At 59.4% G+C, this 57,434-nt stretch carries 51 protein-coding genes and 4 pseudogenes (2 of these 55 cut by a window edge); 15 read left to right on the top strand and 40 right to left on the bottom strand.

All coding sequences use genetic code 11. From position 1 onward, the window contains the following. The 3 genes in view from ISN39_RS13970 to ISN39_RS13980 are tightly spaced (at most 34 nt apart) and all read left to right on the top strand, a layout consistent with a single transcriptional unit that may run on beyond the window. On the top strand, window positions 1–509 hold the 3' portion of the coding sequence (locus tag ISN39_RS13970) for a TauD/TfdA family dioxygenase (RefSeq protein WP_194727913.1). Its footprint begins 361 nt before the window's first position; the window shows 509 of its 870 coding nt (coding positions 362–870); its start codon lies off the left edge, out of view; the stop codon is at window positions 507–509. 34 nt (window positions 510–543) lie between these two features. After that, the gene (locus ISN39_RS13975; protein ID WP_194727914.1) at window positions 544–1,194 is read left to right on the top strand and encodes an RraA family protein; all 651 of its coding nucleotides are present in this window, start codon (window positions 544–546) and stop codon (window positions 1,192–1,194) included. Beyond that, window positions 1,191–2,135, top strand: a complete 945-nt coding sequence (locus ISN39_RS13980) for a carbon-nitrogen hydrolase family protein (RefSeq protein WP_194727915.1) — start codon at window positions 1,191–1,193, stop codon at window positions 2,133–2,135. The genes ISN39_RS13975 and ISN39_RS13980 overlap by 4 nt, the downstream gene beginning before the upstream one ends. Window positions 2,136–2,775: 640 nt before the next feature. Here the strand turns inward: ISN39_RS13980 and ISN39_RS13985 are convergent. Further along, window positions 2,776–3,078: a hypothetical protein gene (locus ISN39_RS13985; RefSeq protein ID WP_246763212.1), complete on the bottom strand. Its 303-nt coding sequence runs from the start codon at window positions 3,076–3,078 to the stop codon at window positions 2,776–2,778. A 381-nt stretch (window positions 3,079–3,459) separates the two neighbouring features. Between ISN39_RS13985 and ISN39_RS13990 the strand changes: the two genes are divergently transcribed. Both ISN39_RS13990 and ISN39_RS13995 read left to right on the top strand, forming a co-directional pair. Then, complete coding sequence (locus ISN39_RS13990; RefSeq protein ID WP_194727917.1) at window positions 3,460–4,536, top strand: ornithine cyclodeaminase; 1,077 nt, start codon at window positions 3,460–3,462, stop codon at window positions 4,534–4,536. 28 nt (window positions 4,537–4,564) lie between these two features. Continuing rightward, window positions 4,565–5,914, top strand: coding sequence for an MmgE/PrpD family protein (locus ISN39_RS13995; protein ID WP_194727918.1), 1,350 nt, complete (start codon window positions 4,565–4,567; stop codon window positions 5,912–5,914). 769 nt (window positions 5,915–6,683) lie between these two features. On the opposite strand, the gene ISN39_RS14000 is transcribed toward ISN39_RS13995, so the two are convergent. From ISN39_RS14000 to traI, 4 genes are all read right to left on the bottom strand, one after another. Continuing rightward, window positions 6,684–7,259, bottom strand: a complete 576-nt coding sequence (locus ISN39_RS14000) for a hypothetical protein (protein WP_194727919.1) — start codon at window positions 7,257–7,259, stop codon at window positions 6,684–6,686. Between the two features lie 384 nt (window positions 7,260–7,643). Beyond that, window positions 7,644–8,999: an amidohydrolase family protein gene (locus tag ISN39_RS14005; protein ID WP_194727920.1), complete on the bottom strand. Its 1,356-nt coding sequence runs from the start codon at window positions 8,997–8,999 to the stop codon at window positions 7,644–7,646. A gap of 35 nt (window positions 9,000–9,034) precedes the next feature. Further along, window positions 9,035–9,796: a response regulator transcription factor gene (locus ISN39_RS14010; RefSeq protein WP_194727921.1), complete on the bottom strand. Its 762-nt coding sequence runs from the start codon at window positions 9,794–9,796 to the stop codon at window positions 9,035–9,037. 217 nt (window positions 9,797–10,013) lie between these two features. Continuing rightward, window positions 10,014–10,640: an acyl-homoserine-lactone synthase TraI gene (gene traI / locus ISN39_RS14015; protein ID WP_194727922.1), complete on the bottom strand. Its 627-nt coding sequence runs from the start codon at window positions 10,638–10,640 to the stop codon at window positions 10,014–10,016. A gap of 257 nt (window positions 10,641–10,897) precedes the next feature. Here traI and ISN39_RS14020 point away from each other — a divergent pair, with 257 nt between their 5' ends. After that, window positions 10,898–11,242, top strand: coding sequence for a hypothetical protein (locus ISN39_RS14020; RefSeq protein ID WP_194727923.1), 345 nt, complete (start codon window positions 10,898–10,900; stop codon window positions 11,240–11,242). 504 nt (window positions 11,243–11,746) lie between these two features. On the opposite strand, the gene ISN39_RS14025 is transcribed toward ISN39_RS14020, so the two are convergent. Next, entirely contained in the window at window positions 11,747–12,622 is an 876-nt protein-coding gene (locus ISN39_RS14025) for a TIGR01459 family HAD-type hydrolase (protein WP_194727924.1), read from the bottom strand. A 64-nt stretch (window positions 12,623–12,686) separates the two neighbouring features. On the opposite strand from ISN39_RS14025, the gene ISN39_RS14030 reads away from it, so the two are divergent. Continuing rightward, window positions 12,687–12,980, top strand: a complete 294-nt coding sequence (locus ISN39_RS14030) for a hypothetical protein (protein ID WP_194727925.1) — start codon at window positions 12,687–12,689, stop codon at window positions 12,978–12,980. A gap of 464 nt (window positions 12,981–13,444) precedes the next feature. Here ISN39_RS14030 and ISN39_RS14035 read toward each other — a convergent pair whose 3' ends face one another. The 8 genes from ISN39_RS14035 to ISN39_RS14070 all read right to left on the bottom strand — a co-directional run bounded on the left by ISN39_RS14035 (window position 13,445) and on the right by ISN39_RS14070 (window position 22,951). After that, window positions 13,445–14,767 (bottom strand): FAD-binding oxidoreductase, encoded by a 1,323-nt coding sequence (locus tag ISN39_RS14035; RefSeq protein WP_194727926.1) that lies wholly within the window; start codon window positions 14,765–14,767, stop codon window positions 13,445–13,447. A gap of 9 nt (window positions 14,768–14,776) precedes the next feature. Continuing rightward, complete coding sequence (locus ISN39_RS14040; RefSeq protein ID WP_194727927.1) at window positions 14,777–15,661, bottom strand: ABC transporter permease; 885 nt, start codon at window positions 15,659–15,661, stop codon at window positions 14,777–14,779. A gap of 10 nt (window positions 15,662–15,671) precedes the next feature. Then, entirely contained in the window at window positions 15,672–16,622 is a 951-nt protein-coding gene (locus ISN39_RS14045; protein WP_194727928.1) for an ABC transporter permease, read from the bottom strand. 103 nt (window positions 16,623–16,725) lie between these two features. Further along, window positions 16,726–18,402, bottom strand: a complete 1,677-nt coding sequence (locus ISN39_RS14050) for a peptide ABC transporter substrate-binding protein (protein ID WP_194727929.1) — start codon at window positions 18,400–18,402, stop codon at window positions 16,726–16,728. An 85-nt stretch (window positions 18,403–18,487) separates the two neighbouring features. Next, window positions 18,488–19,819 (bottom strand): FAD-binding oxidoreductase, encoded by a 1,332-nt coding sequence (locus ISN39_RS14055; RefSeq protein WP_194727930.1) that lies wholly within the window; start codon window positions 19,817–19,819, stop codon window positions 18,488–18,490. Then, on the bottom strand, window positions 19,820–20,518 hold the full coding sequence (locus ISN39_RS14060) for an SDR family NAD(P)-dependent oxidoreductase (protein ID WP_194727931.1): 699 nt from the start codon (window positions 20,516–20,518) through the stop codon (window positions 19,820–19,822). Between the two features lie 21 nt (window positions 20,519–20,539). Continuing rightward, window positions 20,540–21,025, bottom strand: coding sequence for a MarR family winged helix-turn-helix transcriptional regulator (locus ISN39_RS14065; protein WP_239597526.1), 486 nt, complete (start codon window positions 21,023–21,025; stop codon window positions 20,540–20,542). 279 nt (window positions 21,026–21,304) lie between these two features. Beyond that, on the bottom strand, window positions 21,305–22,951 hold the full coding sequence (locus tag ISN39_RS14070; protein ID WP_194727933.1) for an ABC transporter ATP-binding protein: 1,647 nt from the start codon (window positions 22,949–22,951) through the stop codon (window positions 21,305–21,307). A gap of 335 nt (window positions 22,952–23,286) precedes the next feature. Between ISN39_RS14070 and ISN39_RS14075 the strand changes: the two genes are divergently transcribed. Next, complete coding sequence (locus tag ISN39_RS14075) at window positions 23,287–23,568, top strand: hypothetical protein (protein WP_194727934.1); 282 nt, start codon at window positions 23,287–23,289, stop codon at window positions 23,566–23,568. A gap of 137 nt (window positions 23,569–23,705) precedes the next feature. Here the strand turns inward: ISN39_RS14075 and traA are convergent, their stop codons facing one another. Continuing rightward, window positions 23,706–28,325, bottom strand: coding sequence for a Ti-type conjugative transfer relaxase TraA (traA, locus tag ISN39_RS14080; protein ID WP_194727935.1), 4,620 nt, complete (start codon window positions 28,323–28,325; stop codon window positions 23,706–23,708). A 221-nt stretch (window positions 28,326–28,546) separates the two neighbouring features. Here traA and ISN39_RS14085 point away from each other — a divergent pair, with 221 nt between their 5' ends. From ISN39_RS14085 to traG, 3 genes are read left to right on the top strand one after another with little or no spacing between them, the layout of a single operon-like run. Continuing rightward, on the top strand, window positions 28,547–28,831 hold the full coding sequence (locus ISN39_RS14085; RefSeq protein WP_194730201.1) for a TraC family protein: 285 nt from the start codon (window positions 28,547–28,549) through the stop codon (window positions 28,829–28,831). Next, entirely contained in the window at window positions 28,821–29,048 is a 228-nt protein-coding gene (locus ISN39_RS14090; protein ID WP_194727936.1) for a conjugal transfer protein TraD, read from the top strand. Before ISN39_RS14085 ends, ISN39_RS14090 begins: the two co-directional genes overlap by 11 nt. Next, window positions 29,039–30,958: a Ti-type conjugative transfer system protein TraG gene (gene traG / locus ISN39_RS14095; RefSeq protein ID WP_194727937.1), complete on the top strand. Its 1,920-nt coding sequence runs from the start codon at window positions 29,039–29,041 to the stop codon at window positions 30,956–30,958. Before ISN39_RS14090 ends, traG begins: the two co-directional genes overlap by 10 nt. A gap of 608 nt (window positions 30,959–31,566) precedes the next feature. Here the strand turns inward: traG and ISN39_RS14100 are convergent. The 12 genes and pseudogenes from ISN39_RS14100 to ISN39_RS14150 all read right to left on the bottom strand — a co-directional run bounded on the left by ISN39_RS14100 (window position 31,567) and on the right by ISN39_RS14150 (window position 41,803). Further along, entirely contained in the window at window positions 31,567–31,983 is a 417-nt protein-coding gene (locus ISN39_RS14100) for a c-type cytochrome (protein ID WP_194727938.1), read from the bottom strand. 285 nt (window positions 31,984–32,268) lie between these two features. Then, on the bottom strand, window positions 32,269–32,640 hold the full coding sequence (locus ISN39_RS14105; RefSeq protein WP_194727939.1) for a hypothetical protein: 372 nt from the start codon (window positions 32,638–32,640) through the stop codon (window positions 32,269–32,271). 172 nt (window positions 32,641–32,812) lie between these two features. Then, a complete protein-coding gene (locus tag ISN39_RS14110; protein WP_246763213.1) occupies window positions 32,813–35,542 on the bottom strand; it encodes a LuxR family transcriptional regulator in 2,730 nt (909 codons plus the stop codon). Window positions 35,543–35,755: 213 nt separating this feature from the next. Then, window positions 35,756–35,905 (bottom strand): annotated as a pseudogene (locus tag ISN39_RS14115) (EamA family transporter); the annotation flags it as partial. A 3-nt stretch (window positions 35,906–35,908) separates the two neighbouring features. Next, the gene (locus ISN39_RS14120; protein ID WP_194727940.1) at window positions 35,909–36,313 is read right to left on the bottom strand and encodes a type II toxin-antitoxin system VapC family toxin; all 405 of its coding nucleotides are present in this window, start codon (window positions 36,311–36,313) and stop codon (window positions 35,909–35,911) included. After that, window positions 36,313–36,558 (bottom strand): type II toxin-antitoxin system VapB family antitoxin, encoded by a 246-nt coding sequence (locus ISN39_RS14125; protein ID WP_194727941.1) that lies wholly within the window; start codon window positions 36,556–36,558, stop codon window positions 36,313–36,315. The genes ISN39_RS14120 and ISN39_RS14125 overlap by 1 nt, the downstream gene beginning before the upstream one ends. 270 nt (window positions 36,559–36,828) lie before the next feature. Continuing rightward, on the bottom strand, window positions 36,829–37,002 hold the full coding sequence (locus tag ISN39_RS14130) for a hypothetical protein (RefSeq protein WP_167377894.1): 174 nt from the start codon (window positions 37,000–37,002) through the stop codon (window positions 36,829–36,831). Window positions 37,003–37,332: 330 nt separating this feature from the next. Next, window positions 37,333–37,750 (bottom strand): annotated as a pseudogene (locus ISN39_RS37885) (hypothetical protein). Further along, the gene (locus ISN39_RS14135; RefSeq protein WP_074069438.1) at window positions 37,747–38,013 is read right to left on the bottom strand and encodes a type II toxin-antitoxin system prevent-host-death family antitoxin; all 267 of its coding nucleotides are present in this window, start codon (window positions 38,011–38,013) and stop codon (window positions 37,747–37,749) included. Before ISN39_RS14135 ends, ISN39_RS37885 begins: the two are co-directional and overlap by 4 nt. A gap of 199 nt (window positions 38,014–38,212) precedes the next feature. Beyond that, the gene (locus tag ISN39_RS14140; protein ID WP_194730277.1) at window positions 38,213–38,362 is read right to left on the bottom strand and encodes a hypothetical protein; all 150 of its coding nucleotides are present in this window, start codon (window positions 38,360–38,362) and stop codon (window positions 38,213–38,215) included. Window positions 38,363–38,436: 74 nt separating this feature from the next. Continuing rightward, window positions 38,437–38,760, bottom strand: coding sequence for a DUF736 family protein (locus tag ISN39_RS14145; RefSeq protein ID WP_194727942.1), 324 nt, complete (start codon window positions 38,758–38,760; stop codon window positions 38,437–38,439). Window positions 38,761–39,535: 775 nt separating this feature from the next. Then, window positions 39,536–41,803 (bottom strand): adenylate/guanylate cyclase domain-containing protein, encoded by a 2,268-nt coding sequence (locus ISN39_RS14150; RefSeq protein ID WP_348651956.1) that lies wholly within the window; start codon window positions 41,801–41,803, stop codon window positions 39,536–39,538. Window positions 41,804–41,885: 82 nt separating this feature from the next. Between ISN39_RS14150 and ISN39_RS14155 the strand changes: the two are divergent. The 3 genes and pseudogenes from ISN39_RS14155 to ISN39_RS14165 form a co-directional block, all read left to right on the top strand. Continuing rightward, a pseudogene (locus ISN39_RS14155) lies at window positions 41,886–42,172 on the top strand (antitoxin Xre-like helix-turn-helix domain-containing protein); the annotation flags it as partial. Between the two features lie 201 nt (window positions 42,173–42,373). Further along, a complete protein-coding gene (locus tag ISN39_RS14160; RefSeq protein WP_194730203.1) occupies window positions 42,374–42,640 on the top strand; it encodes a type II toxin-antitoxin system Phd/YefM family antitoxin in 267 nt (88 codons plus the stop codon). After that, window positions 42,637–43,080, top strand: a complete 444-nt coding sequence (locus ISN39_RS14165) for a PIN domain-containing protein (RefSeq protein WP_194727944.1) — start codon at window positions 42,637–42,639, stop codon at window positions 43,078–43,080. The genes ISN39_RS14160 and ISN39_RS14165 overlap by 4 nt, the downstream gene beginning before the upstream one ends. 246 nt (window positions 43,081–43,326) lie before the next feature. Here ISN39_RS14165 and ISN39_RS14170 read toward each other — a convergent pair whose 3' ends face one another. From ISN39_RS14170 to ISN39_RS14190, 5 genes are all read right to left on the bottom strand, one after another. After that, complete coding sequence (locus ISN39_RS14170) at window positions 43,327–43,536, bottom strand: dodecin (protein ID WP_194727945.1); 210 nt, start codon at window positions 43,534–43,536, stop codon at window positions 43,327–43,329. Window positions 43,537–43,897: 361 nt separating this feature from the next. Then, on the bottom strand, window positions 43,898–44,320 hold the full coding sequence (locus ISN39_RS14175) for a hypothetical protein (RefSeq protein ID WP_194727946.1): 423 nt from the start codon (window positions 44,318–44,320) through the stop codon (window positions 43,898–43,900). After that, entirely contained in the window at window positions 44,310–44,570 is a 261-nt protein-coding gene (locus ISN39_RS14180; RefSeq protein ID WP_194727947.1) for a type II toxin-antitoxin system Phd/YefM family antitoxin, read from the bottom strand. Before ISN39_RS14180 ends, ISN39_RS14175 begins: the two co-directional genes overlap by 11 nt. A 65-nt stretch (window positions 44,571–44,635) precedes the next feature. After that, window positions 44,636–45,577 carry a DUF2493 domain-containing protein gene (locus ISN39_RS14185; RefSeq protein WP_194727948.1) on the bottom strand — a complete coding sequence of 314 codons (942 nt, stop codon included), beginning with the start codon at window positions 45,575–45,577 and terminating at the stop codon, window positions 44,636–44,638. A gap of 369 nt (window positions 45,578–45,946) precedes the next feature. After that, window positions 45,947–46,984, bottom strand: a complete 1,038-nt coding sequence (locus ISN39_RS14190) for a toprim domain-containing protein (RefSeq protein WP_194727949.1) — start codon at window positions 46,982–46,984, stop codon at window positions 45,947–45,949. Between the two features lie 428 nt (window positions 46,985–47,412). Here ISN39_RS14190 and ISN39_RS14195 point away from each other — a divergent pair, with 428 nt between their 5' ends. Continuing rightward, window positions 47,413–48,633, top strand: a complete 1,221-nt coding sequence (locus ISN39_RS14195; RefSeq protein WP_194727950.1) for a DUF1173 domain-containing protein — start codon at window positions 47,413–47,415, stop codon at window positions 48,631–48,633. A gap of 113 nt (window positions 48,634–48,746) precedes the next feature. Here the strand turns inward: ISN39_RS14195 and ISN39_RS14200 are convergent, their stop codons facing one another. From ISN39_RS14200 to virB11, 8 genes and pseudogenes are all read right to left on the bottom strand, one after another. Beyond that, window positions 48,747–49,385: an Isoquinoline 1-oxidoreductase subunit gene (locus ISN39_RS14200; protein ID WP_246763215.1), complete on the bottom strand. Its 639-nt coding sequence runs from the start codon at window positions 49,383–49,385 to the stop codon at window positions 48,747–48,749. Window positions 49,386–49,387: 2 nt separating this feature from the next. Continuing rightward, window positions 49,388–51,541 carry a molybdopterin cofactor-binding domain-containing protein gene (locus ISN39_RS14205; RefSeq protein WP_194727951.1) on the bottom strand — a complete coding sequence of 718 codons (2,154 nt, stop codon included), beginning with the start codon at window positions 51,539–51,541 and terminating at the stop codon, window positions 49,388–49,390. Between the two features lie 4 nt (window positions 51,542–51,545). Continuing rightward, window positions 51,546–52,004 (bottom strand): (2Fe-2S)-binding protein, encoded by a 459-nt coding sequence (locus ISN39_RS14210; protein ID WP_194727952.1) that lies wholly within the window; start codon window positions 52,002–52,004, stop codon window positions 51,546–51,548. 298 nt (window positions 52,005–52,302) lie between these two features. Next, window positions 52,303–53,493, bottom strand: a complete 1,191-nt coding sequence (locus ISN39_RS14215) for a DUF932 domain-containing protein (RefSeq protein ID WP_194727953.1) — start codon at window positions 53,491–53,493, stop codon at window positions 52,303–52,305. 252 nt (window positions 53,494–53,745) lie between these two features. Beyond that, window positions 53,746–55,127, bottom strand: a pseudogene (locus tag ISN39_RS14220) (ParB/RepB/Spo0J family partition protein); the annotation flags it as partial. A 481-nt stretch (window positions 55,128–55,608) separates the two neighbouring features. Then, on the bottom strand, window positions 55,609–56,829 hold the full coding sequence (locus tag ISN39_RS14225) for a type II toxin-antitoxin system HipA family toxin (protein WP_246763216.1): 1,221 nt from the start codon (window positions 56,827–56,829) through the stop codon (window positions 55,609–55,611). 20 nt (window positions 56,830–56,849) lie between these two features. Beyond that, window positions 56,850–57,149 (bottom strand): helix-turn-helix transcriptional regulator, encoded by a 300-nt coding sequence (locus ISN39_RS14230; RefSeq protein ID WP_348651957.1) that lies wholly within the window; start codon window positions 57,147–57,149, stop codon window positions 56,850–56,852. Between the two features lie 240 nt (window positions 57,150–57,389). After that, on the bottom strand, window positions 57,390–57,434 hold the 3' portion of the coding sequence (virB11, locus tag ISN39_RS14235) for a P-type DNA transfer ATPase VirB11 (protein WP_194727955.1). The gene runs 1,005 nt beyond the window's last position; only the last 45 of its 1,050 coding nucleotides appear in the window; the start codon falls outside the window, past its right edge — the gene reads right to left on this strand; it ends in the stop codon at window positions 57,390–57,392.

Genomic DNA, 57,434 nt, shown 5'->3' on the forward strand with positions numbered 1-57,434 from the left:
CAGGAGCAATCCTCAGAGCGATCGAAGTCCCTCCTTCCGGAGGCGATACATATTTTCTGTCGACCTACCGTGCTTGCGAAACGCTTCCCGACGAACTGCGCAAGGCTATCGATGGACGCCAGATCTTCTTCCAGAACGTCTACGACAAAACCGGCAAACTGCGCCTTGGAAAATCCGAGCCGAAGAGCCGTGATTTTCGCGAGTGGAGCGGCGTCGTCCATCCCCTGGTCCGGACCCACGGCGAGACAGGACGCAAGGCTCTCTACCTAGGCGGCACGTCCGAGGGATCCTGGATCGTCGGCATGCCGCTCGACGAGAGCAGCGATCTGATCACAAAGCTCTGGGAACACGCGACCGGTAGTGCCGCCGAAGTCTTCATCCAGAAATGGGAGGTGGGCGACATCATGATGTGGGACAACCGCTGCACGATGCACCGGCGCGACTCCTTCGATCCGAACACCATCCGCATCATGCATCGGACGACGACCGCCGGCGAACGCCCGATCTGACGCACAATGATAGAGACGATCGGAGTTTTGTCGAATGACTGAACCATACCGCATGAGAACGCGGCCAAAGGCCATTCCGCAATCATTGCGAACCCTCCTTGCGGATGTCGAAACCGCAACCATCGGCCATTTCGAATATGTCGGATTCGTGGGCGCGTGTATCACCCCCGTCTTTCCGGCAAAGGCGATTGGAACGGCGATCACGGTGGCCGCACCAGGCCGCGATGGAACCGTCATCTACAAGGCCATCGATCTGCTTACCCCGGGAGATGCTCTCGTCATCTCCCGGGTTGATCAGGACGACGTTGCCTGCGTCGGCGGCGGTGTCGTGGCAGCTGCCCGCGCGCGCGGAGCGGTGGCCGTCATCGTCGATGGACCCTGCACGGACGTCGAAGAGATTCGGGCCAGCCAGTTTCCAGTCTGGTGCCGCGGCGTCTCATCCAAGACGACGAGCCGTCGGCACCAGATCGGCGGCGCAATCAACGTCCCAATTGCGTGCGGTGGTGCAGCCGTGCTGCCGGGCTATGCAGTCCTCGCCGATCACGAGGGCGTCTTCGTTGCCGAACCCTCGCATATGCGCCGCGTCGCCGACTTTGCTCTCAGACGACAACGGCATTCGCTTCAGCTGCGGCCCCATCTTGAGGCCGGCCGTTCCATCTTTGATTTGGACCAGGTCGTATCATGAAAATTTCCCTCATCCAGATGAATTCCCAGCCCGACCGCGATCTCAACCTGCACGCTGCCGAGACCCTGATGCACCAGGCAATGGAACGCGATAGACCAGACCTCATGGTGCTTCCGGAGCATTTCGACTGGTCCGGTGGAACCGCTGCTGAGAAGCTCGCCGCAGCCGACGACATGCCGGGCGGCAAGGCCTATCGAATGCTGCAGGAATTCGCGGCTCGAGAACAGATCTGGATTCACGGCGGAAGTCTGCTCGAAAGGATCGGAGGAAGTTCAAAGATATATAACACGACGGTGGTTTTCGACCCAAAGGGTCGGGAGGTCGGACGCTACCGCAAAATACATCTATTCGACATCGAAGCGCCGGATGGCAAGATCTATTGTGAATCCGAGAAAGTGGCCCCTGGCGATAGACTCTTCATCTACGAAGCGCACGGCTTTAGGATCGGCTGCGCCATCTGTTACGATCTTCGTTTCCCCCGACTCTTCGATGCGCTTTCGAGTGCAGGTGTCGATGTCGTCATTCTACCAGCAGCCTTTACGCTGCAAACGGGTAAGGACCATTGGGAAGTACTCTGCCGTGCGCGTTCTATCGAACTCCAGGCCTATTTCGTCGCCTGCGGACAATGGGGTGGCTATGTCGCAGCGAATGGGGAACGGCGTTTCACCTATGGCAATTCTCTTGTCTGTGATCCCTGGGGCCAAGTGATCGCCCGTGCGGCCGACCAGGTCGGTATGCTTGCTACTCACATCGATCGGGCTCGCGTTACGGCGGTCCGGCAGCTCATTCCGACCGCATCGCACAGGACAAACTTCGAAGGATTGGCTCGAACGTCCCTCGATCGCGGTATCGCCGGCTCGTGCAGTTGTTGCTCCTGTACCGGTAGGCGACGTGACGGTGCTCCAAATTCTTGTAGTGGCGAGACGACGAGACACCCGTAGACTTCGCCGTAGCCATCGTCCGTCCGCCCAACCGGATAAAAATCATGACTCCCTCAATAGCCCAAAGGATCGGCGAATATATCGCCGCGGAATCTTTCTCGCGTCTTCCGCCGGAGGTCATTCACAAGAGCAAGCTTTGCATAATGGATTCGATTGGCTGCCTGTTCGGCGCGCGTAATCTGCCAGTTGGTCCGCTTCGTCTCAGGAGCCGTTTAAGGGGCGCAACCGCATAGCGGGTGGAATCTATGCTTATAAGTCGCCGGTCAGGCGACGCGATCGGTTCCGCAGATGCGGCTGAAAAGCGGACAGGTTGTTTAGCATAAGAGGATTGGCACGCAGCAGTATGCCTATCCTGCGGGGATGCCGGCTAACCGGGTTCCCTGAGGTTGACCTTGCCCGGCAACGTCACTGTAGCTGCGACGGTGCCACCCGGCGTTAGGACCGGAGTGGCATTTAACTCTTAAGCGCCAGCCAGTTCAGACGGCTCCGCGCCATTCTCCGCACAATGAAGATCCGTAGGACTAAGAAAGTTTAATATTGGAAGTTCGCGTGCCTTTTTATACGGCTTATCCCGTTTGCATAGGGGCAGCGCATGAGCGACATTAAGCGCTTAGCTTTAGCGCTAGAGCGGATCACGGACTTAGCCTTGGCGGGAAAGGAAGCGTTGCTGAGCTTCCTCGATGTCATTCATGGGAATGCAGCGAGCCGACCACGAGTAGTTGACTGCTGCACCGGAGAACACCGTCTTTCCCGATACCACGTCGAACCTGCTCACCGTCCATTGGAGGAGAGAACCCAGCCCAATGATCGGCTTTTGACAGCCAAATCGCACGCATTCGAACGCAACGGATTTGGAGGCCGGGGTGCAGCTAAATCCCAGGGTACGGAGTTTCGCGGCCATCGCGACTTCGTTTCCGTCCACTTCGGCAGCCAGTTTCTGCACGAACGCTTCGTAGTCCTTGAGAACGAGTGGCAATGGAGCGAGTGCGTCGTTTCGAACGTCCCCAGCTCGCGCACTGCTCCAGCATCCAAAGCAGGCTAAGAGGACGAGTGCCAGACCGCTTGGTGTTACGAGCCTCGATTTATTGGTCACAACATTGCCTCATCGCCCCATCCCGCCCCAATATCGGCGCAGGGAATGCTCGTCATCCCTCAACACTAGATTTGGCTAGTACCTGTCCGAACCGGATAAGCCTTTTTTATCCACACAAGCATCCCTCCGACAACAAAAACATGTCCCAATCTTTCCTTTAACGGCCGCCACCGAAGTGCGAGATTCTCGTAGCCACATTTGTTGGATGTGGGACCCCAATGGAGGATAGCGATGGAGACCGTAGCCGGATATTTTTCGCATACTGAAATGGCATGTCTCGGCGTCCGCCTCAATGTGGATGATCTTCACAAGGCCGCCAAAGAGGCTTGGTCCGACATGCGTCTCGGACGGGCACACGGCCTGAAATCCGTCCTGTCCTTCAGTGAAGCCGACCTTTGGAAGCAAGCGGAGTTTCAGCCCTATCGTGACGAACTCAAGGGCGAGCGATTGGGCTGGAAGCTCTCTGCGCTCTCCAGCGTCGGAGGCCGGTATGCTGCCGTCAAAGTGGTCGGCGCCAATGCAATAAACCGCCGCTTTGGCAGACCCCGTTCTGCCTCGACGATCATTCTCCTCGACAGCTTCACGCTGCGTCCCCTTTGCGTGATGGATGCGACAGAAATCTCCGCAGCACGAACGGCAACCTACGCCTCGGTCGCCCTCGAGCGCTTCTTCTCAAAGGAAAACGACCTATCCATATTTCTCTTCGGAGCCGGGCCAATTGCAGAGGAAATCGTCAGGGCACTTGCCCACTTTGGAAAGGACATCATCTCGACAATCTACGTGCGCAGCCGATCGGGAGCTTCCGCGCAGCGGCTGGTCGAAAAACATGGACCGACCGCCGGAGTTCCGCTTGAGGCTGCTTCGGACAATCGCAAGCTGCGGGATTGCCGCTTCGTAATCACCGCCTCCAATGCCAGCGCACCCGTCTTCGCAGCGCCGGATATATTCGCGAATGCCGTTCTTCTGCATCTTGGCGGAGACGAAACACCTGTCGACCACATTCAAACGGTTCTTCGGTCAGGCCTCGCAGTCTGCGACGACGTTTCCATGGTATCCCGGCGCAACTCACAAAGCCTTGCGCTCTATTTCTCGCGGATGGGCGCAACGCTGGAGCAACTTGGCCCTTTCCTCGGGATCACCGGCTTTAAAGACGTCGCTGATGTTAAAGACGTGCCGGACCGCCCGATCCTGATCACCTGCGTCGGTCTGCCGATGCTCGACCTCTATGTCGCCGCCCACGTCTACGAAACCTGGCTCAAGCCCGGCGCTGGCGCAGCGCCATCTTCCGGCGCGCCCGTTCGCGGGTAAGTGGAAACTGTGGTGCGCGGAGGCACAAATGTATACGACGCAGATCCTGGCAGATCATCTGATGACCTATCCGTCCGCCGCATTGCCAACCGAGGCGAGACAAAGCGCCCTCTGCTGCATTCTGGACGCGGTGACTGCAGCAGTGGTCGGAAGCGAGATCGGCGGTGCACAGGTGGCGCGCGCGATCGCCCGGCAAGAATTTGGAGTCGGCCGCGCACCGATCTGGTTTACCGGTGAAAGCCTGGGGACAACGGCTGCGGCCTTCTGCAACGCCGCCTCGGCATCCACGCTCGATTTCGACGACGGTCATCGCGGGGCTCGCGGTCATCCTGGTGCAGCCGTCGTGCCCGTGGCTTTGTCGGTGGCTTGTGAGACCGATGCGCCCGCCGACGAAATCCTAGCCGCCGTTGCTCTCGGATATGAGGCCGGTATCCGTGTTGCTGTCGCGCAAAATCCGGATGCCATAAGGAGCCGGCAATCTGGACGCTGGACAGGGTATGGCGCCGTCGCCGCGGCCGGGCGTCTCTACGGCACCGGTCCGGCAGCACTCGCCCAGGCTCTTTCGATTGCCGGAGTACTGGCCCCGAACCAGGAGGCAAACGGAAGCTCGGGCTACGCTAAATGCACTGGAAATGACGTCAAGGAAGGCATCCCGTGGAGCGTGGTAACCGGGCTCCTCGCATTGCAGCTCGCCGAGCGGGGATTTACAGGCCCGCTGGATCTGCTCGATCACCATTCACATTTCGATCCGTTGGTCATCACTGCAAGCTTTGAGCAACCGATGGAAATCTCAAATGTCTATTTCAAACCATACTCCTGCTGCCGCTACATCCATCCTGCTCTTGACTCGCTTGCGGCAGTCTTTCGCCGTGTCGACTTTACGCCAAAGAAGGTCGTTTCAGTAGACGTGCGTACATTTCAGTGGGCGCTTCGGCTTGCCAATTCTGTCTCGCCGAAGACCTTGACCGATATCCAATACAGCCTCCCCTATTGCATCGCGATTGCCGCCATCGATGGAATTGCGGCACTTGCGCCGATTGGCGAAGCCCAACTCGCCAGACCAGACCTATGCGACTTCGCCCGAAAGGTGCATCTGTTGGTCGACCACGACATCGACAGGCGCTTCCCCACGGAAACGCTCGCATATTTGAGCCTGCACACAAGCGATGGTACGACAGTGACCTCTGACGTCACGGCGCCACGCGGCGACAAGGCGCGGCCGATGGATTGGGATGAGCTTGTCGACAAGTTTCGCGGAGCGACCCGGAAGAATCTCTCTCCTAAGGCGCAACGCACTATTCTGAACGGGCTTTCGGCAATGAACAGAGGAGACGCCGCTCCTTTCCTCCAATGCCTGCGTATGCCGTTAATTCAGTGAAATCGTTCGCGCCTTCAGTCGGCAACGTCCGCCGGCGGCATCTATCGCTCCATCAAAGAAAAGTTAGCGTTAAGGTGACTTCCAGTGCTTCCTCGTTGTCGCTTGCCGCGATTTGTGCTGACACTCCTCTTAGGGCCCAAACTTGGATCAAGTTAAGCTGGTATCCGATCTTTTGATTGAATTGGTGTTTTTCGATCGAGACTTCATATCGGGAGACCAGAGGTGATTTCGACCAACCGGGTGACTCAGGCTCTTGCCGAACTGGACGAACTGCAAAGCCTTGACCAACGAACCATCGACGGCTCTCCTCGAGATCCGCGATGCTACTCAGAATGCGAAAGATGCAGACGTCGAAGTCTTTCGTAAGCCGCATTGCCGGCCAATCGACCTGTGAAAGATCGGGCCTTGCTTTCGCAGCCGTTCTCCTTTTTTCAGGCAAGCGCGCACGTCAGGAAATCTTTGAATTGATTCTCTATAGCCGGCACCTGCCTGTGGAAGGTCATACGCCGGCCGCCCGTTCATAAGGAAAGGAAAATCCTTCTCGTTGGATAGTCGATGATAGGCAATGTCGGCCGCATTGACAGGTGAACCAAGGACCATCACTCCTACAGACGTGGCGGCCAAAAGGCTCTTTCGCGGGAGCTTAATTCGCCTGATCATATGTCTTTCCGCTTTTCTGCGCGCTTTAATCTTCGACAAAAAACCGTCTCATTGAATACAAATGACTGGGTTTTTAAATATACCTCAAAGAATCCATGTTTATTTATGTTTACTCTCTTTCCACTGTAACTTGAAAATCCTCTAACCTTCGTCCTTTATAGTAGGCTATAAAACCGAAGGCGTACGGTGTTAATATGTATGGAATAGTTACCTCTACTGTGTTCCATTTTATTTTGCATTTCTGGTTTACTTTACGACATACGAATCCTAGCGTATGCCCATCGGGACCTAACCGAGAATAAGGTGATTTCACCAGTTTGATATCGAATTGAGAAAGCCATTCTCTGATTTTGTCTTCGCTTTGAAGTTCTTCAATGATCCTAAAAAAGCACACCCAGAGGTCGCTTTTTTCGTTAAACGCCTGCCAATATGGTTCCAAGACGAGTTTGGATTTTGGATCGATGCAGCTCTGCACCGTCGACCATTCCGAGATCGAGTGAGCCAAGTCCGGCTCGCCGCTCGCTTCGGCAACCCGATCAATGTCGCTAGTTTGTGATGCCAGGGTCAGCTTGCTACCAAGCAGAGAAAGTGTGAAAACAATCGCTGCGGCGACGCGGACAGCTGTTAACTGATTGAAAATGTCCCCCACGGGCGTACCTGAAGGCGTGATGTCGGCATTATCCATGTCGCCCCACTCTGCACATAAGACATGGGGGGGCCACTTATTCACTCCAGGTTGCTGTGATTTCAATGCAATCTCAAGAGATATTTTTCCGGGATACTAGTTTTGCGAGATATGTGGATAGCGGATCATAACCCAAGCGCCGCGGATGCCTAAACGCCCATGTCGCGAGCTTGCTGATCTGATGTCCGACTCGTTTGAAATTGTGATCCCGCGTGTATTTCCGGCCATGACGAGTATCGGCGGGAATATGCCGGGATCTCACAGACCGCAGATACCAGACCCATACCCGAGTTTACTTCCAAGTATGGGCCAAGTTTTTGTCAATTAAAGGCTTTTTGAAATTATTTATATTGGTCAGCACCAAGCTTTGTTTGGGTCCTTCCGTCAGACTGGCACGCCGTTCCTGACGGCAACACGGCCATCGATTACGACATGCCGGACACGACTAAGGTTCACGTGGTCAACCACGGTCAAATCCGCGCGCTTGCCTTTTTCTATCAGCCCCCGATCCCCTGCCATTTGCGGGAAGACGGCCGCGACGTTCCCGGTGGCAAGCGCTACCGCTGCTGGGGCCGAGAGCTGCTCTTTTCTTACCATCCGGTGAATCGCCTCGAGGATGCCATCCCAATAACCACCCGCGAAGTCGGTCGAAATCGTATCCACGCAACCACCGTCGATGAGCGCATCCAGGTTGGAGGCGTCATTGCGCCAATGCGTGCTTATGCAGTCCAGTGTAGAAACGTCTATAACCGCACCCTTGCTTCTCAAGTCGAGGGCAATCGAAACGGCCTCCTCCGGCAAGAAGCTCGGATGATTGCTGTGCCCGGCGACGATCAGTGCGTTTGGATGTTTTTCAACAACCGCGCTCAACCGTTTTGCAGATGGCGCTGCGTTGTGGAAAATGGCGGGATAGCCGACCCGCTCCGCCTCCTCAGCGATCTCATCGAAACCGTCGAGGGAGAGTGCGACGGATGGCATTACGGATCGTGTGATGATCTCGCGGATGCCCTCCGTTGTGACATGCGGAGACAGGCCCGCACGTTCCAACTCATCCTCCAGCATCGAATCCGACGTTCCACCGGCTTGATCGAGAAAGCGGCCGAGAACAACATCCTTCAGGCGTCTCGCCGTTGCGGGCGTGACCTCGATCCCAGTCTCCCGCAGGACCGCCTCCGGAATGAACCTGTATTCCTGAGCCCCGCCGCCCAATGTCTGCCCGCCGCCAGCCTCTCCAAGTGCAACCGCGCCGGCCGCAAGCATTTCATCGATCGTCGCACTCAGGTGCGGCACTGACAGGCCTCTGCCGTCTACCGCAAGGGCTGCCTGGATGTTCTTGAGCGTATGTGCCGTGGACACGCGAATATCGATTTGATGGCGGACCTCGCCGTCAGAATAGACCTCATCGCCCATTGCCAAACCACAGACATTCAAAAGAGTAGTTGTCCCTTGAAGAAGATGCCGATTGCGAAAATACGCGATGTCGTCAGCACTGAGCGGCGGCGAGCCGCTCGGCATCGACGGTCCGCAAATGCATCCATGGGCATGAGCATTGATGATACCTGGTATGACGATGCAGCCTGTCGCATCAATGATTGTTCGCGCCGCGATTTCGTCGCTCGTCCCAGCATTCCCAATTTGGATATCTGCAATCCTCCCGTCCTTGACGTAGACGGTCGCTCTTTTGTGAAACGTCTTGCCATCGCCGGTGATGAGGGCTCCATTGCGGATAACGATATCCATGACGAATGCTCCTTTTTAAGGGCCATGATGCGGTTCTAGCTGTCGGTCTCCTCGCCCGGCCGATCCGCCGCCCCGTCCGGATCATCCAGGCGGGAGGCGTCCAGCATGTATCCGGATGACCTGACCGTCCGGATCACATCGGAGCCGCCTGCCACATTCAATGCCTTGCGCAGCCGCCCGACATGCACATTGACCGTCTTGGCATCAACGTAGCGTCGCTCCGGCCAACCAGCTTCGATGAGTTGCGCGCGGCTGCAAGCTTGCTCACGGTTCTCCATCAAGAATTGCAGCAACCGGAATTCGATTGGTCCGAGATGAACGCTGATACCAAAGCGCCTGACACTGTGCCGGACAGTATTCAGTTCAATTCCCGCATAGGCGAGAATGCGTCCATCGCCCGCCGAAGGATGCGAGCCGGACTGGAACAGAACCCGGTTCCGCAGAAATCCGAGCAGCTTGGAAGGCGCAATCGGCCTGACGAAATTCTCATCGATTCCAGCCTTCAGCAGATCGATGAAGCGGCCCTCCGCACCCGGCCCGACCAGGGCGACCGTCATGATCCCTACGGTCTGCGGCTCCTGTTTCAGCCTCAGGCACGTGTCTGGCGCAAGGGTTTCGCCGGAGCGACAATCGAGAAGGATCGCGTCGACGTGATTTTCGCGCGCGAGATGGACAATCTCCTCCACGCCCGAGCCCAACGTCACGTCGTATCCTTCGGCTTCCAAAATGTGGACAAGCAACAGGTAGTAGTCCGCGTCGGTTGAACCGATGAGGATCTGAGGCCTCCTCGACGTCAATTCTCTCTCCCTTGGCGCCACTTTCCGATCGTTCACGACAAACCCACATCCGGCTGAACACCGCGCGAACCACGGAGAAGGGCTTAAACAGTTGCATTTCTACTTGCTGGCTCCTGACTCCGGCGCACACGCCGATACGGTGCAGGGAAGAGTACGTGGCGGAACGCAGAGCGCCTTCTATTCCCACTCCTAAAACACTCGAGCCATTAGGCTCGCGTCATGCCGCGACATCATCGCGCTTTTCAATTGCCGATCGGTAGCCGACGGGGCGAAGGCGTTCGAAGCTTTCCGCGTTTGCAGGAAGGGTTCCCGCAACGGCAATGGTATTTCCAATGGGACACGGCACCCCAAGACGCTGCATTGGCCAGCCGGCACGCTTGAGAATTCGTTCGAAACGCAAGTCGGTCGCCGTGACGATCTCATGAAAGCCGCTTGCGATCGACCATTCGATGATGCCTGCAAACATCATGAGCGTTGTCTTGTGTAGAAAGCCGCCTGCATGAGTTTGGGCGAGTGACGTATCGACGCAGAAACGTGAGCTTTCGACCATGCGTGCATGCACGTCGAGACTGCGCGATGACAGCAGTTGCGGGAAGGTGTTGGCGAGCATTGTCGGCCCCATCGACGGAAGAAGCCTGGCACAACCGGCAACCTTGCCCGCCGACGATACGGCAAGGATGTAAGTGGGATCGAGTTGGTCGTACTCGTCAGCCTCAAGGCCGTTCCTGACCTCTACATCCCAATTCAGCCTGTCGCGAAAGACTCGGGCACGCAGCCTGTGCATTGAATCGATCAGGTCAGCAAACTCACCGCAAGCGGTCGCCCGAACAGTCAGTATCTGCATGAGCAACTCCGATACAAATTGGTTCACTGCGTATTGGACACCAATCTCCTTCCTTAGGCGACTAATAGAATTAGCAGTCGAGTCCGCCGGCAAAGCGTGCACTAAGTCAGGCCGACGGTTGCGCCAGGCCCGGGCCTCGACGGCCGTTGAAGGCGTGGGCTCTCCCAGCGAGTCAAGGAGGTAGCGGTCTGGTGGCAACGAGATGGCGGTCGACAATTAAAGCTGAAACCCATAGGCATGCCGCCGAGAGCTATATCTTGGCGTCGAACCCGGGCGACCTCATTGAGCAGCTTTCCTTGCCGATCTCGAATCTCGCCCGGATGGTCAATGGCAACGGGACGGAACGGACGCTGTTCTTCGACGAAGGCAAGGCAATTGTCCGGGGCTTCGAGGGAGGCCTCCTGTTATGGGTCGGTGCGAGCAATCTCGTCGTCCGCCACGCTCTTCAGCTACTGCTTGAACACGGCCTTTTTCTCGCCACGTCGGATGAGCGGATGGTGATCTCTTGGTATCTAAGTGTCGGCAAGCCCTTTGCGGTGATCGAGGGGCTGCTGTTTGCAACGCCTCGCGACGGTGCCAGATGCAATACGCATCTGCGATGATCTTGATCGCCGTCTGGAAGAGAACCTACTTTCTAGATACCGTAATCGACGACCACCAGAAGCGAGAGCGCAGAGATTATCAGCAATGCACCAATTACCACGATCATCAATTTAGCACTGTACGACTGCCATTCCATTCGCCATATCCTCAAATTGAGGGACGTTGTAGCGCTAGGAAACACTGAGGGCCACCGGCCAAAGGGGCGATATTCCGTCGCAGGGTTAACCGTCGTTATTTCACGTCGCCAGCCTCACAGGAATGCTGGCGCGCCCCATCCTAGCTTAGTCTAGCGGCGAAGAGGTAGCGCCGGAAAATTCCAGTTCCTGCTAGCCCAAGCCCAAAATCGGGAGCACCTCATCCCTATCTCGCTCTTGCACTTGGTTGGAGGTTCCTGGCAGGTGACTACGAAGATGTCTAGTTCGATGAACAGCTGTTGAAGAACGTTTGAGGCGGCAACCTGCCAATATGATGTCGTTCGTTAACGAGACCGGCTCGCCGTAATGTCACCACGAAAGCAAATTTGCGATGAAGCGAGGATATGCTTGGTGCAGAAAAATCAGGTTATCGAGCTGTTCCCAATTGATGTCACCGTCCTGACGAGACCACAATTCTGACTGGTGAATTCCGCCCATTACGAGCACGGCGTCAATTCCCGAGCGGTTTGCGCCGAGGACATCGGTGTTCAATCCGTCCCCTATGCAAACTACGGAAGACGGCGGCAGCGCCAGAACACCGAGTGCCTTTGCATAAGCCTGCTGATGTGGCTTTCCGAAATACCATGCCTTTCCGCCGATTGTCTCGTAACGTGCCGCGATGGCGCCAGCGCATTCCAGGCGCCGGTCGCCGATCAGCACCTGCAGATCCGGATTGGCACAGATCATTGGCAGTCCTCGATCATGGCAGGCATGCAGCAGCGCGTCCCTTTCGGCAAGAGTTTGCTCCTCGAGCGTCCCGGTGACCAATACGAAGTCGGCGTTTTTCACTGCCGTGACGGCACGCTTCCCTGTTCCCGCCATTAATTTCGATAGCACTCTTGGGCCCATATGGTAAAAACGCCTTCCCAATTGCAGGCGCCCGCCGCCTTCAGTTCCAGATAGCGCTTCGAAGACCAAGTCACCGGACGTGATCAACGCGTCATAGAGCGCGTCACTAATCCCCACCCCCCGGAGATGGTGTGATACCTCCTGTTTGCGGCGCGGCGAGTTCGACAAGAGGACGACCCGTTTGCCGCGCGCGATAAGATGAGCAAGGCAGTCGATTGCTCCGGTAAAAGCAGTTTCGCCATCGTGGACCACGCCGAACAAATCGATAATGAAACCGTCGTAGGCTTCCGACAGCTCAGAAATACCCGTGAGAAGAGTTGGCCTAGCGAATGCCATCGCGCTTTGCGTCCTCATGTTTTTTGCCCTGAGCCTGATGGTTGCAGCCACTCGGCAAGAAGGTATGACGTGGTTGCGCAAAGGACCAGAGCGCCGCCCAGAACGCGAGATGCTGCAGACGATGCCCGATTTGCTACGCGAGCATATTGCGCGCATCGAGCGCGAGCGCAGCGTCCGGTTCGATCTCGGCGAGGCATTGTGGACCAGCCCCGCGCACTGCAGCAAGTCGCTTATTGCAAAGCTCGCTCTTGCAACGGAGAGCCTGGGCGTCAATCCGGTGCTTGTCCCGTCAGGCGGCGGCCACGACGCCGCGGTTTTCTGCGAGGCTGGCATACCCTCCGATATTCATCCGCAATAGAAACGGGTCACATCGTGCGGTGGGTTACTTCCTGCTCGGCAACGCTGCACGGCAGTTTGCCGACGCTACTATGCCGAAGCTTTGCAAGTTGATGTTGCTGATCGCGAGCTTGCAAAATTGCAATCCTATGCCTCGCAACTCGATGGAGCTTTCTCTACTCCGGATGCAGAGAAGCGGCGTTCCGCCCTTTCAATCATCGCCCAGACGCAAGCCGCTGAATCGGCGTAACGAGACGACTAAGGATTCGGCGAGAAGTTCAGCGTTATGGCTGGCTACGCACGATTTTGAAGGTCAGCTGCGTAGTACAGCGCTGGGTCGGACACCGGGATTTTGACACCCGCGAGATCTGCCATCTCGATCAAGGCTCCAAGGGCCGCCATTAATTCCGGGGGCGCGCACAGGCAGACGGCCAGTAATTCGCCCTCAAATTGCCACTGCGCAAGCGGCTTGGCTCATGGTCCACATCAGGCGTGCGGAGGGAGGGGTACACCTGCGAGTTTGGCCTTGATCCAGTCTGAGACGCGATAGTAGCGCAGCATCAGTTGCGGACCGTAGCTCATATAGAAGGGCGCGACGGTCAACGGCTCAAGCTTCAGCGCCAGGTCCTGCGTGGGCACGCCTTTTGCCCATTCCGAAAGAATGCCGCCCAGCATACTGCCGGTGGGCACGCCGCGGCCGGAAAGGCCAGTGAGAGCCACGACACCAGGCGCCAGGTCATAGAGACGCGGGACGGTTTGGTATTGCATATCCAACTCACCAAACCAGAAATATTCCCAGCGGATATCCTGTTTGATCTGCGGGTGCAGCCATTTCAGCCGGTCGCTCATGACGGTGCGGGTATAATCCACGTCGCGGCCGCGCCGGCCCATGGGAAACATCGAGGCGACGATCCGCCCCTCGGCATTGTATTTGTAGACAAAGATATCGCCACGTCCATCATGAATGGTCGTATTCTGCGGTAGGACCGACCTGCGCTCCTCATCGGAAAGCGGCTGTGTCGCCGCGACAAATACCTTCTGGATCTTGAATGTCTGGTCAAGCTTCGGCCAGCCGCCGACCGTGTATGCGCCGGTCGCAAAAATCACCTTATCGGCCAAGACCTTGCCCCTGTCCGTGCTGATCACCCAACCGCTGCCTTGCCGTTGGCATCCGGTGACGGGCGAATTCGTGTGGATTACGCCTCCCTCCTGGATCACCGCACGGGCAAGGCCGCGAGAATAACCGAGCGGGTTGAGATGCCCTGCTTCTTCATGCATCCAACCGCCATAAAAGCGGTGGCTACCCGTTACCGCTTCGACTTCGTCTCGATCAAGAACGCGCGTTCGAGCGCCCACGGCGTTATAGGTCCGAACCTTCTCCTCGATCGTCTTCATCATGGCGGGATAGGAAGCCCCCATGACGTAGCCATTCTGCTGCCACTCGCACTGAATCTGGTAGCGCTTTATCATATCGGAAACGCGATCGTTGGCGCGGGTTTGGCGGACTATCAATCGTTCGGCCCAGGGCTCGCCGAGCATCTTGCGCAATTCCGGCAGGCTGTAATGGGTAAAGGTCGGGGTGCAATGTCCGGCATTGCGACCGGATCCCCCAAAGCCGATCTCTTCCCTTTCCAGAAGCACGACACGAAAGCCATCCTGGGCAAGTTCCAGTGCCGTCGTCAGCCCAGTATAACCACCACCGACGATGCAAACATCCGCGTCGACCGTGCCTTGCAGCCTCGTCGTGTCGGGAGCTGGCGTGGCGGTCGCATACCACAATGTCGTCTTGAAAGGAGAAAACGTGCGCATCGTCTCCTCTCAGCTAAGATCGCTGCGGGCGTCGAGCGCGTCACGCAGGCCATCGCCGATGAAGTTGAAGCTGGTGACGGCAAGCGTAATGGCAACGCCGGGCACGATCGCCAGCCATGGCGCCCTGTCGAGATATTGCTGCGCGCCGTTCAGCATGTTGCCCCAGCTTGGTAGCGGTGGCTGTATGCCATAGCCGAGGAAGCTGACATAGGCTTCAAGCAGGATTGCACGGGCGACCGTCAGGGTTGCTGCGACGATGATCGGGCCAATGGCATTGGGCAGCAGTTCGCGGAACATGATCCAGCTGTTGGAAAGGCCGAGCATACGCGCCGCCAGCACGAAGTCGCGCTCGCGCAACGAGCGCACCTCTGCCTCGACGATGCGGGAAATCTCCATCCAGCTCGTCACCGCGATGATGACCGTGATCATGAAAGGGCTCGGCTTGATGAAGGCCGCCAGCGCCAGAAGCAGAAAGATACTGGGAAAGGACAGGAAGGCGTCGACGAAGCGCATTAGCGCTGCGCCGACGCGTCCGCCATAATAGCCTGCACAGACGCCGATGACAGTACCGATCAAGGTGCTGAGCAACATCGCAAAGAAACCGACCAACAGCGAAATACGGCCGGCCATGAACAGGCGCGCTGCGATATCGCGGCCCAGCGGATCGGTGCCGAAAATATGGTAGCCTGTCAGGGGCGGCGCAAAGCGGGCGCGCAGATCGATGTAGAGCTCGTCGTAGGGAAGGATAGAGGGACCGACAATGCAGGCGAGCGCCAAAACGGTAATCATCAGCAGTCCGAGCATCGCTAGCCGGTGACGGGCGAACCGGCGGAAGGTCCGGCTTTGCCACCAATGCGCTTTCGCAGAGCGGGAAATGGATAGGGTTGCGGACATGGTTTTTCTCCTAACCCAGCCGGATGCGCGGATCGACGAAAGCGACGAGAAGGTCGGCAATGAGACTGCCGACCAGCACGAGGATGGCGGAAAACATCAAAAGCCCCATGACGACAGGATAATCGTTATAGCCGAGACTATCGAGGAACAGCCGGCCCATACCCGGCCAGGTAAACACCGTTTCGGTGACCAGCGCGCCGCCGAGGATGGTTGGCAGCTGCAGGCCCGCAAGCGTGATCATCGGCAGCAACGCATTGCCAATCACGTGTTTCATCAGCACTCGTCGCTCCGAAAGCCCCTTGGCCTTTGCCGTGCGCACGAAATCCTGGTTGATGACGTCAAGCGTTGCGGTGCGCATGTAACGGCTCCAGACCGCCACGTTGACAAACGCCAGAACCACGGTCGGCATGATCAGGTGAATGGCATAGTCAGCGACTGAGCCGTCGCCGATTGTGTACATGTTCCCGGCCGGCAGCCATTTCAGCTTGAGGGAAAACAGGTAGATGGCGACAAGGCCGAACCAGAAAGTCGGGATCGACAGCGCCACCATAGCACCAATGGTGGCGGTATAATCGAAGATGGAATAGCGCTTTGTTGCCCCCTTGATCCCGACCCAGGTGCCGACGGCGATCGAAAGCACGGTCGAGGACCCCATCAACAGTAGCGTGGCAAAAAGGTGACCCATTATAATGCCGAGAACCGGCTGGCTGTCGCGGTAGGAGCGGCCCCAGTCGCCTTGCAAAAGGTGCCGCAGCCAGTCGAGATATTGTATCGGCAATGGCCGGTCGAGGCCCATCTGCTTAGCAATTCGGTCCAGCGCTTCTTGGGTCATTCCCGGTGTCAGCGCATATTGCGACAACGGACCACCGGGCGCCAGATTGAGAACTGCAAATCCGATCATGGACACCAGAAACAATAGGATCAGGCTTTGCCATAAACGGCCGAGAAGATAGCGCAGCATCGCAGTCTCTCCGATTGCTATTGTGGACATCAGGTCAGGGACGTCGAGATGCTTCGTTGGACCCTCCCCCGAAACGGGAGAGGGTTGCTCAAAGGCAGGCGGCCTAGGAAGCCCAATACCAGCTTCCGACGTTCCAGCTGTCGATGCGCGTATTGACGTTCGGAACGACGCTTTCGGCACCGGTCTTGTGGCCGCGCACCTGCGCGTATTGGAAGACCGGCATGAAGGGCAGATCGGCGCGCATGATCTCCTGAATCTTGAGATAGATCTTCTTGCGCTCCTCCGGCACGAAGATTTGGCCACCTTCGGTTAGGAGTTTGTCGACCTCGGGATTCGAATACTGCCATGTATTCTGTCCGGCGCCACCCTTGGCGCCGATCGACGTCGATTTGAAATAGTCGGACGTATCGGGATCGGCGCCGGTCAAAAAGTCGATGCCGACGACGACGGAATCGAACTGCGACATCATCCAGTATTCGCCCCACATTACGGCGGGGGGCAGGTTGGAAATGGTCATTTCGACACCGATATCCTTGAACGACTGCTGCATGAACTGCTGCACCTGTTCGCGGATATGGTTTCCGGCAGTCGTCGAGTTGGAGAAGGAGAGCTTGACGCCATCCTTGGCGCGAATACCGTCGCTGCCCGGTACCCATCCGGCATCATCAAGGATTTTCTTGGCCTTTTCTGGATCATATTCGTGCTTCGGCAGGTCGGGATTTGCATAGAAGGACTGCTGCGGCATGTAGCTTTCGGTCGGCGTCGGCAGGCCATAATACAGGGCGTCGATGATCGTTGCCTTGTCGAGCGCATGATAAAGCGCCTGACGAACTGCGAGATCCTTGAACTGTGGCTTCTCCATGTTGAAGGTGACGGATTCGACCGTAGACCCCGGCACGACGAGAACGGCCTTGCCTTCAAGCGCTTTGGCTTCTTCATAGTGGTCGGGCGTGATCCACTGCAGGCCCACCACGTCGATGTCGCCCGTCTTGAACTGCGTATAGAGAACCGTGAGATCCGGAATATACTTGTAGATCACGCGCTCAAGATATGGCCCGTCACCGAAATAGTCGGCATTGGCTTCGAGCGTGATGTGATCGCCGGCGACCCGCTCCACCCATTTGAACGGGCCTGTGCCGATCGGAGCAGCGTTGAAGGGCGCCGTGTTCTTGTCTTTTTCAGCGCCCAAAGCGTGTTTCGGCACGATGAAGGTCGACGCCAGGATCGACGGATAGGGTGCAAACGGCTTTTCCATTTTCCAGGTGATTTCGGTGGGTGAGACCACCGTCAACTCGCGCACCAGTTCATGCCCCGTCTTGCGCCAGCTGCGGAAATCCGGATCGACCAGCAGCTCCAACGTGAACTTGACGTCCTCGGCGGTGAACGGCGTCCCGTCATGCCATTTGACGTCCTCACGGAGTTTAACTTTCCATGAAAGACCGTCAGCGGAGATGCCGCCATTCTCGACACTCGGCACCTCCAGCGCCAACGCCGGCGTAAACTTGCCTTCGGGGGAAATGGCAAAGAGCGGATCGAAAAGGCTGAAATGAATGCCTTCATCGACTTCAATATGCGGCATATGCGGGTTGAAAACAGTCGGCTCCTGCGAAAAACCCACAATCATCTGTCCGGTCGGTTTGGCTGGAGGGGCGGCTGCGAATGCCCTGCCGCGGCCGAGAAGATTGGGTATGATCAAGCCGGATGCGCCGGCCATCGCCATCATGGTCAGCGCCTGGCGGCGCGTAGGATTGAGAATCGCATTCTTGGTTTCGTCAGACATCGGTCTGCTCCCTTTGCTGTTGCTCAGTCACTGTTCCACTTCGTTTTCTGCACGTTATGCGATCTGCCTTCTTTATTCGGGCAGACTAGAAGCCGCTGATCAGCTCGATCTTCGAGCCATCGGAGAAGCGTGAAAAACGGAAATCCTTAGGGTCAACGACCGGCGGCCGGCCGGTAACGATATCGGCCATCAGCCGTCCGGCGGCCGGCCCGATGCCGAAGCCATGACCGGAAAAGCCGGTGGCTATATGGAAGCCCGGGATCCTATCAATCGCTGAAATGACCGGCACGGCATCCGGCGTCACGTCGATGTAGCCGGCCCAACGCTGGGCGATCTCCGCCTTCTCGAAGACCGGAAAGGCCTTCTTCAGGTTGGCGAGCGCCAGGTCGGAAAGCTTGGTTGCCGGCTTCGGGTCGAGCACGCGATTATATTCGAACGGGCTTGCCTCATCCATCGCCCAGCGGTTGGCGATGCGCGCCTCGTCGAAGAAGCGGACTCCCAGACGGAACCTCAGCGAGCGCCACTCTTTGCCGAGCGCCGGCATGAAATCCTTGGCATAGCGGAAGGATTTCGGGACGATATCGACGACATTCTCATGACCAGATGCGATCGTGTAGCCGCCATCCTGGCGTTTGCGCACAGCAAACCCCTTGGACCAGATGGCCTGTTCCGGCCCGCCTTCCAAGGGGCTGGTGCGCAGCACCGAATTCATCACCTTCAATTGCGGCAGGTTGATACCGAGATTACCGGAAAACAGGCTCGACCAGGCGCCGCCGGCCAGCACGACGGCAGAGCAGGCAATCGGACCACGCTCGGTGATGACACCCGATATCTTGCCGCCCGATGTTTCAATGCCGCGGACTGCGCATTCCGTCAGAATAGTAGCACCCCTGTCGCGCGCAGCTTCAGCGACCGCCGGAGCCGCTTTCTGTGGCTCGGCACGACCGTCGGCGGTAGTGTAGAGCGCGCCCTTGATGTCCATGTTCGCATTCGGGAACATAGCCTTGAACTCGGTGCCGCTGAGCATCCGTGAGTCGAGTTGATAACCCTCGAGATTGCGCTTCCAGCGCTCATGATCTGCAAATTCCTGATCGTTGGCACAGGTGAACATGATGCCGGCGCGGGTATAGCCGGTGGCGCGGCCGGTTCTTTGATCGAGGCTGCTCCAGATCCGCAACGCCTCCGCCATCAGCGGCACTTCGCGCGGATCGCGCCGGGAAATGCGCACCCAGCCCCAGTTGCGGCTCGACTGCTCATGCCCGATGCCGCCCTTTTCGCACAGCGCGACCCGCAGGCCGCCTTCGGCCAGTTCGAGTGCCGTCGAGGTGCCGATAATGCCACCGCCGATGACGACGACATCCACTTCCTTGGGCAGGTCAGCATCCCCGTGGACAGGAACAACGTAAGGTCCCGGCATTCAGTAGGACTCCTCAAGCTGGCAATTGATGGTGAATTCGGCGACGCTCGCCTCGTTCGGCAGGTCCAGCAGCATGGCAATGATGCGGGCGAGATCACGCGGATCGGTCATCTGGTCGTCGGCGCGACTGGTGATGCCGCGCGCCATATCAGTGGCAACGAATCCCGGGCAGACCGCGGTGGCGCGAATGCCGAAATCCCAGCCCGTGTGGCGGATGCCATGCGCAAGTGCAATTGCGGCGAACTTGGACATCGAATAAAGCCCGGCAGTCGCACTCTTCACACGCTTGCCGGAGAGGGAGCCGAGAATGATGACCCGGCCGCGGCCGCTGGCCGTGAGCTGTTCCCAAGCCGCCTTGGCAAGCCGGCGCGGTGCCTTGACGTTGACCGTCATCGTTCGGTCGAAGTCGTCTTCGTCTGCCTCGATGACTGTTTTTGGGATCATGATGCCCGCATTCGCAATGATGGCGTCGATGCGGCCGAACGTGGCGATGGAGGCTTCGACCCAGGATTTCTCACCTTCAGGATCATAGGCATCGTACGGAAAGACGATTGCCGTGGTGGAATCTGCCCAATCCGGCTGAATCGGCTTGCGCATGCCGAGCGACACGCACCATCCCTGACTGTTCAGCAGCCGGGCCGTCTCCGCGCCAATGCCACGATTGGCTCCCGAAATTAATACGACACGTTTTGCCGGCATGGCACGATCTCCGGAAGCGGTTTACGGCAGGCCGGCGATCCGCCGGTACGCTCTGCGCAGGATATCCATCAGCAGGCGTTGCTCGTCTTCGGGAATGAAGGCGAAAAAATCCTTCGATTGCTGGGTGACGAGGGCTCGCACCTGTACCGCCAATTGCGCGCCCTTCTCGGTGATATAAAGCTCTTGCGCACGGTTATCGTCGACCGACGTTTCGCGCCTTAAAAGCCCGTGATTTTCCATCTGATCGACAAGCCGGCCCATCGCGGATCGATCCTTGAGAATGAGCTGCGCAATGACAGACGGGCGGATCCCCGGGTGGCTATCGACCATCAGCAGAGTGGTGATTTTCCCCGTACCGCGGGCGACATCACAGCCCTCCAGCCGCTCGTCGAGATCGCGTGACACCGCCAGATTGACGGTACGGATATAGAAGCTGAGTGTATCTTCCAGCACATCGAGGTCGATGTCGCCGATCGATATGGGTGGTGTTTTCTTTGGCTCAAGCACGGCACTAACGCTCCGAAAAACAAAGGGATAGCGTCCTGTTTTCCGGTAAGGAAACAGGTGTTTCAGTCTTATCTCCAGCATTGTCAGGCGTCGTTTCGACGGTGATGATTTGCTAGATAGTGGACAAATGCAACTATTTTTTCTGAGGCTTCGGCGCTAATTTGTTCACGGCAAAAGAATGCCTATCAGATAGGCGAACAGACCATGAAGGGGAGGCAGAAACGACAAAAACTGCCTTGCTTTTCAGCAGGACGGTTTAGTCACGCTCCGAAATTGATGTCAGGCGGCGGGCTCCCACTCGCTGCCGGGGATCGCCGAGACGAGCTTGCGGGTATAATCGTGATGAGGTGCGCGGAAGATCTGTGAGGGCGGGCCGTATTCGACGATCTCGCCCTTGTACATGACGGCAACTTCGTCGCAGATCTGGCTGGCGACCCGCAGATCGTGCGTGATAAAGATCATCGCCACCTTGGTCTCCTTCTGGATCTTGGTCAGCAGCTGTAGAATCTGCGCCTGGATCGACACGTCGAGGGCCGATACCGCTTCGTCGGCCACAAGCAGAAGCGGGTCGAACATCAGCGCCCTGGCAATACCGATCCGCTGGCGCTGGCCACCGGAGAACTCGTGCGGGAAGCGGTCATAGGCACCTTCGTCCAACCCTACCAGCTTGAGCGTCCGAAGCGCTTTTACCTTGGCCTCATGCAGCGAGACGCCATGAGCGATCGGTCCGACGGTCAGAACTTTGCCGATCGTGTGGCGCGGGTTGAGCGAGGCGAATGGATCCTGGAAGATCATCTGGATGTAGGGGCGCATCGACCGGAAGGCATCGCTCGACATGGGCGCGATATCACGACCGTCGAACAGTATCTTGCCGTCATCACAGTCCATCAGCTTGAGCAGAACGCGGCCGAGCGACGACTTGCCGGAGCCGGATTCCCCGACAACGCCGAGCGTTCGGCCCTTGCGGATCGAAAAGCTGACGTTGTTGACCGCTTTGACTGTTCGGCTCCTGGAAAAGAACCCTCCCGACGTGTGGTAGGTTTTGCTCAGGTTCGCGACTTCCAGCACCATCGGCGTATCGGCGGTACCTTCGCGGTCCTTCGCCCTCATGCGTGGCACAGCGGCGATCAGGCGTTTCGTGTAGGGATGCTCTGGCGTATTGAGCACCACATTCGCCGGCCCCTCCTCGACGAGGCTGCCCTTTTCCATGACGACGACGCGGTCGGCAATCTCGGCGACGACGCCGAAATCATGGGTAATGAACATGACGCTCATGTTCTTGCGACGCTGGATCTTGCGGATCAACTCCAGAATCTGCGCCTGTGTGGTCACGTCCAGCGCCGTCGTCGGCTCGTCGGCAATCAGCACGTCTGGGTCGAGCGCCAGCGCCATCGCGATCATGACGCGCTGCCGCTGGCCGCCCGACAGACGGAAGGGATATTGATGTTGCAGCAGCGCCGGATCAGGCAGGCCCACCTCATCGAGCAACTCGAGGATCTTGACTGCACGGCTTTCTCGCGTGCCGATCTTGTGGGCCTCCATCACCTCGGTGATCTGGTCGCCGATTGTCATCAGCGGATTGAGCGCCGAGAGCGGATCCTGAAAGATAATCGAAACAGCGCGGCCACGCAGGGTGCGCAAGCTCTCTTCCTCCGTTTGTATAAGATCCATCCCTTTAAACAAGATGTTACCACCGGTTACGGCGATCGCCGATGGTAACAAACCCATGATGGCGTTGGCTGTCACGGATTTTCCCGAGCCGGATTCGCCTATGATGCAGAGAATTTCTCCCTGTCTCAGGTCAAAGGAGATATCGCGTACAGCATGCGTCCGCTCCATGTTTTTGGGTAGGCTGACCGTCAACCCCCTGACAGATAACACCACGCTTTCGGCAGTTTCGCTTTGGACAGTTTCAGTCTGCTGCATGGCGAATCCCTTTCTCGCGAGTGATCATGAAACGATAAGCAAGAATGGTGCCGAGTCCGCTTTAAACCGGATCATTTTTCCGCATTTCAACAATCAACGACAGTGCGAGACACCATTTTCCGCCTGCCACTGCGTGCTCAGGGCTTCCATGATAGTCACAGCCTACGCGATCTCTAAATGGCGGCAAACATAAGGAACAGCGCCGTCGAGCAGTCGCGCCGCTTTATCGTGCCGGGTGTTCGGCGATAAATTCGGTACGGGCAATGCCCTGACCAGACCCCTGGAACCAATAACGCGTCACGACATTCTCTTTCCACGAGATAAGGAGATCCCAAATGACGAACGATCCTAAAAACTCAAAGCCTGATCCCGACCTTCGAACCAGAGCGGTTGATTATCGCCGCAAGAATTGGGTCGCATGGATTGCAGCGGTAGGATTGATTGCGATTGGCGCTTTCGCTCTCACCCAGTGGTCTAACGGACCCGACACCGATCCAGAGACCACTGCTTCGACCAATTCCGAACCCGCGCCGGCTCCAGCAACCCCGGCCGCGCCGACAGACAATAATGCCGCACCTGCTCCCGTCACGCCGCCTGCAGGCACGACGCAACAGTAAGATTGAACTTGCCGTGGTCGGATGCCGCTTGCGACGGATCATAGCGACGACGCAAAATGCGCGTCATGGCCGCCGCAAGCGCCTTGTGCCATGAGGACGATGGGACCATTGGCTTGCAGGCCAGACTTTTTCGCGCCCTATTGATTGAAACCACGCCCACGACCAAGTGCCTGCGCCTGGCGCTCGGCCAGGATCTTCTGGCTGCTTTCGATCCGGACAGCCCGCTGCAAGACCTTGAGCGATGTCCGCATCGCATCAAACGCCTTTCGGTCGGCCGGCGGCACCATGTTGAGGGCGTCCTTCTCATCGCGCCCAATGGCATCAGGCCCAAAACGCGCATCGAGTGCCTTGCTCACCGCAGCGAACTCGTCGCGGACCTTCGGATCAAGCGAGCTGACCATTCCGGTAAGCGCCCGCGGGTTCTTCGCAACCGCTAGGGTGAGGCGCACGAGATCATCGCGGGCGCCCCCGCTCAACCCCGGAATGGCTATCGCCATGCGTCGCCGTTCTTCGCCGAGCGTGCGGAGAGCCGCATCGAAGGCATTTGAGTAAACCGAAGCAAGGGCGATCAGGCGATTGGCAACCTCCGGAAGCGCTTGCAGCGCATCCCTGCGCTCTCGCCCGGAAGCAAGCAGCCGGTCGATCAGGCGGTCCGAACCGCGTAGCGCTCCGTAAGCTCCGGGATCGCCGGCGACGGCTGCAGCGATGCGATCCGCCACGACACCCTTTGTGATCAGCGCCTCGATCGTCGTCACCGCTCCGGCCGGATCACGCCAGATGCGCAACGCCGCTTCCGCAAGGGCCGCGCGGCGCTGCTGGTAATGCGGAGTCGACATGGCGCTTGCTTTCGCGTCCTCCTCGACCGGCGCCTTGAATTCTGTGACCGCGGCAAGGAGCGGCGGGGCGGAGGTTTTCTGCCTCTCCGGATCAAAGGCCGCAGCGGCGACAATCCGCGAGCGATCCTGGCGTTCGGCCTCATGCTGCGCTTCGGCAAACCGCTTCACAGCCGTAAAAAGCTTCACCAGCTCCTCGCGCTTTTCTTGCCCCAAATCCTCCGGCATGCGCTCCATGGCGTTGCGCTCGACATGCTCATTCGCCCTATCGGTAAAGGCGCTCCGGCCGAAGCGAACCGTCAGAGCGTCGCTCAACGCCTTGATTTCCTGGACGACGGAGCGATCCTCGGCGGCGAACAAAAACGCAGTTTTATAAGCCTCCTCCCCACCCGCTTGCCGGATGGCCTCGATCTCGCTGAGACGCGCATGAGCGGCCATCGATAGCGCCGGAACCGAAAAAGACATCTGCGTGCGGCGCGTCCGTTCACGCGCGCCGAAGCGTTCGGCGCTCTTCCGGAACGCCGCAGTATGGGCGCGCACCAGCGGCTTTAATTCAGCAAGGGCGGCAATCGCGGCATTGCGCTCGTCACGCGCCGCCCGCCCATCGATTAAACGGTCCGAGCCGCGCAAACGTCCGAGCTGGGCCGGCGCACGCGTGATGTCGTCGGTAAGCCGGCGGGGCATGGCGTCAGCGTGTGAAGCCCGGTCGTTCAGCAAGGCAAGCGCCTCGCCCGGATCAACGAAGATCTTCCCGAGCTGCGCGCGAAGGATCGCTTGACGTTCCTGACAACCGGGTGAAGCCAGTTGCGCCAGACGCGCATCCTCGTCCACCCCCCTTGAGAAAGACGTCACCGGCGCCAGAAGATACCGCATGTCCTCGACACTGGTCTGCTCGACGGATGGGACCGGGACTCGGTCATCATAACCGATGTGCCGCTCGCGCTCGATCGCAAAGCCTAGAGCGACGTTTGCCCGTTCCCACAGCACCGCCAGTTCCTTCCTCTTTCCGGCAAGTCGGGCCAACTGCCGGGCAACGTCCTCTTCTATCCCGGCGGCGATCTCCGCGAGATGACTAATCCCGCGACGCCGCGCGAAATCACCCGCATAGGCCTGGTAGACGGCCTCATTTTCGAAATCGAGCGTGGTGGTCTTGGCGCCGGAGCGCGACAATCGCTCGACGAGCTGATTGAACAGTTCGGGCCGATGGCTTTCGCGCTCGATGCGCTTCCGGCGGGCCGCAGCGGCTTCGACCTGTCTGGCTGTCCAGACGTTGCGATCCACTTCCCTTTCCTCGAAACGCTTCTGTCCGGTTTCCGCGTCGATGACAGGAACCTGAATTTTGACTTTCTCAACCCCGTCCTTGCGCAGAGTGACCGTGTCCCCGACGTCGGCCCCACCCTCCCGCAGTGCCTTCGGCAGGCTCACGCCCCAGAGCCTATGCGTAACCCCGTCATCCGTTTTGACGTCAGCATAGGGGCTCGGATCGACGTCCTCTCCTTCGCGGAATTGTGCCTCCCCGATATCGACAAGTTCCCCAGTGACGCCGGCCGCATGATCGACCCGGCTCTTCCTGCCCCATTCCGGAATTGCCTCGAAGTCCTCTTTGGCAGCGTAGAGATCGGCACGGTGGCGATGGCGGGTCATCGCCACATAGGTCAGATGCTGATCCATCATGCCGGTCGCAAGAACGAACGTCCGGTCCACCGTGGCACCCTGCGATTTATGGATCGTCGCGGCATAGCCGTGATCGATATTGCGGTAGCTGTCCCCACTGAAAATGACGTCGTGGCCATTATCGAGGCGCACCGAAAGCAATGTCCGGTCGCATTTATCGGTCGTCGAAACAACCGTGCCCAGCGTGCCGTTCTTGACATATTGGGCCTTGAGATGTTCGGAGCGCGGCTCGAAGAAGCGGGCGTTTTTGAGGAAGATGATGCGGTCGCCAATGGCAAACTCGCGCGCCCCGCGTTCGGTCTGGAAGGCACGACTGTCACGAAGCGCGCCCTCGGCCGTCATCACGGTCCTCAGCGCCTCGTTTAGACGCTTCACATCCATGTTGGTATGAGCGAGAACGAGTAATTCGTCGCCGCGCAAACGGCCCGGGCTTCCTTCATCGGCGGATTTCTGAAGCAGTTCGCGACGAGCATCGGTCCAGTCGGAAACGATGCGCCCGATGACTTCCTCGCGCGTCTCCAATCCGACAAGATGGCCTCGCTCCAAATAGGCGTCGAGACCCTGTTCGACGTCGCGGCGCGCAAACAGCCGGGACGCGTCGCGTGCCCATTGCTCGCTTTGGCGGCGCACGCCGGAAAGTTCGGCAAAGCCGATCCGCTCCGTGATTGCCCGAAACGCAGCACCTGCCTGGATCGGCTGAATCTGCATGGCGTCACCGACCAGGACGACTTTCGCGCCTGCCTCTTCCACAACCTTCAAGACGCGCGCCATTTGCTTCGACGACACCATGCCGGCTTCGTCGATCACCACCACGTCGCCGCGTCCAAGCTTGTCGCCGCCGTCGGCCCAGGCGAGCTCCCAGGAGGCGAGCGTCCGCGACTTGATGCCGGAACTGCTTTCCAGGCCTTCGGCAGCCTTTCCAGCAAGCGCAGCACCGATCACCCGGCGACCTTCGCTTTCCCAGCCGACGCGCGCGGCATCGAGCAATGTGGATTTACCCGCACCCGCCAGGCCGACGACCGCGGCAAGGGCGCTGTCGCCTGCGACATGCCGGACGGCGTCCACCTGCTCCGCATCGAGCCGGAAGCCCCATTCCGGATCACGCGTCTCGACGCTTCCGATCGCTGCGGTGATCCGCCGATCGGGGACGGCGTGCCCGCCGCGCTCTGCGAGAACCCGCGCCGACTGAGCCATGTCATATTCGATGCGCAGGATGTCGCGCGTCGTGAAGATTGCGGACTCTGCAGCTTTTCCCGTTTGCGGATCGAACAGCTGCGGCTTCAGCGTGACGAGATCGTTCGATGCCATCAGCCGCGCACGGATATTGGCGAAGTCAACCGGTTCGTCGACATAGCGGTGGAGCGCACGGGCGATATCGCGCTCATCAAAGGTCGAGCGCTCATTGGCAAGCTGCTTCAAGAGGAGTTCGGGATCTGCAAGCAGGCGATCTGCCATTTCCTGCCGGCGGGCAAGTTCCGCCGGCGCGAAGAACATCTTCCTGCCCCTTCGTGCCAGTGCCGCTTTTTCCGGACCGAGATGCTTCTGTGCGATCCCGTCCAGCCCCTGTTCGGCATAGGAGCGGCCGTCGAGGCGGATTTCATGACCGGCGAGTGCGAGATGCCGATTGGCCGCGTCCGCCCAGCCGATCTTCCACGCCTTCATCGTTTCCTTGTCGCCGGCCCAGATCCGATAGACAATCCTGCCCTTCGGCCGGTGGGGCGTGACGACGCGCAGCGGCTCACCGTCTGCTCCTGATACCGCCACCTTCTTCGGCCCGAACCCCTCTTCCGTCAAAGGACGCAGCGTTGTCATCAGGTGGATGTGAGGATTGCCGTCCTTGTCGTGATAGACCCAGTCGGCGACCATTCCTTTTAAGGTAAGGTTGTCGCGGACGAACTCGCGCACCAATGCGATGTTCTCGGTCCGCGTCAGTTCCTCCGGCAGAGCAATGATGAGCTCGCGGGAAAGCTGCGCGTCGGCCCGCTTCTCGAACGCATCGACGGCGTTCCAGAGCACCTCGCTGGCGCCGGCGACCGAGCGTCCGTCGATCGCCTTGCGCAGCCACGCCGGCGTCGCATCCGGCAAGACCAGCTCCTCATGCGCCAGTTCCGACAAACCGCCGCGATAGGTGAAGGACATGCCAACTTGCTCGTCCGTCATTCTCGTACGGTGGCGATAGGCTGCAGCCGAGACGATGCTGCGTCCCGCTCCCCTGCTGATCACCTGCGCTCTGACGAACATGATCGCCACCACCGTCTCCTGACGTCCCGGGCACGTCGCGCAAGCGACGTATATTGCGCCCTCAAACCGATCGGCCCGACTGGGCCGATGCCGCTTTTGCGTAACTCGTCTACCGGCGGGAATTCCGCTCCAGATTCTTGGGTTCTGCGCAAGCTAGCCCATTTAACTATCTTGTTCTAGTGTGTATAAATGCGAGCATCATAATGACAGAACACAATGGGGCATCGTCAATGGCAGCAAAATTATCGATTTCAGAACTCGATGCACAGATCGAGAAGCTGAAGGAACGCAGAAGACTTTTGATAGTAAAATCCGCCGAACGGTTTGCGCGCGCCGCGACAAAGGCGGGTCTGGCGGAGATGGAATTATCAGACGAAGAACTCGATGGGATCATCGCTGAGATCGCGGCGCGATTTCAAAAGAAAACAAAGGACACAGCCGGCGCATCACCTCAACCGTATCGACCGGAGGCTGGCCGGACTGGAACGCCGGCGGCGATTTCACATGACGGCTGAGCGCAAGCGCCAGGCGCGGGAAAAAATCCTCCTCGGCGGAATCGTCGCCAAAGCCGGGCTATCGAATGCTGACCGGGCGTTCCTGCTCGGCGGCATGCTCGAACTGGCCCGGACCGTTCCGGGCTCTTCGGAACATCAGCGGCTGCGCGACATCGGCAAAGAGGCGTTCAAGGCCTCTTCTCTGGATGTTGTTCAGGAGAAAGCGGAATGGCATTGAAGCATCGATTGCATCTGAGCCTTCTGCTTGTTCTCGTCCCTGTCGTCATTGCCGCCCTTGCCATCTACGTGACTGGCTGGCGATGGCAAGGATTGGCAGCCGGCATGTCGGGAAAGACGCAGTACTGGTTCCTGCGGTCGACACCCGTGCCAGCACTTTTGCTCGGGCCGCTCGCAGGACTTCTGACGGTCTGGCCCTTGCCGTTGCATCGACGCCGGCCGATCGCGATCGCAAGCCTTCTCGGCTTTCTCGTCGTTGCCGGCTTCTACGCCTTGCGGGAATATGGACGTCTTGCTCCCTCCGTTGAGCGCGGCATAATCGCCTGGGATAAGGCGCTTTCTTATCTCGACGCTTTCGTCGTGGTTGGATCGTTTCTCGGGTTTCTGATCGTTGCGGTGTCGGCGCGCATCTCCGTCGTCGTGGCCGATCCGGTCAAACGCGCCAAGGGTGGAACCTTCGGCGACGCCGACTGGCTCTCGATGCGTGCGGCCGCAAGACTTTTCCCGCCGGATGGCGAAATCGTCGTCGGCGAGCGTTATCGCGTCGATCGCGAACTCGTGCATAAGCTTTCCTTCGACCCGAACGATCGTTCGACGTGGGGACAAGGCGGCAGGGCGCCGCTCCTGACCTACAAGCAGGATTTCGACTCCACGCATATGCTGTTCTTCGCCGGTTCCGGCGGTTTCAAGACAACCAGCAATGTCGTGCCGACGGCCCTTCGATATTCCGGTCCGCTCATCTGCCTCGACCCGTCGACAGAAGTTGCGCCGATGGTGGTCGAGTACCGCAGGCGTGTTCTCGGCCGTGACGTGATCGTGCTCGATCCTGCCGATCCGGCAACCGGCTTCGACGTCCTCGACGGCATTGAAACGTCGACCCGCAAGGAAGAGGACATCGTCGGCATCGCACATATGCTGTTGTCGGAAAGCGCACGTTTCGAATCGTTAAGCGGCGCCTACTTCCAGAACCAGGCGCACAATCTGCTGACCGGCCTGCTTGCGCATGTCACGCTCTCGCCAGAATATGCCGGAAGGCGAACTCTGCGCAGTTTGCGCCAGATCGTTTCCGAGCCGGAGCCATCGGTGCTCGCCATGCTGCGCGACGTTCAGGAGAACTCAGCGTCCGCCTTCATCCGCGAAACCCTCGGCGTTTTCACCAACATGACGGAGCAGACGTTTTCCGGCGTCTACTCGACGGCCTCGAAGGACACGCAGTGGCTGTCGCTCGCCAGTTACGCTGGTCTCGTCTGCGGCAACGCCTTCAGATCCAGCGATATCGTCTCTGGCAAGAAGGATGTGTTCCTCAACATCCCGGCTGCCATCCTGCGCTCGTATCCGGGTATCGGAAGGGTGATCATCGGCTCGCTGATCAAGGCCATGGTGCAGGCCGATGGCGCATTCGACCGCCGCACATTGTTCATGCTCGATGAGGTCGACCTGCTCGGCTACATGCGCGTGCTGGAAGAAGCGCGCGACCGCGGCCGCAAATACGGAATCTCGCTGATGCTCATGTACCAATCGGTCGGACAGTTGGAACGACACTTCGGCAAGGACGGAGCGACCTCATGGATCGACGGTTGCGCGTTTGCCTCCTATGCCGCAGTCAAGGCACTCGACACGGCGCGTAGCGTCTCGGCCCAATGCGGGGAAATGACCGTCGAGGTAAAGGGCCGGTCGCGCAATGTCGGCTGGAGCAGTTCTACCACGGGATCTCGCCAATCGGAGAGCGTAAATTTTCAGCGAAGGCCGCTGATCATGCCGCACGAGATCACTCAGTCGATACGAAAGGACGAACAGATCGTTATCGTCCAAGGCCAAAGTCCGATCCGCTGCGGGCGAGCGATCTATTTTCGGCGCAAGGACATGAACGAGGCGGCCAAGGCCAACCGTTTCGTCAAAACCAAGCTCTGACCGGTAACCGACATCGTCAGACGGCCAAGGACTGCTTGCGATGCGTCTTGCTTCCGACTTGAGCTCCGAGTGCTCCCGCCACGGAGCCGACCATGTGAAGCGGAAGAAAGTCAGGGAACCGTTGCGACGCGGTCTGCCGAGATTCGCGGTCCTATATGGGAAATTCAACCAATGGCGGTTTAGCGTCTAGGCTTGGACGGTATAGGGGAGGCTTTGATTGCTCGCTCATCCCCCATTGGGCCGGGAATGCCGAAAAAGACTGACAGCTCTTCGCAGATTGTCGGCGAGCGCCGTCGAGCTAAACTCGCCCCCGACGCCTTTCCCCGGCGCATCAGGCACGCGCCCTGGTTCATCCATGCTTTATGTCGTGCCTAAGGGATGCTCGACACTCTCGCTGTCCCCAGGGCGTCTTGGGGGATACCCGAATGCACCAGACGCCGGACAGCGGGACAGAATGCAGGTCGCCAGAGGCTGGCGCTGCAAGTTGCTCGAGAGATTTCGAGGATCGTCGTGCGCGCCAGTGCTCGCAATCTGTTCGACCGAACCGCCGCTCGGATCCCAAAAGAAATCCCGCCCGGAATCGGCTTGCCTCGTCCGTCGACGCGGTTCTACGGCTCCACTCTTTTGGGCCGCCCGCGGCCGATAGCGCCGTCAGCGCGGGCCTGCAAATAGGCGTAAATGTCGTCGATATAGGGAGCAAAGTTGGGATCATTGGCGAACCCTTTCATGACCGAGCTTCCGCTCGTGCTCTGGCCATCGCGAACGACACGCCTGAACGTCTCGATATCGAGCGGCCGGTTAACGAGAGAGGATGCGAAAGTCGAGCCGACTCCATCGGGGCCGTGGCAATGGTTGCAGCCGGCATGATAACGCCGGTAACCGTTGTAGGTCCGCGCATCGGCCTTCCCATCGACCACTTTGTAGAACTTGTCGGCGGCCGCGTCTTCCTGCGAGGATCGCCCCGAACCCACCGCGACGCCACAGGCGACGACAGCGAAAAGTACCAGGCGCTGCAATGGACGCATCTCCCTATGCCTCGAAGACGCTTAGCGGCGCGATCGGCCGCGTCATCCGATAGCGAGTTCGTGCGAACCAAATCGAGCCCTAACTGTGTCACAACTGTGTCACAAGCCCGCTGCCGCAAAAGCCGAGCCAACTTCGTGTGCTTTGAAAGTCACTTTCTCGCACGTAAAGTTGACTCGGCTCTCTTCCCCGACCAGCCCTGCGGGGTTGATGGTCCGTTGGGTTCGCTCGCCCGGCAAGTCCAGTTGGGCAGGGCCGGAATCAGAATTTCGGACCGGCCAAAAGGATCACTCCTCGATTATGGCGCTGGTCGACACGTTATCGATCAGAGTCACGCTGGGCTCCTGCACAAGAAGGACCTCGCCATGGCGTAAGATCTCGAAGTCGGCGGACGGCTGGCCGACGGCTCGAGGGACGGAAATCATTAGCCGCTGCCCCGGTCCGAGTGTGGAGACGAATCGGATCGGCTGTGCTTCTTCTCCGGACGCCATGGTCGCTACCACCCGGTAGCCGCCGTCTTTCTCGACCGTGTAATAGACCGCACCATTGAAGCGGTCGAGATGAATACTGTAGCCGTTCTCTGGCGCCAGTTCCGAGGCCGAGGCGACGCCTGTCGTGGCGAGTAAGGCAATTGCAAATGCGATAGAACGTCTGGTCATCGCTATCCCTCCTCCGCGAGCGATCCTGCCTGGGCATTCTCTTCCCATGGCAGAGCTCAGCCTATGCCCGAAGCAGCTCGGGCACATCGGTACGGTCACCCAATTTCCCGGCGACTGGTACCCTAAATTCGCGCTCAAATTAGTTTTCGACGGCTTGCAACGCGCCAGCGGCTTACAGGAGCCAGGGCTCGCCGCGCAGGCGCAGGAGGACCTCCATACGATTGGCGGCGTTGAATTTGCCGAGGACGGCGGAAACCTGATGCTCGATCGTGCGCCGGGAGCGCGACAAACGCTGGGCGGCTTCCTTGTTGCTCATGCCCGCTGCGATCAAGGCAAGCACTTGTTGTTCGTGCCACGTCAAACCAAGCGGGTGACGGCGGGCCGCCCCATATGGCCCTCTGCGGGTTTTCGGCAACTGGCCCGCAACACCCAAGCGCTGCGCCTGCTTTCGCGCCAGCGCCGCAGCGGGACGCGCCTCCAACGACTCGAACGTCGTGACTGCACGGGCCAATGCCGGCCCGGCATCGGCTCCTCGAACCTGCATCAGGGCAAGCGCCGCTTCATAGGGAAGCCCCAGGCGATCCCACTCCCTTGCCGCCGCCAGCGTATTGCCGCGCAGCTCGGCAGAACGCGCTAAAGGAATCTGCGCCTTCGGCGCGGGCAGCGGTTTGGCGATACCGCATCGCTTCCACCACACTGCGAGTTCGCCGAAGTCCCAGGTACGGAAGTTATCGAGATCCATCCCGACGAGGGCATTTAATTGCTCATGGGCAGCACTGTCGTCTCCGTCAAGCCAGGCTGCTTCGGCCAGCGCCAGACGGACTGGCACGATTCGTTGCAGCTCGCCGGTCGCCAATCCCTCTTGGAGCGCCTGCTGGAGAAGCGCCAAGCTGCCGGGCTCACCCAGTCGCACGCGCACCGTTCCGAGCACAGTGAGCGCCGGCAGGTGCATGACCATCGGTAGGCGTTCGAGACTCATGACGCCCTGCGCAACGGTCTCAGCTTCGCGAAAACGGCCCTGCTCCATGCGAAGCTGCGCCTGCCGGCCGAGCAGGTATTGCGCCGCTGAATCGAGATCGTGCCTAGTGGCGAATGCGATGCCTTCGGACAACAAGCGTTCAGCCAGGACAAAGTCCTTGGACACGGCCGCGCATTCCGCGAAGTTGGTGTAGGCTCGCGCCGCATGGTCGTGAAATCCGTGCTCGAGCGCCAGCGCCAGGCTTTCCTCCAGCCGCTCGCGGCCGCCCGGACGGTCGGCGAAAAGGAGCGCGGTGCCGACATTGTTCAAAGCGTGGACGCGCGTTTCGATTTCGCCCAGTTGGTCGGCGAGTGAGATCGCGCGCAAGCCCCAATCGATCGCGTCGTCGAAGCGATAATGGAGCATGTGAAGTTGAGAGCGCGTGCTGTAGGCCATCGCGAGCTCCGAGCCAGGCGGCAATTTTTCCATTTCGCGCACCGCCTGGTCTGCGTAGTCCTCCGCCGGCTGGCCTTCGCCGCGGCGCCAGTGCAGCCGTGACAGCCTGCACAGATTAGGACCGATCTTGTCGGTGCGTCCGAGTTCGCGCCAAATCGCGATAGCACGATGATGCGCCTCAATCACCGGTTCATAGACGAGCAGGGCCAGTCCCGCCTCGTAGGCCCAGTCCTCGTAAAGTTGTGCGGCCAGCTCCGGTGTGGCTTGGGCGACGTATCTGAGAGCTGTCGCCAAATGTGAAGCCCCCTCCCGGTGGGCGCCTAGGCGCACCGCATGTGCCGCTGCTTGTGGCGCCAGTTCGAGAACGCGCGCGCCATCGTCGGCCCCGGCGGCGTGGTGTACCCGGCGTGAAAGCAGGGCAGACGCGTGGGTCGTGGGGAGTTGCGATATCGCCGCCTCCACCTTTGCATGGAGCGATCTCTGAACGTTCGGCGGCAACCGGTCGAGCGTCGCCTGCCGAGCAAGTTCATGTCTAAACATCACGGCGCCTTGATCGTCTTGCCGCAACAATCCGCGCGCCACGCATTGGTCCACCAGTGCTTCGGCCTCGACACCGAGCAGAGGCCGGATGAGCCACGGTTCCACGCTGCCTGGCACAATGCTGATCACCTCAAGCACTTTGCGTTCACCCGCTGTCAGTCGGGACAGGCGCGTCCAGACGGCATCGCGTATCGAATCTGGTACACGCCCTTGCTCCGCCTCGCCGCTTGCCAGAAGTTCGGTGATGAAAAAGGGATTGCCCTCCGTAACGCGATAGAGATCGGCGGCGCGGCGGCCCGCCTGCTCAGCCAACACCGTCACCGCTTCGGGAGACAGCGGCTCAAGCGCAATGCGGGTGACCGATGCGGACGGAAGATCGCCGAGGACATGAGTCAGGGGATGATCGGCGCCGATTTCATCGCTGCGCAGACTGAGCACTAGCACGACTGGAAGCAAGGAGATGCGGCGACCGAGGTATTTTATCAGGTCGAGCGTCGCGTTGTCGGCCCAGTGGACATCCTCGAAGATGAGTACGATTGCAACACTGGCGTGCTGGAGCACATTCAACAGTGCCGGAAAGAGCCGCTCCGGCGGAGCCGCCTGATCGAGCAGTGCTGCCACACGGGGGTCAAGCAGTTGCCCAATGTCCTGCATGGGTCCGAGCGGGCACGGCGTGAAAAGCGCCTCGCACCAGCCCCATAATACCTGGCAGCCTTTGTCGGCATGCTCCGCGAACTCGCGCAGGAGAGAGGTCTTGCCGATTCCGGCTTCGCCTTCGAGCAGCACAGTGCTGCCGTGCCCGGCCGCAGCGCTCCGCATTGCGCTCAGCAAAGTTTCGAGTGGACCCTCTCGATCGAGCAGCATCGCGAAACCCTCTCGTCGAGAGTATAACAAAATTAGATTATTTTGGCACAATGAAGTCTGTGCGAGTTGAAGGCCGTACGCCAATATTAGGTATAGGTTTTCGTTGTTTCTCCGGGACGTTGAGTAATCCGCTTCCGGTTGCTCGCGCGTGATGCGCGAAACCGGAGCGCGCGGAGGGCTGAGCAATCCAATTATCGCCGCTCGCGCACCTTCAGATTGCAGCAAGGACAGTTTCAAAGTCGACGGCACGCATCAGGAGAAATTTTTGCGGCTAAAGCATTCTATATATTGACTGGTTCAGCGGCGGAAAATCCTGCCATCTATGACGATCAGGCTGGCCATGATCAATGCCATCCCGGCTAATTCGAACGGCTCCAACCGCTCACCGAGAAATAACGCACTCAGTATGATTGCACTGACCGGCACTAGGAGCGTCACCAGGGAAGCTTGTCATGGGACCGTTTCGACGTCGGTCTGCCGAAATTCGTCATCTGTCGCCAGGATCGGCACGTCATAATGTTTGGCGCAAGCGTAATGCAGACAATCGCCGAGATTGAGACCATGGCGTCCTGAGCGGTAACGGTGCGCCGCCGACAATGCAAGCCGGGTCGTCTCCATCGCCGGCGGCAGCTCGCGAATTTCGACCCCTCGCTCGTCGAGAAATTCGAGCAGCAGTGGCTCTACGGCTTGAACCGAAATGTTGAACTTGTCCGGACGGGCAAGTCCAAGAGCAGCTTCCAGCACGGCGATCGGCGATGTCATCGGGCCTTTCGTCGAAGCGATCGCTTCTGAGACCCGCTCCGCCTCCGGTTCCTCCGATAGAAGGGCGATGATCGCGCAGGCATCGACAAACATCAGCCTTCGTCCCACATCTCATCGAAGGCCTCGCGTGGAAGCGGTTTCCTCGCTACGTCATTGATGGCGATCCGATGCTTCTCCCGCAGCCGTCTCGCGGTCTGCAGCGGCGTTTCGGTATTGCGCCGGCGCTCTATCGCTTCCTTCATGGCGATGACGATCGCTTCTGTGATCGTAACCCCTGCCATTTGTGCGAACTTGCGCGTGAGAGCATCGGCTTCCGGATTATTGACATTGATTGGCATGGCGCTCACATGTAGATGGAATCAACTATTAATGTATATCAATTTATCTACATTTCAAGCGCAGGAGAGTTCAGCGGAGAGACGACAGATATGTCTAGAGCCGACCGACTGACTATTCCGGTTGGCACTGTTTTTTCAGTTATCGGAGAAAATCTCGCCGACGTCGCCACGGCAAGTAGTTGGCGATCAGGAGCATTGACGGCCAGCACGTCGGCCGCGTTGCCCAGCCAGCGCCGAGGAGAGGTTCACTGTCCCTCGTCTTCACTGACGTCATTCGAGGTTAGCGAGAAATATTTCGATCTCGCGTTCGAACTGCTCGTCCCCGGCCTGCGCCTGTGCAATCAGGGCCGCGAGTTCGGCTTCGGCCTTGGCCCGTTCTTCCTTGGTGAAGTAGCAGCTCCGAAGTTCGGCACGCAGTTCGTTGACTTGATCGATAGTGGTCATGTTGATCGCCTCCTTTTGATGACGTCAACGGGACCACGTGCGCACGACGCGCGTGTCAGGGATCGCGGAACGCGACCGGCAGGGGCCGGCGAGTGGGGTGCCGGTTTTGTCGGAGCACAGGGAACCGGAGCGGAGATAAAACCGGGGGCCCACGCTCGTCCTTGACGCGGGCTGAACAGCCGTAGAATGGGAGGGCAGAAAGAAGAGAACCCGCGACCCCGACCAGGGGTCGCGACCGTATTCCTAAGAGTTCAGCCGCATGCCGCCGGGTTCCTCCAGGCCGAGGGTGAGCCCAGCCCCGCCCCGCTGGCGGGGGCAAATTTCCGGTCATTATCTGGACCGGCTGACCTCGGTAAACGACTTGCGACGCGCTATGAACTCGCGGAGAAGGGGAAGAAAAAAGGCTTTGCTGAACCGCCCAATGGGTGGTTCGGGCTCAAGGTAAAAGGAGCGGCCGACGACATCGCTGTTGAATTCATCTAGGATGATCCAGAGCCGCAAATCTGCATTGAGGCCGGCCCGCCGTTTCTCGATGGCGGGGATTTCCGCGGCGAAGCGAGGCCTTCTCCGGCTGCTTCGTAGTGATCGGGAAAAACAGTACCAGATCGCCATCATGACGGGGGAGCCTCACGCCAACGGCAACCGGCCGATCCTTTCGGCCCTCAGTCTCACCCTTGCCGGCCTCTCTAGCCCAGAGATAGGGATAGCGGATGACTGTCGCGGTCTGTATGTCGTCATAGCTGCTCACCGGCTGGCCTCGTCGGTCTCCGCATAGGCGTCGACCGCGGCCTCGAATTCGTCGAGCAACTCGCGCGGCATAGTTTCAAGCATGCCGACTGAACGGACATCGGATTGCCGCATCAGGCGTTCGTAGTCATCGATGTTGAGAAGCACGAGGCGCGGCTTGTTGCGTTGGGTGATCGTGACTGGATGGCGCAGTGCCTCGGCGATGATATCGCCAGATTTCCGGGAAAGATCACTTGTCGAATAGGAACCACCTGTGCGGGGCATGCTGGTCTCCATAGGTATTTGGTGCCGGCGATTATAGCGTCTTTATGGACACAAATCCACCATATACAGCATTGTTGTAAATGCTGTATGTTATCCGTGTCCGCTTGCGAGGCGGCTGGTTGGCCGGGATCTCAGTCCGGGCGGACCAGATGTTGGATACCGTCTTCGGCTCGCGTCGCGTAGACCAGAGCCGGGAAGCTCAGGTGGTCGAGCTCACGAGGTCATCGCCGTCTTCGTCCGGAAAAGCTTGCAGGAAGAAGGTCTGCAGCGGCCGGTCGTAGCCGATGACGGCGTCGGGATCGCTATGGCGGGAGGCGGTTTTCGCGACGGTGATCGTGTAGCGGCTCATCGGGAGGCTCCTCGGATCGGATGGGGTGCGTTCGCGGGTGGGGCCGGCCCCGTTGCCAGGGCCGGCATTCCGGATCAGGCCGGATTGTTCCAGAGGATGACCTTGCGGTTCGGTTCCCCGCCGGGAGCGGGTGCGAGATTGCCGAAGATCACGCCGATTTCCGGTGCTTCCAGCTTGACGGAGAGGTATTCCTCGCCGGTCTGGCGGGCGATGCGGGCCCACGCGGCTCCGATTTCAAAGCCGGTCTTGCGATGGATGACGCGGTAGTCCGGGGCTTCCTCGCTCGCCTTGTTGGTGTTCGGGATGATGGCGATCGGGGCATTGACCCGGATGGTGGCGAAGACGCCTTCAAGGGTGCCGTCGGTCTTCTGCGTCAGGGTTGCGATCGTGGTGGCCATGGTATTGTCTCCTTCGGTTGCTCGGGACCATTCCCGATGGCGCCCGAAGAAGGGGCCGAGCCGCAGGCGTCACCGGAGCGCAAGCGCAGGGGAACCCCTTGCGGGTTGACGCTGATGGCGGCCGGCCCCTTAAAAGGCGGCATAAAAAACGGGAATGGTCCTCGATGCGGCCGATGGGCGAGACGTCCATCTGTGGCCATCCGATTCGTCCCGGCTGCAGACCGCCCGCGCCCATGATGCACGGCACCGTCCGGATCAACGCCTCCTCGTCCATCCTCGCCCACAAGCGAGCCTGGCATGCCTCACCGCCAGACTTCAGTGCCTCACGGCGGTATCGCTGCGCCGCCGCCTCGCTGCCCGACCACAGGGACGTATTTCGCTCGATGCCAGCCTGGCGCGGCAATCTTCGGGAACCTCGCCCTGACCAATCCCGGTCTCAGCCAAAGGTCTCGCCGAGTCTCAACAGGGCGCGGGAAAGACCGGCCTTCATCGTCGCGCGCAGGCGCTTGCCAATATCGAGGACACAGCCAAACTCTGTCTGGGCGCGGCAAGCTGCACATCCATCACGGCTATGAACCGATCCGCCGCCACTCATCAGCAAAGTCGTTGAAGATCGTCGGCCGCGCGATTGATGATTGCGAAACGACGCATCGGCTTCTCCGCGATTGTCGTGCACAAGCTCTTTTGCCGGGCGCATAGGAGCCCGAGGATGGAGCACAATCTCGCGGAGTTAGGCTGCACCGGCCGCCTAAGTGTACGTTAGTCAGACCGCAGCTCACTTCACCATCGAGAATTCGAACCTGTCCCACTGAAGAATCAATCGATACTCGTTCTTTTGGGCGAACGTGCCGTCGCGATTGCGGACAATGACGCCGCAGAAACGCCACCGCGTCGGGTAGATGGAACAGAGCATATCGCCCTCGATTTTGCTGCTCCCCTGATCGGACCATTCTCCGACGGTGATCACTGTCGTGCCGTCTGGTGCCGTCACTCGCCGATATGCCTCGCCTGTCTCGATATTGCGCCCCTGGATTTCGTGACCGAAGAGCAGAGCCCTTATCGCGTCGCCGTCGAGGCGATCTTCCGGCTTCGGGCTGAAACCCTCGGGCAGATCCGGCACACCTGCCTTGCGCAGACCCACGAGGACTCTTTCCAGGTCGACGTAATTCTTGAACGGGAATTCGACCGCAGCCATCAGCCCTGTGTATTCAGGTTCCTGCGCTTGGACCAGGTATGGCTTCAACCTCTCACGGGCGGCAGCAGCATCAGCGTGTCGACCGAGGTGCCCGTAGGCGGAGATGAGCAACACGAGCCCGTTGTAATTGGCCCAAAAGTCCCAATAGGAGGTTTCCTTCGATTCCGGAGCGATCTTTTCGAAGGCGACGACAGCTTCCTCGAAGCGGTCCATCGAGAAGTAGGCGAGCCCGGCAAGGAAGTAACGCTCGCGCGGCCAAGCGGGATCCACACGTGCTGCGGCATCAAGGTAGCCGAGACCATTCTCGGCCCTGCCGTTAAAAATCATGGCGCGACTCAGCGACTCGTAACTGGAAGGGTCGCTGGCGTCGAGCGCTATGGCCCGCTCCGCGGCGGCGATCGCCTCATCGGATCTTTGCATCATCTTCAACTTTCCTGCGAGGAGTGTGTAGTACCCCGGAGAGGGATTCTTGGGGGCCTGCGTGAAGTAGGCGTCTGCCTTGCTGCGGGCTTCATCCTGCGTAAGCCCGAACACTTTTGACCGTGCCTCGGTCCAATGTGCTTCCCGATACATCCAGGCGAGTGCCGCCGCAGCATTGCCAAAGGTGCGATCAAGCGCCAAGGCCTGCTCATAGTATTTTACGGCCTCCACCCAATCCTCCGGCCTTTCCCTCAGTTCCAGTTCGCGACCGCGCAAATATGCCTCGTACGCGGCGAGGTTACTTGTTCCACCAGCGCTGGGTCCAACTTGATGGCTCGTGACCAGGCGAAGCTTGAGCGCCGTTGCGATCTCTCCAACCATCTTGTCCTGAAGCTCGAACACGTCGCTCCATGCCCCGTCGAGCCGCTCCGCCCACACGTTGCCATTGGTCGTCGAGTCTATGAGTTTTGCATTGATGCGCATTTCGGCCCCGGCACGACGTACGCTGCCCTCCAGGATGTATCGAACGCCCAATTGGGTCGAAACCTCTGATGGCAGGCTGGACTTGTTTTTAAAGGTGAATGCAGCATTTCGCGAAATTACGAACAGGCCGGGAATGCGTGCCAGTTCCGTTGTCAAATCCTCGGTAATGCCATCGGCAAGGTAGCCCTGCTCCTTGTCATCGCTGAGGTTGTCGAAAGGCAACACGACGAGGGACGGTCGGGTGTCGACAGCAGCAATGGAGGCAGCATCCTCCCTCTGCCAAGGTTGCCACCATGCCAATCCCGCCAATAGAAAGACAGCGATACCCATGGCGGCTGCGGGAATAGCCCGGGCTCGCAGGGTCCTCGTTGGGCCGATGGTGCTGCGTTCCACCGCGGGGTCAAGCACCACGCGATAGACCCGGATAGGCTCGGCAATGTTCTTGACCCTCCGCTCGCCCAGCGCAAGGTAACCGACCGCGAGCTTCGATCTCACCTGGTCATAGGTGGTTCCGGATATTGCGATGCCGCCGGGTTCCGCCAGCACCTGCATGCGGTCGGCGATGTTAACACCGTCACCGTGAATGTCTTCGCCTTCGACGATGATGTCGCCGAGATTGACACCAATGCGGAAAACCATCCTCTGTTCGGGCGGAAGTGCTGCGTTGCGCCCGGCTTTCTCCTGTTGAAATTCCACCGCGCAGTGCACGGCATCCACCACGCTGTGGAACTCGATGAGCACGCCGTCGCCCATGGTCTTTACCAGGCGACCGTGATGCGTGGCGATCTTCGGCTCGAAGAGTTCGTGCAGGTCGGCGTGGAAGCGGATCCGCGTTCCCTCTTCGTCGACCTCGCTCATTCGGCTGTATCCGACGACATCCGCAATCAGGACTGCTGCTAGGCGGCGCTCCATACCAGATCTTCCTGGGTGAGCCTCAAACGACATCTTACAGCACGTCACGTTTGGGTGCCATTGCTGATGGCCGGACAGGCGAATGCCCGCGGGCTGGTCCTTGCCACGAGTTCAACGTCTGACGAGCGCGTTGGATGCGCGGGAGCTGCTTCTGCACGGCTTGCCGGCCTCCGCACTGGATCACCTTTTTGGGCAACTCGTCGTCATCCGCAAGGCGCGGTCCTCGAAAGGGCCGTCGGCATGAGCCTGCGGACCTATCAGCGCCACAAGAACGCCCCGTCCAGTCCCCTCAGCCAGGAGCAGAGCAGACGGGCATGGAAGTTTACCGAGATCCTGACAAAGGCAACGGATGTTTTCGGATCACAGGCGGAGGCCGAGCAATGGTTGGAACGTCCGGCAATTGAGCCTCGAGCAGCTCGAATACGGCGTTTATGCATGACGCTGGTGCCGACAGCGCAGCGGTTCCAAGCACGAATGGGCACAGCACCGCCAACTGCGAGAAAATTCAACCAACATGGCAGGGGGTTGAATTTCTTTCTTGATTTTGTCAGGGGTCAATCTCTAGAAAGGGTCATAAATGACCCCTTTTTCAGGAGACACGCAGTGTCAACAGTGAGTCTAAAGGATGCAAAGGCATCGTTCTCTCATGTTATTGATCAAGCTGCCGCTGGCGAGTTTGTAACGATCACGCGCCACGGTCGCGCCGCCGCCGTCCTCGTCAGCGTAGGAGCTGCAGAGGCCGCAAGGAAGGCACTCCGGAAGGATCGACCTAGCCTGGTCCAGTACTTGAAGACCTTTCCGGCTGATTCCGACCTCGACGACGATTTTTTCGCCCGCAACCCGGCCCCCTCCCGCGAGGTTGATCTGTGAGCTTTCTTCTCGACACCAACGCCATTTCCATGTTCTCACCTTCCAGGGCGAGTGCATCAGACGCCTTTGCCGATTGGGTCAATGAGCAAGACCAACTGGACGCAATCTATCTTTCAGTGGTCACGATCCATGAATTTGAAAAATGCGTCCGCCTATTGGAAGCGAAAGGTGCCAAGGCAAAAGCGGCAGGGATTCACATGTGGCTGCAAGGCCTGATCGCTGGACATGGTGACCATATTTTGCCGGTCGACAACGATGTCGCTCTTGAATCTGGCAAGCTGGAAGCGAAAGCGATTACTGCCGGACACAGTCCAGGTGCGGTCGACGCGATAATTGCAGGGACGGCAAGCATTCATAAGCTCACCGTTATCACTGCAAACCTAAAGCACTTCCGACCGTTCGGTATTGCCGTTAAGTCACCGGATCAAGTTGCTCGCTAACGGAGTCCATCAAACTGCCATCAGCCAGGCCTTGGGGCCAAGTTCATCAATGAATGGGGTCACGAAGATGACGAAGAGACGCTTTGCCAGATATCGCCGCAGTGAAACACTGCTATTTGCCATGCTCTGATTTAAGAAACGGTAGAGGCCTTTCGCAATCTTGCGGATTGAAAATTGCTTACAAGGCCAAGCGTACCGCTCAGGCTCCTTGTGCGCTCCAATCTGAAACCGGCGACCGTCGGCGCATCAGTCGTCGATGCGGAACCCGACCTTCATGACCACCTGGTAGTGGGCCACCGCACCATCCTTGATGTGTCCGCGGATTTGATCGACTTCGAACCATTCGAGGTTTCTCATCGTCTTTGAGGCCCGCGAAATCGCCGTCTCGATCGCCTCCGTGACTGAGATCTTCGAACTGCCGATCAGTTCGACCTTCTTGTAAACGTGGTCGTTCATGTCATCCTCCCGTTCGAACTGAAACCTCTCCGACACGGCTTCCAAGCTTGCCGTCGAGCACAGACGATCCGGGAACGAGCGCCTTTTGTCAAACGCCCGGGATATGAGCGCTTCCGGAATTAGGCAAGGCCGAATGCCACAGGGCAGCTTAACGCCATGCAAGCGCGAAGCCTATTAGTTGGTACTCATTGCAAATTGAGCTACGGGCGCGCGGCTATCAGACGCCACAGATCAATCTATTTCACAATCTCCTTTGCTTATTATACATTTCCCCACAAAATAAGTTACATTTCACCGACGGACAAATTGCATTTATCCACTCATAGGAGCTGGTTACTACGTTTAGTTGGGACGGGAATGTTCAGTCGACCCGATTGATCCGGTGCCCACTGCGCCGGGTGGATTCGAAGAACGTCGCGGCGACCCTCATCATGAACGGCTTGGAGAAACGGCCGAGGCTATCCTGTCCGGGCTCCAGATAGTAGGATCGCTCAGCGATATCATAATTGTATTCATCGACGACGATCCAAGCCCGCTTCAAATCGCTAAGCCCGGCGCGCCGGCATTCCATTTCCGGGATTTCGAGGGTCAGGCGATCCGCGCGCGGCGGCTGGCTGGTGATCGCTAGGAGCGCCAGATGAGTCAGCCCACCGCGGTCGCTGCGAACCGCGACCACAACGCAGACAGGCCGCTCCTTGCGTCCCTCGGTTTCACCGCGGTCCTGCTGCCACGCCCAGAGATAGGGATAGGTGACGATTTCACCGGGACGATATTCACGACTCATCGTCATATCCTTCGCCGCGGGACAGTCGATCGAGCGCGCCGGCGAAAAGTTCGGCATGCTCATCTGGCATCTCACTCGCCTTGACGGTTCGGCGTGGATCGGCGCCGGCGCGTATGCGCTCGTAGTGCTCATAGCTCATTAGCACATAACGGGGCTTGCGATGCCGGGTGATCACGACCGGCTCACGCGCCGCCGCATCCGTGACATCGCCAACCTGCTTGTTGAGATCGCCCGTGGTAAACTGCTTCATAGCGGCGTCACCTCCTTAACCGCGCCATAATATCCATATTTTCCATATTTGCAAGAAAACGGCGCTCACGCGCCGTCTCCTGATGCCTGCCAGACGGGAATGCCGAGGCGGCGGGCCTTGTCGGCGAGATTGCCGGTGATGCCGGAGCCAGGGAAGATGATGACGCCTGCCGGCATCACCGAGAGCATGTCGTCGTTGCGGCGGAACGGTGCGGCCTTGGCGTGCTTTGCCCAGTTCGGCTTGAAGGTGATCTGCGTTATCTTACGGGTCTCGGCCCAGCAGGCGGCAATGCGTTCGGCACCTCTCGGGGAACCGCCGTGCAGCAGGATCATGTCAGGGTGCTTGGCGTGCGCCTGGTCGAGCTTCTCCCAGATCAGCTCATGATCGTTGTAGTCCATGCCGCCGCCGAAGGCGATCTTGGTGCCGGCGGGGATCAGCACCTCGGTTTCGGCGCGGCGGCGGGCGGAAAGGAAGTCGCGGCTGTCGATCATCGCCGCCGTCATGTTGGCATGGCTGACCTTGGAGCCTGTGCGCGGGCGCCATGCCGAGCCGGTCTGAGCCTCGAAGAGGTCGGCGGCAAAGTCGCGCATGAACTCGAAGGCGTTACGGCGTTCCACAAGCGTGATGCCTTCGGCGATGTGCCGTTCGAGCTCGACGCTCTTTACCTCACTTCCGTCCTGCTCGCGCTGGCCGGTTCGCTGCTGCCCCTCGTTGCGGTCGAGTTCACGCTCGATGCGCGCGCCGGCGCGATGGAAGAGATTGACGGCAGACCAGAGCAGGCCTTCGAGATCGGGTTCGAGCCGCGTGTCGCCGAGCATCTCGGACATGGCGTCGAAGATCGCGGTCAGTGCCGACTGGACGACCGGCTCTTCGGGAAGCGGCCGTGGATCAGGTTCGTCCTCAAAAGGGCGATATCCATAGATCTGCATTTCGTAGATGAAGCGATCGGTGGGTGAGGATGCGTGGTGGGGCTCGAAGCCGTCGTCGAGGTCAAGGGTAAGGTCCATGGTGGTCTCCATCCGGTTGCGGCCGCGCCTCTCGCGGCCTGGCGGCGACCCCGTTCACGCGGATGACGGGCCGGAACCGCGGCGCCGTGCGCCGCGGCCCAGCGCAGCGCCGGGCGGCGGAACGAAGGTTTCTTGTCCCGCGAGGAATGGCCGGCCGCATCGGCCCGAAAACTGGAGAACCGGTTTTCGGAACAGCCGATGCGTAGAAATGCCGGACAGGGGAAGAAACCTGACTGACCCGCTGAAGGCCGGGCTACGCGTGGCAAGGGTCGGCTCCCGGCAGGCCCGCGGGCGCGCCCGCCGCAGAGAGAGACCTGCGGGGCGCGGCCTTGCCTGACACGACACCCTTCGCCTGCCCCTGCCCGCCAATCACACGCGCAGAAAGGCCATCGCATCTGGCGGCGCGAGCTGCTGGCGCAGAGTTGCCGTCAGCCGATCCGGCCCAAGCCGCCGCAGATCCTCGTTGAAGTCGCCGAGCTCGGATGCAATGACGAGCGGCAGGATCCCGAGAGCCTGAGCCCGGCGGCTCAGTCCTTCGATCCCATGCCGGCCGGCTGCATCCGCATCGGCCGCTATATAGAGGCGTTGGCAACCTGGCGGCGGCACGAAGGCGGCAAGGTGATTGACGGTGAGCGCCGCCGCCATCGGCATGCCAGGCATCACCTGGAACAATGACAGCATGGATTCGAGGCCCTCGCCTGCCACCAAGATCGGCACGGACCCATCGACCGGAAAACCGAAGCGAACGGCATTACCAAGAAGACTACCAAGCGCGCGGCGCGGATCTTCGACCTTCGCCTTCCCGTCGCCATCCTTGTCGAGCCATGTGCGATGTACGCCGGTGATTGCCCCGGCAGCGTCGGTGACAGCAGCAATCAGGGCGGGATAGCTGGTTCTGCTGCCGGTCAGCAGATCCCAGTAGAAGCAGCACGAATGGTAGCGCAGCGCGGCATGTGCGGATGCATGCAAGATGCCGCGCTGTCGCAGATAGCGATCCGCGAGCGTACCTGCCAACGGCTGCGACATGCGAAAGAGGCGTCGGGCCCGTTCGGCGGCTGGCCGGTTGGGCGGTGCGGAACCGATGTCTTCATCCTCTCGCAACGCTACTGGACCGGGCTGAGGCAAGCTCAGAAAATGCCTTGCCTCATCCGCCACGTCGCGGAAATCGACCAGTCCGCATGTCTCGCGGATGAGATCGAGCAGGTTGCCGTGCTGGCCGGTGGCCGCATCTGTCCATTTGCCGGCCCGCAGGCCGCTGAGATGGACATAGAGCGAGCGGCCCTTGCTGTTGGCGACGTCGCCGACGATCCAGTAGTTGCCGATGCGCCGGCCGGCTGAGAGGTAATGGCGGCAGACGGCCTCGGCATTGCGCGCGAGACGGTCCGCCAGTTCAGAGGCGGACAACATGATCGAGCCTTTCTCTCTATCGCGTCGTAACGTCAATCATGCGATGACGCTGCATCGGACGCGCGAGGATTGCCGATCCGTCCTCCGTCACCGGAATGAAGAGCCGGGTCTTCCAACTGATCATCTCCGAAAACAGGGACGGAACAGGGGCTGGAGCGGCCGCAGCCGAAGAAGAGATCGTCTTCACGGGAAACCTCTCGAGAGCAGGAATGGACCGGCCTACCCGGGCGCTCTCCTGGTCCCGCAAGGCCAACCCTTCCCAGCCCCTCTCTCCCTCCATTGCGCAACCATCGCCCGGTCCAACGACTCATCTGAGATGACACTCTATACTGACTTATTTGCGATAGTAAAACTCATGGAGTTCGTGCTACAACTCCAGAAAATTCGGCGCGATCACCCATTGCGGGCAGAAAGACGGAAGGAACGACGTGCGGCAGTTTCTGATCGTCGACCGTTCACTTGATGAGGGCTCTTGCGAGCTGCAGGCGCTGCTTGCTTGTGCTTACGAGCAGAAACTCCGGCCCTCCTGCCAGTGCCGGGAGCCGGCGGTCCCGATGTATATCGCGAGGTTCGACGGGCAGTATCTCGTCAAACGCATGCCTCTTTCCGGGCGCGATCACGATCCCGCCTGCCCCTCCTACGAACCGCCTTACGAGCTTTCCGGCCTTGGCCCCCTCGTCGGCAATGCGATCCGTCTTGACGAAACGACTGGAACAGCGGCGCTTGCGTTTGACTTTTCGCTGTCGAAAAGAGGATCGCGGGCCGCCGCAACCCCTTCCGGCGAACCGTCCGATACGATCCGGAACGAAACAAAAAAGCTCTCGCTACGGGCCGTGCTGCATTATCTCTGGGAAGTCGGGGAACTGACGGAATGGACCTCGCTGTGGTCGGGAAGGCGCGGCTGGGGGCGGGTCCGCGGCAGCCTCATCAATGCCGCAAAGCAGATGACGGCACGCGGCAAACCTTTGAGCGACATCCTCTTCGTGCCGGAGGTATTTCATGCGGAAGACAGGGAGGGGATTGCCGCCAGGCGGGCAGCCGCACTGTCCGGCCTGCAAGCGGCGGGTTCGGGGCCAAGGACGCTCATGCTTCTCGTCGCAGAGGTGAAGGATTCTACGCCAGCGCGCGATGGCTGGAAGATCAGCATCCGACACATGCCCTTTCCGTTCATGATTGACGATGGAGCTTGGCGGCGCCTGAATGCCCGTTACGCGACCGAGCTGGAGATCTGGCGGTCGAACGAGGCGTTTCATTTGGTTGCTATCGCCACCTTCGGCATTTCGGGGGCCGGCATTGCCTCGGTCGAGGAAATTGCCCTGATGGTCGTCAACCAGAACTGGATCCCCTTCGAAACCGTACATGAACAGCGGTTGCTTGACCGGCTGGCAGATCTCCGGCGCAAGAGTGTCAAAAGTCTGCGATTCAACCTGTCTCGCGATCAGCCGGTCGTTTGCGTAACGCTGCCGGAACAATGCCCGGTGCCGGTGGCGATGTGCGTCGTGCCAGCCGGCGCTGATGAGGAGTATGAACGTACGCTTGCCGAGATGTTGGCCGCGAGGCCGGAGATGACGCCCTGGATCTGGCGCATTGCCGATGGAGAAATGCCGCCGCTGCCAGTTCGCCACGACGGCGCAGCTGGACGAGAGTAGGCCCGTGGGGGATGCAAGCTCCGTGAACTGCCGTTAAAATTCCGGAGTTACCTTGGCAAATGCCACAAAAAGGGTGCCGGTTCGCCAACGGCTGTCTAGCAGCGTGCCACTGCTCAATCTGGACATTCGGCCCCAGTCTCGACCCAGGCGGCGACAAGCGCGGCAAAGGTCTCCTGCGAGCCTGGAGGGGCACTGCGTCCTTCCCCCGGATGCCAAGCCCAGCCGACCAGATGGTCTTCGCCCATATGGCGTATGAGGTCGGCATGCGAACGATTGCCGTTCCGGCTTGTATCTTTTACCTGCCGACATATGTCACCCACCGTCAGCCCTTGCCAGGCCATGCTGGCCGGGGCCAATGACCAGTGTGCGTTGCCCGGAATGGATTTCATGCGGCTGCCTACGATCGGGCGATTCTCCGCACCGTGGCAAGTGCTGCAGACAAGCCCAGCCGGACCCAGCGAGCTATGGCTGGCATTCATCAACGGCACATGCGGATGCATGTCTTCTCCCTGCGTCGGGCTGCGCGTTGCCGGATGGCAGTTTATGCAGCGTGGATGCGTCATGACACGGCTGGCTTCTTCGAAGATAGCTTTTGAGCGCTCGCTGGTCTGCGTTATCGCATCGAAATCGGAGACGGTCTTCAGCGCTCCACCATCCGATGTTTCGGCATAGCCCAATGGTCCTAAGCCGGCAACGCTCCCGATCGTAGCGACAACAGCGGCGAGCGGGATAGCGAGAAACCGCTTGGCCATGATCACACTCTCCGCAATTCGTTCTGATCGATCGGCAGCGACCGCAGCCGCTTGCCGGTTGCCGCAAAGATCGCATTGAAGAGCGAGGGTGCAACACCGGGTGTGCCAACCTCCCCTATGCCGCCTGGTGCCTCGGAACTGGGCACGATATGCACCTCGATCTTCGGCGTCTCGTGTATTCGCAGAACGGGAGAATCGTCGAAGTTGCCCTCCACTACGGCACCGTTCTGGACCGTGATGCGTCCGTAGAGTGCAGCGCTGAGGCCGTAGATGATGCCGCTCTGTATCTGGGCTTCTACCGTGTCTGGATTGATGATCTGGCCACAGTCGACAGCGCAGATGATGCGGTCGGTCTTGAGCTTGCCATCTTCCCCTACGCTTACTTCGGAGATCATCGCGGCAAAGCTTCCGAAATCCTCCAAAAGGGCGATACCCCTTCCCTTGCCTTGGGGGAGAGTGGTCGACCAGTCCGCCTTCTCCGCCGCTAGGTCGAGGACACCTAGGAGGCGCGGCTTATGCCGAAGCAGCCGCCTGCGGTAATCGAGCGGGTCGATGCCCGCGGCGTGAGCCAGTTCGTCGACGCCGCCTTCGATTGCCGGGACGTTGCGCGTGGCACCGACGCCGCGCCAGTTGCCCGTCAACATTCCGTCCGGAGCCTCGTGGCGCACGAAGTCCGTATATTTGTTCGGGATCGCATACGGCGTCTCCGCACCAGTCATGATGTCGAGGTCTATGCCATCGCGCGTGAAGGCCGGTAGCCAACGCGCCATAACGGATGGGCCGATGACGCGATGCCGCCAGGAAACCGGCATGCCATCGGCACCCAGCGTCGCGGTGATCTTACTGTAATTTAGATAGCGGTAGCAGTCGTGGCGGATGTCTTCCTCGCGGCTCCAGGTGACCTTAACCGGGCCATCCACCTGCTTTGCGATCTTCGCCGCCAGAATGACGCCGTCGACATCGAGCCTCCGGCCAAAACCGCCACCGAGAAGGTGGTTGTGCACGACGACCTTATCCAACGGGAGGCCTGTGACGTCAGCAACCACTTGTCTTGCCCGGCCCAGCACCTGGGTGCCGACCCATACGTCGCAGCTATCGTTGCGGACGTGAACCGTGCAATTCATCGGCTCCATCGCCGAATGCGTGAGGATCGGTAGGCGGTAGACGAATTCAAGGGCGGGCTTGTGTTCGGATTCCGCCTTTGCGACATCGCCTTCGTTTATGTGGGGCAAGGCGTTGCCGCCGATCGCGTCCTCCGCGCGCTTCTCGAGATCGGCCAGCGAGAGAGCACCATCGGCGCCCTGCTCCCACTCGATGGAAAGTGCTGCAAGCCCCTTGCGTGCGGCACCAGTATTGTCGGCCACGATGGCGACTGCATCCTCGATCCGGACGACCTGTCGGACCCCCTTGACCGCCATTGCCGGTCCATCCGTGACCGATCGCAGTTTCCCGCCGAAGTGGGGACAGATCGCTATCGCCGCATAGGACACGCCTTCCGGGCGGGCGTCGATACCGAACTTGGCCGTGCCGTTGACCTTCTCGGGGCTGTCGAGACGTCGGATGGACTGGCCGATCACTTTGAAGCTGGACGCGGATTTTAGCGGAACTTCCTGCGGAACGGGCTCTGATGCTGCAGCCTGTATCAGGCTCCCGTAGTCGGCGCGGCGGCCGCTTGCAGCGTGAACGACATGCCCGGCCTCGGCCTTGCACGTATCCACTGCGACGTTCCAACCATGCGCAGCAGCGTTTACCAGCATGATCCGGGCCGTGGCACCTGCCTTGCGCATCTGCTCGTAAACAGCGCGAATGGCAAGGGAACCGCCGGTGATCTGATCACCTATCAAAGGATTTGCATAACGTGCAGGATCAGCAGGTGCATGCTCCAGCGTGATCTGATCGAGGCGGACTTCCAGCTCTTCGGCCAGCAGCATCGCCACCGAGGTATAGATGCCTTGCCCCATCTCCACGGAGGGCATGATGAAAACAATCTTGCCTTCCGCAGGAATGCGAATGAAGGCATTTGCTTCAAACGCCTCTGCGGCAGCGCATGACGGCGACGGCCGAAGGCCGATGACCAGGCCTGCTCCGCTCAGCGATGCGCCGATCAGAAAATGCCGACGCGAAACAGCAAGGTTGACTTTGTCGTGGATGGACATCGCATCACCTCGCCTGGGCAGCCAGTTTGATCGCCGCCCGAATGCGCGGATAAGTGCCGCATCGACAGATATTTCCGGCCATGACGGCATCGATATCGTCGTCGGTGGGCGACGGATTGGCAGCAAGTAGCGCGGTGGCGGACATGATCTGTCCAGACTGACAGTAACCACATTGGACGACATCGATGTCCAGCCAGGCCTTCTGTACCCGAGCGCCTTCGTCAGTCTCGCCAATCGCCTCGATCGTGGTGATCGGCTTGGCGGCCACCTCGGCGACCGGCATCACACACGAGCGCACGGGCGCACCATCGACATGCACCGTGCAGGCTCCGCACATGGCGATGCCGCAGCCGAATTTCGTTCCAGTGAGACCTATGGTGTCGCGCAGCACCCATAAAAGCGGAATATCGCCATCCACATCGACGGCGTAGTTCTTACCATTGACTGAAAGATCGTAGGACATGTGAACGTCGGCTGGAAGCCGCCCCTCAAACGAACATACAGCGGCGGCTAAATTAGCTGAAAGTGCGGAACGCCGCAAGTTGTAATCTTGTGATACCAGCATGCCAGAACCAAGTGACGATCGGCCGCTCCTTCCGAGCGAGCTTGCGCGAAGGCGCCTCGATCTCGCCGCTAGCGCTCGAATGCAAGCCAGCGCCGATGTCAGCCGAGGGGAAAAAGCCCGGGCAGATCGCCGGGCAACGAGTTCTCTCGGGGAGATGTCTGACGTTTTCGGGTTAGCCAGCCAGACTGGCCGATGGTCAGGACGCCTGCTCGAGCAGTTTCCCAGCCTTGCCTTCCAATTCGAGGCGGGTGTCCTGATGGGTCTTCTCGCGCGCCAAGGCCGTGATGCCCTGGACGAAATCGAAGATCGATTCCGGCGGCCTGCCTTCTTCGGACAGGACCGTCTGGATAATCTTGCCGGTCTCGCTCTTCGAGAAACCGCGCCGGCGCAGGAAGGTCTGGCGATCCTCATCGTTGCTGGCTACGATCCGCTCGCGGGCCGCCCGGATGCCGGCGACGAAGGGCGCGGGGGAGGAATTCGTGAAACTTGTCAATGCGGGCGCCGCCTCGTGCGCGAAACGCTGACCGGCAAACTTGGAGTGCCGGATATTGATCTCCTCGAAATTTTCCGTGCCCCAGAGATTCCTGTTGGCGCAGACCGCGCGAAGATAGAAGGAAGCAATGCCGAGGGACTTCGATCCGACTTCGGAGTTCCAGGCATAGAAGCCGCGGAAAAAAAGGTCCGGTTCGCCATTCGCCAGCCGCCCGGCTTCGATCGGACGGGTATCGTCGACCAAAAACAAAAAGACATCACGATCGCTGGCGTAGAGCGTGGTGGTGTCCTTGGTCACGTCCACAAAAGGGTTGTGCGTCATCGTCGACCAGTCGAGAACCCCCGGCACTTTCCAGATCGTGTCGCCGGTTCCATTTCCGGCGATATTCATCACAGCCGCAACGAGCTCGTGGTCCCAGATCCGCCCGTATTCGGGGCCCGTCACCGCCCGAAGCTCGATGCGGCCGTCGTCCATTTCAAGGGTCTTCACCAGCTCGGCGCGATGGTTGAGCAGACCATGCTGGAGATTGATCGCGGCAAGTGGGGCCGGCAGCTGGCGCATATAGGTGGCGGGAGCGCCGACCAGGCTGCACAGTTGGCCATAGCTCCAGTGCGTCGGCGCGATCGGCTGCCGCTGGCCGGGAACGATGAGTTCGAGACGTTCGGCATTGTCGTGTGTGGCCTCGAGGCGGATTGTAGAGCTTTCGACGGTGCGGGCGTGCGCCCGCTCACTGCGGGACTTGACCGCTTCGTAAAGGTCACCGAGTGAGAGATAACGTTCGTCGTCGGGACGGAAAAACCATTCCGACGACACCCGGCCGATGCGGTTGCCACGTGAGATATCGACACCGTAGCCGGAGGTAACGGGGCGAGAAGAGGCTGTTGACAGGTTCATGATGAAGCTCCTTGAACGAATGAGGCCGGTCATCGCGTTCTGCTAATGCCGGGCGAGGTTGATAAAAGGCGCAGCAGCGATCAGGCCGCGCGACATTAGGCTGGGCGGGCCGGTGCCGACCGGCGAGACCGGTGATCGAACGAACACTGGCGGCAAGGGCGCCCATGTCATCGAGCGGGGTCAAGGCGACGAAATGGTTGATCCACCGGTTATCATTGCGTCCCTTGCAGGTGCCGATGAGGATGCCGTCACCAGGGCATTGCGCGGGGGGATGGTGCGCGCCACGGTGAGATCGAGCACCGGCCGGTCAGGGAAGCGGCCGGACGGTCGTCTTCTTCCTCGTCCTGGTCGCCAGCGGGTGCAGCGCTATTCGTTGAAACCGCACCTCCGGTCGCGGCCTCTATGTCGCCGTCTACATTGTCGCCGCTTGCTTCGGCTTCTGCCTTCGGCTCATCCTCCGGCCGGACGAAGCCACGATCGATCTTCAACTCTCCACCGTTACTAAGCGAGATGAAGACACCGCCGCGGGCTACTTCCTCGGAATCGAACACAAAGGGCCGATCTTTGAGCCGGTCGAGCTCTGCACCGAGGTCTTCGAGCTGCTTTTCCGTCTCCTCGGAGGAGCCTTGAGCGGCAGCATAGTCAGCGTCGAGCTTGTCGTATTCGGCCTTGAGAGTGTCGTAACGGGCAGGCTCGTCCCTGGTCATGTCCGCCTGCTTGCCGTAGAAGCGGCGAAGCCCGGAGGCATGGCCGTAGGGGAAATCGAAGGCAGCCTCGACCCATTTCCACCCCTCGGTGCTTTTGAGAGTTTCAGCGTCGGCCTTGAGCTTGTCGACCGCTAACTTTTCCAGCAGTGCCGGCTCCTGGAGCCAACCACCTTGATCCTGCTCGAACAGGTCGCGCATCACCATGCCGCCGGCAGCCTCGTAAGCCTCGACCCCGACGTAGACCGCCCGGCGGTCGCTGGCACGGATCGCCGTTTCGGTCAGCAGGCGGCGAATGTAATAGGCCTCCCGCGCATGCGACCGCGATGCCGTATCCCAGACCTGTTCCTGGCGAACATGATCGTTGGTGATCGAGAACGCGATGATCTGTTCAAGCGCCATCTCGCCGGCGGCATAAAGATGAAGAAGACGCGGCGAGACGGAAGCAAGCCGCAGCCGCTGCTTCACGGTTGCGATCGAGACGAAGAAGCGGGCAGCGATCTCCTCCTCGCCTAGACCTTGCTTGCGGAGCGTCTGGAAGGCTCGGAACTGGTCCAGAGGATGAAGATCGACACGCTGGACGTTTTCGGCCAGGGAATCGTCCTCGGCGGATGTGTCGCCGCCGCGCTTGACGATGCAAGGGACCGGTTCCGTCTTCGCCATGCGCTTCTGCTTGACCAGCAGTTCGAGCGCACGGTATCGCCGGCCACCGGCAAGAACATTGTACCTGCCGGTTTCCTCGCCGTTCTCGCCAAGGATCGGCCGGACATTGAGGCTCTGTAGAAGCTTGCGAAGAACGATATCTTCGGCCAGATCCTCGATCGAAACACCCGCCTTGATTTTGCGGACGTTCTGTTGCGAGAGTTCAAGCTTGTCGAAGGGGATGTCCTCCGACCGATTGAGAGTAACTTCCTGAATGGCTTTAGCCATGTCATTTCTCCACGACGGACCGGCCGGAGCCTCTCTCCGACCTTTGCCAACCCGTCACGGAATTCCCCTCCCCCCTCTCTCTTTCAGCCGCCACCCGCACCGCTTCAATGGTTGTGGCCGCCGGCTCGCGGATGTCGAGCCACTTGGGCAACATGTCCCGATCAATATCTGATCAAGTGCATGCGGCTCTCACGCTGCGACCACGTTCCGTCCAGCCCGTCCCTACGCGTCGCCATGAGCGTGCCAGGATCGGCAACGCGATCCAGATCAACGAGGCAACGGGTAACACTTTGCGCGACTTCTCGCTGTCGAAGCGCGAACCACGGGTGGCCACTGCGGCGTCATCTAAAGCGCCCGAAACTGTGCAGAATAAGATGAGGAAACTGTCGCTCAAGGCGCAGCGTGTTGGTTTCCGCGAACGTGTAGGGGTGGAAAACACGAAATTATCTCAATCGCCATGGCGGCGGAGTGCCTCAGCGGGTCATCTATCGTTTAGAATCCGATCAAGTTCGTTTGTCCGGGACTTGGATAGCCCCGCTTGCTCGGCGAATTGTGGCCAGCGTTCAATAGCTGCCCGGACCTCATCGATGACATGCTTGGCGTCACGGTCAGGGATCGACGCTGCTCTAGCGACGGCCAGCATGTGCTGCACGCCTGGATTTCTGCCTTCGCCCGCAATGGCAGCGCTGTGCTCTCCGCCAGGCCCATCGGAGAAGGTAAGGTCGTACGCGGGAGAGAGCTTCCATCGTCCGTCTGCCCTCATGAGGAAGGCGTGGTTCTTCGCGTGGTCGTCTCGATTCCGAGCATACACGTTGAAGACCATATGCCGAAACATCCGGAGGACTTCGGAACTGTCACGTGTCATCATGAACGTCAGCTTATGGAGATGTTCGTAGTTCAACGATGCCTGGCGATGGTTGGCATTCAGGATGCCGCTGGCGGTATGCATGTGCAGCCGGCCGGCAGGCGTGCGATCAAATCGTTTCGTTGCGAAGAGACGGTTACCCTTCTTTGTGTTGAATACCCGCGTCTCGGCCATTTCCAGGTCGGCGGCGCGCGCCATCAAAGCATATGCCTGCTCCTCGACGCCGATGTCGATTGGGTCGCCAACGCTTCGCGCCTTCACCATCCATCGGTCGAAACCGCGTTGCATGTCCTGGCCGTAGTCGATAACGAAGGCGTTGTTGGCCGGGTTAAATCCTATCATGATTTTTGGACGCGCACCCGCAGAGCCGCCCTGAGCGCCCTGCAGCGTATCGAGGTCGGCAGTATCCATCTCCGCCTGGACCAACTCGACCTGCTCGACGAACCAATCCCAGTCCATGTTATCGGCAAGTTTCTTCTCGTCGGGTAGCTCGGGAATGTACGCCAGCGCTCCCATTCCATTCTTCCCCACCGCGGAGAGGCGATCCAGTGGAGTGAGGCGGTGATAGTCGATACCGGCCCTCTGAAGACGGCGATCAAGCAGGAGTCGTCCCCATCCGTCGGGCAGACTGTCGTTAAACAATCCATGGAGGCCGTCGAACGGATCGCGCGGCGCCGCGTGGAGGCCCGGATTTGCTTTCAAGTTGAAGGGGGACACCAGCAAAGGCGCGGCAAGGAATTCTGCCGCGTATTCGAAATAGGCCCGACGTTCGTCGCTGCTCCACGCGAGGGTTCCTAGATTTCTCTGCCCCCCCTCGATATTGAGAACGACACTCATTTTTCGGATCGGCGTGAATCTCACTTCTTCCGCACCCTCTGCCTGACAGGTCGGCCAACGACATCGTCAATTGTCTTCGGCGGCCGAGGCGGAAACAAGTGCTCGAACTCAGCCTCGGCTTCTAGGACAAACGCAATCTTCACGATAGCTTCTAGCGAAATCTTTCCTGCCTCTTCGAACAGTCTTAAAGATCCATATGAAACGCCAGCCCTTGTCGCGAGCTCCCTCTGCGTGAGGCCGGCGTCGATACGTCGACGCTTCATTCTTAATGAGAGATCTCTTATTACCTCGGCGGGAGAACTCAAATTAAACGCGAGCATAATAGCACATATCTCGATTTCGGAGCTTAAGTGCTAATATAATAGCACTTAGAATAATTTTCAATGTCGCGATATCACAGAACTCCCCTCCTCCTCTCCCTCTGAGGCCTGCGATCTCAACCTCGCCGCTTCTGACTGGACGACCCGCCGTCGCCCGACCCGGTGGCCTATGATCCGCCAAAATCGGAGCCGAGCTCGCGGCGGGTGCAGACCATGCAAAACAGCAAATCCCTCGCGAAGCTACCGGCATTCACGATGATCGCGGCTGCTGCCATCGGACATGCC

The organism is Rhizobium sp. 007, from assembly GCF_015353075.1.
Lineage (GTDB): Bacteria > Pseudomonadota > Alphaproteobacteria > Rhizobiales > Rhizobiaceae > Rhizobium.

What these genes read in the sequence shown, in the direction of transcription:
- ISN39_RS13975 (WP_194727914.1), top strand. Translation starts at nt 544, where the DNA reads ATGACTGAACCATACCGCATGAGAACGCGGCCAAAGGCCATTCCGCAA.
- ISN39_RS13980 (WP_194727915.1), top strand. Translation starts at nt 1,191, where the DNA reads ATGAAAATTTCCCTCATCCAGATGAATTCCCAGCCCGACCGCGATCTC.
- ISN39_RS13990 (WP_194727917.1), top strand. Translation starts at nt 3,460, where the DNA reads ATGGAGACCGTAGCCGGATATTTTTCGCATACTGAAATGGCATGTCTC.
- ISN39_RS13995 (WP_194727918.1), top strand. Translation starts at nt 4,565, where the DNA reads ATGTATACGACGCAGATCCTGGCAGATCATCTGATGACCTATCCGTCC.
- ISN39_RS14000 (WP_194727919.1), bottom strand. Translation starts at nt 7,259, where the DNA reads ATGGATAATGCCGACATCACGCCTTCAGGTACGCCCGTGGGGGACATT.
- ISN39_RS14005 (WP_194727920.1), bottom strand. Translation starts at nt 8,999, where the DNA reads ATGGATATCGTTATCCGCAATGGAGCCCTCATCACCGGCGATGGCAAG.
- traI (WP_194727922.1), bottom strand. Translation starts at nt 10,640, where the DNA reads ATGCAGATACTGACTGTTCGGGCGACCGCTTGCGGTGAGTTTGCTGAC.
- ISN39_RS14025 (WP_194727924.1), bottom strand. Translation starts at nt 12,622, where the DNA reads ATGGCATTCGCTAGGCCAACTCTTCTCACGGGTATTTCTGAGCTGTCG.
- ISN39_RS14030 (WP_194727925.1), top strand. Translation starts at nt 12,687, where the DNA reads ATGACGTGGTTGCGCAAAGGACCAGAGCGCCGCCCAGAACGCGAGATG.
- ISN39_RS14035 (WP_194727926.1), bottom strand. Translation starts at nt 14,767, where the DNA reads ATGCGCACGTTTTCTCCTTTCAAGACGACATTGTGGTATGCGACCGCC.
- ISN39_RS14040 (WP_194727927.1), bottom strand. Translation starts at nt 15,661, where the DNA reads ATGTCCGCAACCCTATCCATTTCCCGCTCTGCGAAAGCGCATTGGTGG.
- ISN39_RS14045 (WP_194727928.1), bottom strand. Translation starts at nt 16,622, where the DNA reads ATGCTGCGCTATCTTCTCGGCCGTTTATGGCAAAGCCTGATCCTATTG.
- ISN39_RS14050 (WP_194727929.1), bottom strand. Translation starts at nt 18,402, where the DNA reads ATGTCTGACGAAACCAAGAATGCGATTCTCAATCCTACGCGCCGCCAG.
- ISN39_RS14055 (WP_194727930.1), bottom strand. Translation starts at nt 19,819, where the DNA reads ATGCCGGGACCTTACGTTGTTCCTGTCCACGGGGATGCTGACCTGCCC.
- ISN39_RS14060 (WP_194727931.1), bottom strand. Translation starts at nt 20,518, where the DNA reads ATGCCGGCAAAACGTGTCGTATTAATTTCGGGAGCCAATCGTGGCATT.
- ISN39_RS14070 (WP_194727933.1), bottom strand. Translation starts at nt 22,951, where the DNA reads ATGCAGCAGACTGAAACTGTCCAAAGCGAAACTGCCGAAAGCGTGGTG.
- ISN39_RS14075 (WP_194727934.1), top strand. Translation starts at nt 23,287, where the DNA reads ATGACGAACGATCCTAAAAACTCAAAGCCTGATCCCGACCTTCGAACC.
- ISN39_RS14085 (WP_194730201.1), top strand. Translation starts at nt 28,547, where the DNA reads ATGGCAGCAAAATTATCGATTTCAGAACTCGATGCACAGATCGAGAAG.
- ISN39_RS14090 (WP_194727936.1), top strand. Translation starts at nt 28,821, where the DNA reads ATGACGGCTGAGCGCAAGCGCCAGGCGCGGGAAAAAATCCTCCTCGGC.
- traG (WP_194727937.1), top strand. Translation starts at nt 29,039, where the DNA reads ATGGCATTGAAGCATCGATTGCATCTGAGCCTTCTGCTTGTTCTCGTC.
- ISN39_RS14100 (WP_194727938.1), bottom strand. Translation starts at nt 31,983, where the DNA reads ATGCGTCCATTGCAGCGCCTGGTACTTTTCGCTGTCGTCGCCTGTGGC.
- ISN39_RS14105 (WP_194727939.1), bottom strand. Translation starts at nt 32,640, where the DNA reads ATGACCAGACGTTCTATCGCATTTGCAATTGCCTTACTCGCCACGACA.
- ISN39_RS14120 (WP_194727940.1), bottom strand. Translation starts at nt 36,313, where the DNA reads ATGTTTGTCGATGCCTGCGCGATCATCGCCCTTCTATCGGAGGAACCG.
- ISN39_RS14125 (WP_194727941.1), bottom strand. Translation starts at nt 36,558, where the DNA reads ATGCCAATCAATGTCAATAATCCGGAAGCCGATGCTCTCACGCGCAAG.
- ISN39_RS14130 (WP_167377894.1), bottom strand. Translation starts at nt 37,002, where the DNA reads ATGACCACTATCGATCAAGTCAACGAACTGCGTGCCGAACTTCGGAGC.
- ISN39_RS14135 (WP_074069438.1), bottom strand. Translation starts at nt 38,013, where the DNA reads ATGCCCCGCACAGGTGGTTCCTATTCGACAAGTGATCTTTCCCGGAAA.
- ISN39_RS14140 (WP_194730277.1), bottom strand. Translation starts at nt 38,362, where the DNA reads ATGAGCCGCTACACGATCACCGTCGCGAAAACCGCCTCCCGCCATAGC.
- ISN39_RS14145 (WP_194727942.1), bottom strand. Translation starts at nt 38,760, where the DNA reads ATGGCCACCACGATCGCAACCCTGACGCAGAAGACCGACGGCACCCTT.
- ISN39_RS14150 (WP_348651956.1), bottom strand. Translation starts at nt 41,803, where the DNA reads ATGTCGTTTGAGGCTCACCCAGGAAGATCTGGTATGGAGCGCCGCCTA.
- ISN39_RS14170 (WP_194727945.1), bottom strand. Translation starts at nt 43,536, where the DNA reads ATGAACGACCACGTTTACAAGAAGGTCGAACTGATCGGCAGTTCGAAG.
- ISN39_RS14175 (WP_194727946.1), bottom strand. Translation starts at nt 44,320, where the DNA reads ATGAGTCGTGAATATCGTCCCGGTGAAATCGTCACCTATCCCTATCTC.
- ISN39_RS14180 (WP_194727947.1), bottom strand. Translation starts at nt 44,570, where the DNA reads ATGAAGCAGTTTACCACGGGCGATCTCAACAAGCAGGTTGGCGATGTC.
- ISN39_RS14185 (WP_194727948.1), bottom strand. Translation starts at nt 45,577, where the DNA reads ATGGACCTTACCCTTGACCTCGACGACGGCTTCGAGCCCCACCACGCA.
- ISN39_RS14190 (WP_194727949.1), bottom strand. Translation starts at nt 46,984, where the DNA reads ATGTTGTCCGCCTCTGAACTGGCGGACCGTCTCGCGCGCAATGCCGAG.
- ISN39_RS14200 (WP_246763215.1), bottom strand. Translation starts at nt 49,385, where the DNA reads ATGGCCAAGCGGTTTCTCGCTATCCCGCTCGCCGCTGTTGTCGCTACG.
- ISN39_RS14205 (WP_194727951.1), bottom strand. Translation starts at nt 51,541, where the DNA reads ATGTCCATCCACGACAAAGTCAACCTTGCTGTTTCGCGTCGGCATTTT.
- ISN39_RS14210 (WP_194727952.1), bottom strand. Translation starts at nt 52,004, where the DNA reads ATGTCCTACGATCTTTCAGTCAATGGTAAGAACTACGCCGTCGATGTG.
- ISN39_RS14215 (WP_194727953.1), bottom strand. Translation starts at nt 53,493, where the DNA reads ATGAACCTGTCAACAGCCTCTTCTCGCCCCGTTACCTCCGGCTACGGT.
- ISN39_RS14225 (WP_246763216.1), bottom strand. Translation starts at nt 56,829, where the DNA reads ATGAGTGTCGTTCTCAATATCGAGGGGGGGCAGAGAAATCTAGGAACC.
- ISN39_RS14230 (WP_348651957.1), bottom strand. Translation starts at nt 57,149, where the DNA reads ATGCTCGCGTTTAATTTGAGTTCTCCCGCCGAGGTAATAAGAGATCTC.